The 57,671-nt window shown below is 54.5% G+C and carries 51 protein-coding genes, 6 tRNA genes and 1 other RNA gene (1 of these 58 running past the window's edge); 25 read left to right on the forward strand and 33 right to left on the reverse strand.

Annotated elements, in window-relative coordinates:
* A partial coding sequence (locus tag ACN080_RS06100) for a class I tRNA ligase family protein (protein ID WP_419113297.1) occupies positions 1 to 919 on the reverse strand: 919 nt, incomplete at its 3' end.
* Between the two features lie 617 nt (positions 920 to 1,536).
* On the opposite strand from ACN080_RS06100, the gene ACN080_RS06105 reads away from it, so the two are divergent.
* The 5 genes from ACN080_RS06105 to ACN080_RS06125 all read left to right on the forward strand — a co-directional run bounded on the left by ACN080_RS06105 (position 1,537) and on the right by ACN080_RS06125 (position 5,680).
* Positions 1,537 to 2,127 carry a winged helix-turn-helix domain-containing protein gene (locus tag ACN080_RS06105; protein ID WP_419113298.1) on the forward strand — a complete coding sequence of 197 codons (591 nt, stop codon included), beginning with the start codon at positions 1,537 to 1,539 and terminating at the stop codon, positions 2,125 to 2,127.
* A 104-nt stretch (positions 2,128 to 2,231) separates the two neighbouring features.
* A complete protein-coding gene (locus ACN080_RS06110) occupies positions 2,232 to 2,756 on the forward strand; it encodes a DUF805 domain-containing protein (protein WP_419113299.1) in 525 nt (174 codons plus the stop codon).
* A gap of 431 nt (positions 2,757 to 3,187) precedes the next feature.
* Positions 3,188 to 4,039, forward strand: a complete 852-nt coding sequence (gene pdxY, locus ACN080_RS06115) for a pyridoxal kinase PdxY (protein ID WP_419099568.1) — start codon at positions 3,188 to 3,190, stop codon at positions 4,037 to 4,039.
* Positions 4,040 to 4,796: 757 nt separating this feature from the next.
* Positions 4,797 to 5,183, forward strand: a complete 387-nt coding sequence (locus ACN080_RS06120) for a hypothetical protein (protein ID WP_419113300.1) — start codon at positions 4,797 to 4,799, stop codon at positions 5,181 to 5,183.
* A gap of 68 nt (positions 5,184 to 5,251) precedes the next feature.
* Positions 5,252 to 5,680 (forward strand): hypothetical protein, encoded by a 429-nt coding sequence (locus ACN080_RS06125; protein WP_419113301.1) that lies wholly within the window; start codon positions 5,252 to 5,254, stop codon positions 5,678 to 5,680.
* Between the two features lie 114 nt (positions 5,681 to 5,794).
* Here the strand turns inward: ACN080_RS06125 and ACN080_RS06130 are convergent, their stop codons facing one another.
* The 13 genes from ACN080_RS06130 to ACN080_RS06190 all read right to left on the reverse strand — a co-directional run bounded on the left by ACN080_RS06130 (position 5,795) and on the right by ACN080_RS06190 (position 19,974).
* The gene (locus ACN080_RS06130; RefSeq protein WP_419112047.1) at positions 5,795 to 6,217 is read right to left on the reverse strand and encodes a hypothetical protein; all 423 of its coding nucleotides are present in this window, start codon (positions 6,215 to 6,217) and stop codon (positions 5,795 to 5,797) included.
* A gap of 293 nt (positions 6,218 to 6,510) precedes the next feature.
* Positions 6,511 to 7,062 carry an RNA 2'-phosphotransferase gene (locus ACN080_RS06135; RefSeq protein ID WP_419113302.1) on the reverse strand — a complete coding sequence of 184 codons (552 nt, stop codon included), beginning with the start codon at positions 7,060 to 7,062 and terminating at the stop codon, positions 6,511 to 6,513.
* 324 nt (positions 7,063 to 7,386) lie between these two features.
* Positions 7,387 to 7,833, reverse strand: a complete 447-nt coding sequence (locus ACN080_RS06140) for a hypothetical protein (RefSeq protein ID WP_419113303.1) — start codon at positions 7,831 to 7,833, stop codon at positions 7,387 to 7,389.
* A gap of 14 nt (positions 7,834 to 7,847) precedes the next feature.
* Entirely contained in the window at positions 7,848 to 8,480 is a 633-nt protein-coding gene (locus tag ACN080_RS06145; protein ID WP_419113304.1) for a hypothetical protein, read from the reverse strand.
* Between the two features lie 58 nt (positions 8,481 to 8,538).
* Positions 8,539 to 8,922: a hypothetical protein gene (locus ACN080_RS06150; RefSeq protein WP_419113305.1), complete on the reverse strand. Its 384-nt coding sequence runs from the start codon at positions 8,920 to 8,922 to the stop codon at positions 8,539 to 8,541.
* 75 nt (positions 8,923 to 8,997) lie between these two features.
* Positions 8,998 to 9,513 carry a barstar family protein gene (locus ACN080_RS06155; protein ID WP_419113306.1) on the reverse strand — a complete coding sequence of 172 codons (516 nt, stop codon included), beginning with the start codon at positions 9,511 to 9,513 and terminating at the stop codon, positions 8,998 to 9,000.
* A 1,077-nt stretch (positions 9,514 to 10,590) separates the two neighbouring features.
* Positions 10,591 to 11,016: a hypothetical protein gene (locus ACN080_RS06160; protein WP_419113307.1), complete on the reverse strand. Its 426-nt coding sequence runs from the start codon at positions 11,014 to 11,016 to the stop codon at positions 10,591 to 10,593.
* A gap of 16 nt (positions 11,017 to 11,032) precedes the next feature.
* Positions 11,033 to 11,692: a hypothetical protein gene (locus ACN080_RS06165; RefSeq protein ID WP_419113308.1), complete on the reverse strand. Its 660-nt coding sequence runs from the start codon at positions 11,690 to 11,692 to the stop codon at positions 11,033 to 11,035.
* A gap of 50 nt (positions 11,693 to 11,742) precedes the next feature.
* Entirely contained in the window at positions 11,743 to 12,678 is a 936-nt protein-coding gene (locus tag ACN080_RS06170; protein WP_419113309.1) for a hypothetical protein, read from the reverse strand.
* Between the two features lie 98 nt (positions 12,679 to 12,776).
* Positions 12,777 to 13,409 carry a hypothetical protein gene (locus tag ACN080_RS06175; protein WP_419113310.1) on the reverse strand — a complete coding sequence of 211 codons (633 nt, stop codon included), beginning with the start codon at positions 13,407 to 13,409 and terminating at the stop codon, positions 12,777 to 12,779.
* A gap of 8 nt (positions 13,410 to 13,417) precedes the next feature.
* Positions 13,418 to 18,619: a DUF6531 domain-containing protein gene (locus tag ACN080_RS06180; RefSeq protein ID WP_419113311.1), complete on the reverse strand. Its 5,202-nt coding sequence runs from the start codon at positions 18,617 to 18,619 to the stop codon at positions 13,418 to 13,420.
* Between the two features lie 7 nt (positions 18,620 to 18,626).
* Positions 18,627 to 19,016 (reverse strand): hypothetical protein, encoded by a 390-nt coding sequence (locus tag ACN080_RS06185; protein WP_419104726.1) that lies wholly within the window; start codon positions 19,014 to 19,016, stop codon positions 18,627 to 18,629.
* A gap of 166 nt (positions 19,017 to 19,182) precedes the next feature.
* Entirely contained in the window at positions 19,183 to 19,974 is a 792-nt protein-coding gene (locus tag ACN080_RS06190) for an SDR family oxidoreductase (RefSeq protein ID WP_419104725.1), read from the reverse strand.
* A gap of 125 nt (positions 19,975 to 20,099) precedes the next feature.
* On the opposite strand from ACN080_RS06190, the gene valS reads away from it, so the two are divergent.
* Complete coding sequence (gene valS, locus ACN080_RS06195) at positions 20,100 to 22,748, forward strand: valine--tRNA ligase (RefSeq protein ID WP_419113312.1); 2,649 nt, start codon at positions 20,100 to 20,102, stop codon at positions 22,746 to 22,748.
* A gap of 108 nt (positions 22,749 to 22,856) precedes the next feature.
* Positions 22,857 to 24,263 carry an LssY C-terminal domain-containing protein gene (locus tag ACN080_RS06200; protein ID WP_419099556.1) on the forward strand — a complete coding sequence of 469 codons (1,407 nt, stop codon included), beginning with the start codon at positions 22,857 to 22,859 and terminating at the stop codon, positions 24,261 to 24,263.
* A gap of 64 nt (positions 24,264 to 24,327) precedes the next feature.
* On the opposite strand, the gene ACN080_RS06205 is transcribed toward ACN080_RS06200, so the two are convergent.
* The 6 genes from ACN080_RS06205 to ACN080_RS06230 all read right to left on the reverse strand — a co-directional run bounded on the left by ACN080_RS06205 (position 24,328) and on the right by ACN080_RS06230 (position 29,633).
* Positions 24,328 to 24,960 carry a DsbA family oxidoreductase gene (locus tag ACN080_RS06205; protein WP_419099555.1) on the reverse strand — a complete coding sequence of 211 codons (633 nt, stop codon included), beginning with the start codon at positions 24,958 to 24,960 and terminating at the stop codon, positions 24,328 to 24,330.
* Between the two features lie 97 nt (positions 24,961 to 25,057).
* Positions 25,058 to 26,344: an ATP-dependent Clp protease ATP-binding subunit ClpX gene (clpX, locus tag ACN080_RS06210; protein WP_419099554.1), complete on the reverse strand. Its 1,287-nt coding sequence runs from the start codon at positions 26,342 to 26,344 to the stop codon at positions 25,058 to 25,060.
* Between the two features lie 218 nt (positions 26,345 to 26,562).
* Positions 26,563 to 27,240, reverse strand: coding sequence for an ATP-dependent Clp protease proteolytic subunit (locus ACN080_RS06215; protein ID WP_419099553.1), 678 nt, complete (start codon positions 27,238 to 27,240; stop codon positions 26,563 to 26,565).
* A gap of 33 nt (positions 27,241 to 27,273) precedes the next feature.
* Positions 27,274 to 27,897: an ATP-dependent Clp protease proteolytic subunit gene (locus ACN080_RS06220; RefSeq protein WP_419113313.1), complete on the reverse strand. Its 624-nt coding sequence runs from the start codon at positions 27,895 to 27,897 to the stop codon at positions 27,274 to 27,276.
* Positions 27,898 to 28,143: 246 nt separating this feature from the next.
* Positions 28,144 to 29,442 carry a trigger factor gene (gene tig, locus ACN080_RS06225; RefSeq protein WP_419099551.1) on the reverse strand — a complete coding sequence of 433 codons (1,299 nt, stop codon included), beginning with the start codon at positions 29,440 to 29,442 and terminating at the stop codon, positions 28,144 to 28,146.
* Between the two features lie 116 nt (positions 29,443 to 29,558).
* Positions 29,559 to 29,633 (reverse strand) — tRNA-Pro (locus ACN080_RS06230).
* Positions 29,634 to 29,800: 167 nt separating this feature from the next.
* On the opposite strand from ACN080_RS06230, the gene ACN080_RS06235 reads away from it, so the two are divergent.
* Together ACN080_RS06235 and ACN080_RS06240 are read left to right on the forward strand one after the other, a co-directional pair.
* Positions 29,801 to 29,871, forward strand: a tRNA-Gly gene (locus tag ACN080_RS06235).
* Positions 29,872 to 29,876: 5 nt separating this feature from the next.
* Positions 29,877 to 29,950: transfer RNA gene (locus ACN080_RS06240), tRNA-Gly, on the forward strand.
* A 77-nt stretch (positions 29,951 to 30,027) separates the two neighbouring features.
* On the opposite strand, the gene ACN080_RS06245 is transcribed toward ACN080_RS06240, so the two are convergent.
* From ACN080_RS06245 to ACN080_RS06255, 3 genes are all read right to left on the reverse strand, one after another.
* Positions 30,028 to 30,753: an HAD family hydrolase gene (locus tag ACN080_RS06245; RefSeq protein WP_419104722.1), complete on the reverse strand. Its 726-nt coding sequence runs from the start codon at positions 30,751 to 30,753 to the stop codon at positions 30,028 to 30,030.
* A 257-nt stretch (positions 30,754 to 31,010) separates the two neighbouring features.
* The gene (locus tag ACN080_RS06250; protein WP_419113314.1) at positions 31,011 to 31,889 is read right to left on the reverse strand and encodes an Fpg/Nei family DNA glycosylase; all 879 of its coding nucleotides are present in this window, start codon (positions 31,887 to 31,889) and stop codon (positions 31,011 to 31,013) included.
* Positions 31,890 to 31,928: 39 nt separating this feature from the next.
* On the reverse strand, positions 31,929 to 32,420 hold the full coding sequence (locus tag ACN080_RS06255; protein WP_419099548.1) for a ribose-5-phosphate isomerase: 492 nt from the start codon (positions 32,418 to 32,420) through the stop codon (positions 31,929 to 31,931).
* A 214-nt stretch (positions 32,421 to 32,634) separates the two neighbouring features.
* On the opposite strand from ACN080_RS06255, the gene pepN reads away from it, so the two are divergent.
* Together pepN and ACN080_RS06265 are read left to right on the forward strand one after the other, a co-directional pair.
* On the forward strand, positions 32,635 to 35,175 hold the full coding sequence (pepN, locus tag ACN080_RS06260) for an aminopeptidase N (RefSeq protein WP_419113315.1): 2,541 nt from the start codon (positions 32,635 to 32,637) through the stop codon (positions 35,173 to 35,175).
* 122 nt (positions 35,176 to 35,297) lie between these two features.
* Positions 35,298 to 35,762 carry a globin gene (locus ACN080_RS06265; RefSeq protein ID WP_419104719.1) on the forward strand — a complete coding sequence of 155 codons (465 nt, stop codon included), beginning with the start codon at positions 35,298 to 35,300 and terminating at the stop codon, positions 35,760 to 35,762.
* Between the two features lie 26 nt (positions 35,763 to 35,788).
* Here ACN080_RS06265 and ACN080_RS06270 read toward each other — a convergent pair whose 3' ends face one another.
* Positions 35,789 to 36,478, reverse strand: coding sequence for a hypothetical protein (locus ACN080_RS06270; RefSeq protein WP_419113316.1), 690 nt, complete (start codon positions 36,476 to 36,478; stop codon positions 35,789 to 35,791).
* Positions 36,479 to 36,557: 79 nt separating this feature from the next.
* On the opposite strand from ACN080_RS06270, the gene ACN080_RS06275 reads away from it, so the two are divergent.
* A complete protein-coding gene (locus ACN080_RS06275) occupies positions 36,558 to 37,457 on the forward strand; it encodes an acyl-CoA thioesterase (RefSeq protein ID WP_419104717.1) in 900 nt (299 codons plus the stop codon).
* 132 nt (positions 37,458 to 37,589) lie between these two features.
* Here ACN080_RS06275 and ettA read toward each other — a convergent pair whose 3' ends face one another.
* The gene (gene ettA, locus ACN080_RS06280; RefSeq protein WP_419099543.1) at positions 37,590 to 39,269 is read right to left on the reverse strand and encodes an energy-dependent translational throttle protein EttA; all 1,680 of its coding nucleotides are present in this window, start codon (positions 39,267 to 39,269) and stop codon (positions 37,590 to 37,592) included.
* Positions 39,270 to 39,415: 146 nt separating this feature from the next.
* A complete protein-coding gene (locus ACN080_RS06285) occupies positions 39,416 to 39,898 on the reverse strand; it encodes a single-stranded DNA-binding protein (RefSeq protein ID WP_419099542.1) in 483 nt (160 codons plus the stop codon).
* A gap of 486 nt (positions 39,899 to 40,384) precedes the next feature.
* Between ACN080_RS06285 and ACN080_RS06290 the strand changes: the two genes are divergently transcribed.
* Positions 40,385 to 40,457: transfer RNA gene (locus ACN080_RS06290), tRNA-Arg, on the forward strand.
* 89 nt (positions 40,458 to 40,546) lie between these two features.
* Here the strand turns inward: ACN080_RS06290 and mptB are convergent.
* Positions 40,547 to 42,121 (reverse strand): polyprenol phosphomannose-dependent alpha 1,6 mannosyltransferase MptB, encoded by a 1,575-nt coding sequence (mptB, locus tag ACN080_RS06295; RefSeq protein WP_419113317.1) that lies wholly within the window; start codon positions 42,119 to 42,121, stop codon positions 40,547 to 40,549.
* 133 nt (positions 42,122 to 42,254) lie between these two features.
* Here mptB and orn point away from each other — a divergent pair, with 133 nt between their 5' ends.
* The 3 genes from orn to def all read left to right on the forward strand — a co-directional run bounded on the left by orn (position 42,255) and on the right by def (position 43,771).
* Positions 42,255 to 42,881, forward strand: a complete 627-nt coding sequence (gene orn / locus ACN080_RS06300) for an oligoribonuclease (RefSeq protein WP_419099540.1) — start codon at positions 42,255 to 42,257, stop codon at positions 42,879 to 42,881.
* A gap of 170 nt (positions 42,882 to 43,051) precedes the next feature.
* Positions 43,052 to 43,124 (forward strand) — tRNA-His (locus ACN080_RS06305).
* 74 nt (positions 43,125 to 43,198) lie between these two features.
* Entirely contained in the window at positions 43,199 to 43,771 is a 573-nt protein-coding gene (def, locus tag ACN080_RS06310) for a peptide deformylase (RefSeq protein ID WP_419099539.1), read from the forward strand.
* Between the two features lie 205 nt (positions 43,772 to 43,976).
* Here def and rnpB read toward each other — a convergent pair.
* Positions 43,977 to 44,325: RNase P RNA component class A (gene rnpB / locus ACN080_RS06315), an RNA gene on the reverse strand.
* Between the two features lie 32 nt (positions 44,326 to 44,357).
* Here rnpB and ACN080_RS06320 point away from each other — a divergent pair.
* Positions 44,358 to 45,125 (forward strand): YaaA family protein, encoded by a 768-nt coding sequence (locus ACN080_RS06320; protein ID WP_419113318.1) that lies wholly within the window; start codon positions 44,358 to 44,360, stop codon positions 45,123 to 45,125.
* 102 nt (positions 45,126 to 45,227) lie between these two features.
* Here ACN080_RS06320 and ACN080_RS06325 read toward each other — a convergent pair whose 3' ends face one another.
* On the reverse strand, positions 45,228 to 46,127 hold the full coding sequence (locus tag ACN080_RS06325; RefSeq protein WP_419113319.1) for a Nif3-like dinuclear metal center hexameric protein: 900 nt from the start codon (positions 46,125 to 46,127) through the stop codon (positions 45,228 to 45,230).
* 67 nt (positions 46,128 to 46,194) lie between these two features.
* Between ACN080_RS06325 and msrA the strand changes: the two genes are divergently transcribed.
* From msrA to epsC, 3 genes are all read left to right on the forward strand, one after another.
* Positions 46,195 to 46,719, forward strand: coding sequence for a peptide-methionine (S)-S-oxide reductase MsrA (msrA, locus tag ACN080_RS06330; protein WP_419099536.1), 525 nt, complete (start codon positions 46,195 to 46,197; stop codon positions 46,717 to 46,719).
* Positions 46,720 to 46,784: 65 nt separating this feature from the next.
* Positions 46,785 to 47,720, forward strand: coding sequence for a cysteine synthase A (cysK, locus tag ACN080_RS06335; RefSeq protein WP_419104711.1), 936 nt, complete (start codon positions 46,785 to 46,787; stop codon positions 47,718 to 47,720).
* Between the two features lie 201 nt (positions 47,721 to 47,921).
* Positions 47,922 to 48,506 carry a serine O-acetyltransferase EpsC gene (epsC, locus tag ACN080_RS06340; protein ID WP_419113320.1) on the forward strand — a complete coding sequence of 195 codons (585 nt, stop codon included), beginning with the start codon at positions 47,922 to 47,924 and terminating at the stop codon, positions 48,504 to 48,506.
* A gap of 158 nt (positions 48,507 to 48,664) precedes the next feature.
* On the opposite strand, the gene gndA is transcribed toward epsC, so the two are convergent.
* The 4 genes from gndA to ACN080_RS06360 form a co-directional block, all read right to left on the reverse strand.
* Positions 48,665 to 50,143, reverse strand: coding sequence for an NADP-dependent phosphogluconate dehydrogenase (gene gndA / locus ACN080_RS06345; RefSeq protein WP_419113321.1), 1,479 nt, complete (start codon positions 50,141 to 50,143; stop codon positions 48,665 to 48,667).
* Positions 50,144 to 50,253: 110 nt separating this feature from the next.
* Positions 50,254 to 50,439, reverse strand: a complete 186-nt coding sequence (locus tag ACN080_RS06350) for a hypothetical protein (RefSeq protein ID WP_419099532.1) — start codon at positions 50,437 to 50,439, stop codon at positions 50,254 to 50,256.
* 117 nt (positions 50,440 to 50,556) lie between these two features.
* Positions 50,557 to 50,632: transfer RNA gene (locus ACN080_RS06355), tRNA-Val, on the reverse strand.
* Between the two features lie 248 nt (positions 50,633 to 50,880).
* Positions 50,881 to 51,297, reverse strand: a complete 417-nt coding sequence (locus ACN080_RS06360; RefSeq protein ID WP_419099531.1) for a DUF3052 domain-containing protein — start codon at positions 51,295 to 51,297, stop codon at positions 50,881 to 50,883.
* A 368-nt stretch (positions 51,298 to 51,665) separates the two neighbouring features.
* Between ACN080_RS06360 and aceE the strand changes: the two genes are divergently transcribed.
* The 5 genes from aceE to fabF all read left to right on the forward strand — a co-directional run.
* Positions 51,666 to 54,407, forward strand: a complete 2,742-nt coding sequence (gene aceE / locus ACN080_RS06365) for a pyruvate dehydrogenase (acetyl-transferring), homodimeric type (RefSeq protein ID WP_419113322.1) — start codon at positions 51,666 to 51,668, stop codon at positions 54,405 to 54,407.
* Between the two features lie 235 nt (positions 54,408 to 54,642).
* The gene (locus tag ACN080_RS06370; protein WP_419113323.1) at positions 54,643 to 55,554 is read left to right on the forward strand and encodes an ACP S-malonyltransferase; all 912 of its coding nucleotides are present in this window, start codon (positions 54,643 to 54,645) and stop codon (positions 55,552 to 55,554) included.
* 20 nt (positions 55,555 to 55,574) lie between these two features.
* Entirely contained in the window at positions 55,575 to 56,600 is a 1,026-nt protein-coding gene (locus tag ACN080_RS06375) for a beta-ketoacyl-ACP synthase III (protein WP_419104707.1), read from the forward strand.
* Between the two features lie 238 nt (positions 56,601 to 56,838).
* Complete coding sequence (locus tag ACN080_RS06380) at positions 56,839 to 57,078, forward strand: acyl carrier protein (RefSeq protein WP_419099527.1); 240 nt, start codon at positions 56,839 to 56,841, stop codon at positions 57,076 to 57,078.
* Between the two features lie 90 nt (positions 57,079 to 57,168).
* Positions 57,169 to 57,671, forward strand: the start of a protein-coding gene (gene fabF, locus ACN080_RS06385; protein ID WP_419110327.1) for a beta-ketoacyl-ACP synthase II. The gene runs 769 nt beyond the window's last position; only the first 503 of its 1,272 coding nucleotides appear in the window; it begins with the start codon at positions 57,169 to 57,171; the stop codon falls past the right edge of the window.

The raw sequence follows: 57,671 nt of genomic DNA on the forward strand, positions 1-57,671 counted from the left end.
AGCCCAGGTCCTTGGCGTACTCCCCTAGTAGGTCCTCAGCCAGCAGGAAGCGGCGGCCAGCCAGCTCACCGGCACCGGCTACAAGGACGTAGCGCACCTGGGGGCCAACGGCAAGCGCCTGGTTGGTGGGCAGGGTCCAGGGGGTGGTGGTCCAGGCAAGAGCCTCAACCCCCACCAGTTCAGCGGCAACAGCCTGATCGGCGGCTAGGGAGGTGTCGCCGGTAATGCGGAAAGCAACGGTGACCGAGGGGTCCTGGCGGTCCTTGTAGACGTCATCGTCCATGCGCAGCTCGTGGTTTGAAAGCGGGGTTTCGTCTTTCCAGCAGTAGGGCAGAACGCGGAAACCCTCGTAGGTTAGTCCCTTGTCGTGCAACTGTTTGAAGGCCCAGATGACCGACTCCATGTACTCAACGTTCAGGGTCTTGTAGTCGTTCTCAAAGTCGACCCAGCGGGCCTGACGGGTGACGTATTCTTCCCACTCTGTGGTGTACTTGAGCACTGAGGCGCGGGCGGCATCGTTGAAGTTATCAATGCCCATCTCGATAATCTGTTGCTTATCGGTCATACCCAGCTGCTTCATGGCTTCAAGCTCAGCGGGCAGGCCGTGAGTGTCCCAGCCAAAGCGGCGTTCGACTTTGTGTCCGCGCTGGGTCTGGTAGCGGGCTACCAGGTCTTTAACGTAGCCGGTGAGCAGGTGGCCGTAGTGGGGCAGGCCGTTAGCGAAGGGAGGACCATCATTGAATACAAACTCGTTGGCCCCGTTAGCGCCTGCCTCCCTGTTGTCAATGGAGGCTTGGAAAGTACCGTCCTGCTTCCAGTAGCTCAGCACGGCTTCTTCGAGTGCTGGGAAGGAGGGGGAAGCGGCTACGAAGCTGGCACCGCTTGCGCTTGCCTTAGGGTAGACAGGCTTTTGAGTCATGGTTGCGACCTTTAGTTCTCGACATGGGTTGAGTTTGGGTTCTGCAAGGACGCTAGGCCCGAACTAGGTGCCGGGTTTGGCGCGGTACCACCTTGCTTACTGAAAGAACCGGCCCGACTCCCAGCCATTGCCTTACGGGGCTTGCATGGGCCTGCGCCAGCGGCTAGCTCGTCGTGAGATGAGCCAGCCGCTGGCGCAGGTGCCGAACCGGTTATCAGTCGCTTCATGACAGCTGTTTCGGGCTTACCCGTCCGGGTCTACTGGGGTTATATCTATTCCGCGCACTCCCCTCGTCGCAACGAATTTACGGGGGTGTGCAGGTATAACCTGTTCTTCCGGATTGCTCGCCGGTGATGGCCGGGTCTTTGCAACTGATACTTAGTTTATGCGCTGATTCTGCCTCTGTCTAACCTGTTTTTGACCCATTTTTTACCTGTTTATTCATTGAGGCCTCAAATTACAGAGATGTGAGTACAAGATATAGGGGTAGCGCCCCACGGTGCCCCCAAGATAGCGGCCAGTGCAGGTAAAACAAGGTGAGCAGACCAACCTAAATTACAATTTTGGGTTTTGGGAATTCTGCTCTTCGAAGCACTCTCCCAACTAGAATTACCACCGTGACAAACGATAAATCTACAGCTACTGTTCCCCCTTGGCCGTTCTTTGTTCGTCCAGCCTTGGAGGTACTTGAAGAGCACGATGTGGTCAGCACGAAGGACATCGTAAGACTTATCGAAGACCGATACCTAGCCTCCCCTGATGCACGCTCAGCAAAGTTGCCCAGCGGTATGAAAGTTTCTGCTCACCGTATTGGCTGGACGCTCAGCCACATCACTAAAGCAGGATGGGCAGTCCGCCCCTCGAAAGGCTTCTATACCATCACTGAAGCCGGTAAAAATTGGCTGGAAGGTAATAGAAACACCAACCTCACCTATGCAGAAGCGAACAAAATATTTAGGCAATTCTGGCCTCAGAGAAAAACGAGTGGGGAAATAAGCTCTGTTGATTCTCATAATCTAGAAATTGATTTGGAGCCCCCGGCTGAATCAATCGAAAAGGGTATCGCTCTTCTCACTTCACAAGCGAAAGACGAGTTACTGGTGCGCCTTGTTGTTGAGCTGGACGAAGAGTTCTTCGATGATGCCGTATGTAGTGATCCAACCGATTCTGCGCCCCCATTGCGCCCTTTGAGAGCTTCCACCGATTAGTTCCTGAGATATTTGGTGCATGGGATATAACGGTAAGTAGCGTCAATGCCTGCCATAATAGTATTTGCACATTTTGTTTACTCTATCTATCTTGAGGTCTTACAGTGACTCAGTCAGCTACCCCCACGCACCCGGCACCCCGCCCACACGTCAGCTTTGGACAGGCCCTTAAAAATTGGCGCAAGTACATGTTCCGCTTTAGCGGACGCGCTTCACGCTCAGAATTCTGGTGGGTCATGCTCGTATGGTTTATTATCAGCTTGGTGCTTTCCATAATAGCTTTGGTGGCAGTTGTTCCAACATTCAACCATCTTCAGCAACTACAAGAAGCGGCGTCCACAAGTCTGGATGCATACAATGAATACAGGCAGGCGTCTAATGAGCTCGGCCCGGCGTTGGCTGGTAAGACGTTGATTTTCGCACTTATTATCGGTGTATTTGGAATTGTACAGTTTGTCACCATGCTGGGCCTCTGGTGGCGCCGCCTGCAAGACGCCAATTTTCACGGTGCTTTTTACTTACTGAGCTTCGCAGGCCCCGGTGCAATTGTTCCCCTAATTATGGCTATTCTGCTCTCTAACCCTGCAGGTGTCCGCTTCGACAAACCAGAAGATGCAACCCGCCCGTAGAACTTACGTGGTTTAGCAATAATGCCGTTGGCTCCTTACCCGGGTCAGCGGCATTTTTGTTAATCAAGCAGCCTACTGGAGCAATCCTTGCTCAGTCTGGGCCGCCCAGCTTGCGAAGCTCTGGTCGCGGTACTGGAGGTGGACCAGGTAGTTCCGAACCTGCGGGTCCACCTTACATATACGGTAGCTGGTGGCCGGGGCTCATGCTCCTTGTTGCCCCCTCCCTCCTAGGTTAGCTACCGCTGGCAAGCCCATTCACGCCAGCCCGACCATCCACTTCTCTGGACCCAGCCCTACCTACCCTTGATGTAGATCAGTCCTTTTAAGATTTGGTCACAAGCATATACCGCCCCCTTTTTTTCTATTGCCGCGTGGTGTAGTGAAAGGTCATAGGGTCACAGGGAATCATGGGTCTGTGACACAATACCTTTATGCGTATTTTGTCTATTCAGTCAGCCGTAGCCTACGGGCATGTCGGCAATTCAGCAGCAGTTTTCCCCCTCCAGCGCCTAGGCCACGAGGTTATGCCAGTCAACACCGTCCTCTTCTCTAACCACACCGGCTACGGTGAGTGGCGCGGCCCCTTGATGTCCGGCGACGATGTGCGTGAGGTTGTTACCGGTATTGAAGAACGCGGCGGCCTCGATGACACCGCTCTGGTCATTTCTGGTTACCAGGGTGGCTCATCCATTGGCGATGCCATCTTGGACGCAGTGGCTAAAGCCCGTGCCAAGAACCCCAAGGTACTCTACTCCTGCGACCCTGTTCTGGGTAACGCCACCAGCGGTTGCTTTGTTTCACCTGAGGTGCAGGAGCTGATCCGTGACCGGGTCATCCAGCACGCCGATATTATTACCCCCAACCAGTTTGAGCTGGGCTTTGTCACCCGCACCAACCCGCAGACCCTCGATGAGGTGCTCGAGTCGGTCAAGAAGGCCCAGAAAATTGGCCCGAAGACAGTGCTGGTCACGAGCGTTTCGACCCCTGAAACTCCCGGCAACAGCATTCAGATGCTAGCTGTCTCCGGCGATGAGGCCTGGCTAATTACCACGGACCGGCTGCCGCTGAAGGCTAACGGTTCAGGAGACGTGACCCAAGCACTTTTTGCTTCACATTTTACGTCGGGTAAGTCTTTGAAGGAGGCCCTGGAACTGACAACAGCCAGCGTCTATGAGCTTCTGAAGAACACCCTAGAATCTGGCCAGCGCGAGCTACAGCTCATTGAATCGCAGCAGTCCTATGTGGCTCCCCAGGTTTCCTTTGAGGCCGTGCGGATCCGCTAATTTCTACTTGCGTCAAGGCCCCGCTCCCCCGGTGAGCGCGGGGCTTTAGCGCCCTCCTGGGCACGAATTTGAGGTGGGGCTCCTCCGGCTCGAGTACTTGGGCTTCAGGATTTTACTGGAAGGGCGAAAGGATTAGCCCTGGCGGCGGTTAAGGTTATAGCGGGGTTTATATGTCCAGTAGTAAAAGCATCTCTAAGAGTTCTGCAACGCCTCTAGCCAAGCCATGTTATACACCCACCGCACCATCAGAGAACATTTGAGCGGTAGTGAGGGTTATGAGGCTGTATTGAGAGTCGTGTGGTTTGCAGTCTTCTTCATGTCTGGTTGATAACACTGAGATGGATGAATGTTGAGGCGTAGTTTCCAGGGGTGTCTATCCCTGGAATAAACAATATTTTGTTGGAGATACACTAAAAGATGACTATGAAGTTAAAAGATTTACTGGTGCTCTCTGCAGTACCGGGGGTCTATTTGTTCTGTATTGGAGCTTTATTGGCTGGCAACATTTCTTTGTCTTGTTCCTGAGCGCTATTGGATTTGGAATATTAGGGTGTTTTCTGTTTCGTTCTTTACCGCACAATGTTGCTGGATGGTTATCCTTAATCCTCGCTGTCTCTGTGTTTGCATATGGTGTGGCAGGGAACAGTGTATGGCATAAAGCTATGGTTATGCTCATTCCAGGTTATTTACTGGGTGCACAAGTTGGTGCTACTTGGAGAGAAGGAACTAGAAAAATAGGCAGGAAGGGAAACACACGGTGATAACTTTTTGTGATTCTTCTAATCGGCAATTATGCATAGGGCAGACGCTTCAGCATAGAAAAGGTTTCCTAGGGAGAACCAAGATAATTCGTCGTGTTCGGGTAGGTATCGGTGAGCACTGGGCGGAGTTTGACTATCGTGAGTTGACTCAAGATTTTTTGGGTGGGCAGCAGATTGCGGAGTCGTTGTCTTCATCGGATGGTCCGGTATTTATTGCTAATGTTGATTGGGCTCCTAAGTCTTCTTTGTTTCAGGAACAGGTGGCTGGTGTCCCTGAGCATTGGTGGGTTCTTTGTTTTATGAATTTTGAGACTGACCCTGTTCAGGCGGCTTTTTCTCCAAAAGATTTTGATGAGTTTTTGAGTTTGGCGTCCGAGGGCTAGTGATTTGAAGGCTCCTGGTGTGTCGTAGGGTTTGATCAGGCTCGTGGGTAGTTGGAGAGGTGGTTTGTGTGGCTCTTGTTGATCAAGACCGTGGTGGTAAGTCTGGGGCTGGTGGGGCAGGTGTGGCTAGTCCGCGGGTGCGTAAGATTTTTATGCGGTGTGTGTGGACTTTTTGGGTTGTTGTTTTTGCTTATTACTTTGGTGATATGTATTTTTATCGGACGGTTGATTGTACTGTTGTGGGTGCTGAGGCTGTCAGTGGTGGGGGTGGTTTGCGGTCTGCTGGTTCGCGTCAAAGTGTTAATACTGAGACTGAGGAGTGTGGGCTGCTTGTGTTCGTAATGATGCAGAATGAGGGTTTTGATAGTGGGCAGGATTTGGCTGATGAGTTGAATCGTCATCGGGGTGAGCGGTTGCGGTTTCGGGTGAGTTATTTGTATGTGGGTCATTATGAGGCTCGTGCTGTGGAGTTGGAAGGTTTCCCGATTCAGGAGTAAGCGTCCTTGGAGAACTCATAGAAATAATGGTAAAAGAAAAAGATTCTAAAATAAGCTAAGCAGAATTCTTCTGGTTCTTACGTTATTAGGTTTTATCGGGGGGGATGTATTTGGTTAATCCCCCCGCTTAAGGCCAGGTAAATCTCTGTACCATCTCCAGTGCCAGGGCATATCCAAAGGAAAATACGGGCTAGCAAACTTACCCTTGTCAGCTTCCTTCCCCAAAAAGAAATCCAGCAACTCCACAGCCAAAGAATGCTCCCCCACAAGCTCCAAAGCCAAAACATAATTCAAAGAATCCGGCGCAGCCGCACGCGGTAGTTCAGAACGCTTCTTCAACTCCGCCACAGCAAAATCCACCGTACACATCCGGCGCATCACATCAAACCCGCATTCTTGCACAGCTCGCAAAGGCAAACTTAAATCAAGCGCGCCCTCAGGACCATCCTGAACACTCCAAGTCCCCACCTGATCCTTCAAATCATCTGAAACATAATCATAAAGTGAGGACGGGTGCGAGACCTTCCTCGTATACATTTCAGGAGCAATCTCCTCGATGAGATTATTATGTGGGACCCAGCAAGAACCCACCTAGACCATAATCGAGGAACCGGTTCCGCTATTAGACTGAGTGGCAGTTGATGAGGTACCAAGCCAATCATCGGAAACAGGAAAGAGGTGCACTTCTATATTTTTTCGCAGTTGCATCTAGCGCGAGAAGTTCCTCGTGCCAGAGCTTTTGCACATCACCATCTCTTGCCATTGATCTTACCTTTCTGTGTATCCGTTAGGAATAAATGGTGAACCTCAATTGGATACTATAAATACACCTAAAAGGCCTCAGTAATAAACTGAGCAGGAACACTATCGGCAAGCCACACCTTTGAACCACTAGGGTAAAATGCAATACCGGCCGAAGACGCAGTAGCCGTATCAACTTCCAAAAGAACAACTTCAGTGCTATGCCTGCGCCCCACAGCAATGGCAGCCTCTTTACTTTCAGTTAGGTGAACATACTGACGGGTCATAGGTTTCAGCCCCTCCGCTTTTATACATTCCCAACTCTCTAAGCTCGTACCGTGATATAAAACTGCCGAAGGGATAGCCGGTGCCCTATCGACAGTTTGTACTGTTTGAGCAGAATGTCCATAAAGAGCACGAATCATGTCCCCCTGAATCTCATGGCGTTGCTTCTTTGCAGTACTGACCATTGAGTGCAGATCGTTTAAACTCACACCAGCATATTCAACAGAATACCTGTGGATTCCATCAAGTAAGTCAGAAATCTTAACCCACCCCTGGGTATCAGGGTTAAGCCCAAATTCCTGAGGTTCATGCCGCAGTGCATAAGAAATCAGCTTGCTGAGTTGGTTAGTTTTCATCGTTTTCTCCCGGGAAAGCAAGTAGTCTTTACAGTTATTCTGAACCTCCTATCACAAATCACACAAAGTATTTCACTCTTAATGGTGGGGAACCAAACTGCATTCTACTCATATAAAAACCAACAAAACCACCGCCCCTAAACACCACAACGCTCCCGAAAAGCAACCACAAAATCAACAAAATACGGCCGCTGAAACCTCACTTCCTCAGCAGCATGCCGAGCCTCAAACTCATCCAGCCACCCCAAAGCATCCTCCCTCAAACCAGCAAGCTCAAGAGCCAACACATAACTAGCCCACCACCGAACACTACCCGCATTAGGATTACACCCCCCACCGGCCCAAAACATCCAAGGTGTACTCCACCGAACACATCTTCCGCATATGAGGCACACCCTGCTCCACCAAACACGTCACAGGAGCCGACAAATCAATCGGCCCATAAGGACCCTCCTGAATATCCCATTCAACACCCAAACGCTCACTCCGCAAAGGATCAATCTCAAACAAAGCCTCACCAAAAACCGGCTCCCCCTTTTGCTCCACCAAAAAGGGCGCCACCTCACGAGCCAACTCCGTAAAAGGATGCCACACAACACCAATAGTCACATCAACAGAGGAACCAGTCCCATAATTAGAACTCGTAGTCAACCCAACAAAACCTGACCATTCCTCATCAAAAAAGTACTGGGCATCCCTACCCACCTTCTTAAAACCCAACTGGGCTAGCTCAGCATGCCACAGCTTTTGCACATCACGATCTCTTGCCATACAAACCACCCTACCTAAACACCACAACGCTCCCGAAACCCCACCACAAAATCAACAAAATCAGAATCCTGAAACCTCAACTCCTTAGCAGCATGCCGCACCTCAAACTCACCCAACCACCCCAAAGCCTCCTCCCTCAAACCAACCACCTCAAGAGCCAAAACATAACTAGCCCACCACCGAGCACCCCCAATATTAGGATTACACCCACGCCACCTCAAAACATCCAAGGTGTACTCCACCGAACACATCTTCCGCATATGAGGCACACCCTGCTCCACCAAACACGTCAAAGGAGCCGACAAATCAATCGGCCCATAAGGATCCTCCTGAATATCCCATTCAACACCCAAACGCTCACTCCGCAAAGGATCAATCTCATGCAAAGGCTCAGCAAAGACAGGAGTCCCTTTAGGAGACAACACATAAGGCGCCACCTCACGAGCCAACTCCGTAAAAGGGTGCCATATAACCCCAAGAGACACCGACACAGAGGAACCGGCCCCGTAATTCGAACTGGTAGTCATCCGAACACAGGAGGACCACTGATCATCAAGTCGATAATGAGCATAATTACCCACCTTCTTAAAACCCAACTGGGCTAGCTCAGCATGCCAGAGCTTCTGCACATCACGATCTCTTGCCATTATGTTCCTTACCTTTCTGGGTATCCGTCAAGACACCAGCCACAGGTCTGCCAATTAATTAGTATATATCCGCTTCCCAATCACCCCGTTCTAAAAAGTGCTCAAAGGCATCTCTTAACCATTCATGAAAAGTCAGGTAGATTCTTTTATTATTTTGCTCCCAGCCAGGCGAAGCATAATCATGAATAATACAAATATAGTTATTGTTTTGAACATCAAAACAGGCCACATCATCTAAATCTTCTCGCATTGCGAAGGGAACTAGAGTGCGCTGAGGGTACCTTTGTTTGATTCCCTCAAACTTTTGCTGCAACCTATCACCTGTAAGGATCGTCCACGGCTCAAATTCGAGAGCCTCAATTTCCACAAGACGTTTCAGCTGCCCAGGGTACTGAAACCCCAGAGGTAAAAGTGAAGAAGTGAGTAGTGTTTTTTCTTGCATTTTCTATCACCTTATCTATGAGTTCAATCTAGGTAATTCGGCGAGCGAGCTGTATCTATTCCTGCTCTCTCCTCTTCAAAGAGTAAAGAAAGAGGGTTTCGCTAAATCGCCAACACAGGTAAAATGAAAGGAGCTGATAAATACCTCCTCTCCTTGCTCGCCCACAATAAAAAGCTTAAGCGTACGGTATTTTGGACCTAATAAAGAATCAGTAAGTGAATATAATCTTTCATGTGAAATTTCCATAATCTTAGCCAATTCCTTGATACCAGCTTCCTTGCCCAGCAATGGCTGTCTCTTATCCACTAGCACTATCACACCCATAATATCTTCGTCTTCACTCCAATCTAAATCGCCCAAACACTCAATAAGGGCATCCCAATTACCCCCATAGTAGACTGGGAAATCAATCATGTCACCTATAAGGAGACACAGCTCTTTCTCATTCAAAATCTCTAGACCACAGAGGTCTGCCACTAAACATCTTATTGATTTTTCATATGATATAATCTCATCTTTTTCAAATTTATTAATCGAAAATATTTGGAACTTGGGAGTATTTTCAAAGTATTTTATCTCTTTATTATTCATAATTATCACCTTGTTGAATGATAACAAAATATTCGTAACGGTTCTTCGTATAGTAAGCTGAGCCATCTGATCTAGTAACTAAACAATACAAAGACGTCAGTGGTGTCCGTTTGTAAACTAGAGGGTAGGTTGTTATTTACAAGACTGGGTTTTCTACCCCATCAATCAGACCCCGGTTTACCTCTGCATCGACAGGAGCACGCCAGAGTAAATTCCCCTTGTCATCAAGGATGCGCCAGGCCCAGACAGGTTCGCTCGAACCAACTTGCCTCAGCGTCATAGAAGAAAAGTTAAGAGAGCACCCATAAAAACCCAAATCATTAGTATTGGTAAACCTCTCTAAAACTTCCCCCATGTGCAATTTGCGCGAACCTATCAACACACTCATCTGTATCACCAGCGACCAATAATTAAATTTCCGTATACAATGCCTAAGAATCATAGAACCATAGATGCAAATCCTGCGAATCTAAAGTTTTTAAAGAAATATCCAGAATCTCGTGGACCTTTTCATTGTGAACACACAAAGATGTAACTGATGCCCCTATCAACTGAGAATGCAATCCAATTGGGGGACATGAAATTTCTTTCGAACCTGCATCCCAGCTACAAAAATTTGTTTTTTCTTCAAGAGCTCGATCCGGGTCAATTCGACCTATCATAATTCGAGAGTTTTCATCTGTGATGCGCAGTGCCCAGTGAGATTCAAACTCGTCAGACGAGGTAACAGAACGAATGCTTCCTCCATCTTCTAGTAGCTAAGTAGCGTCATATCAGTAAGAACCTTCGTGAAACTATCAGCATTCGTATGACCAACGGCCACGTCATCTTTGTTCATTGTCCAAGCTTTTTGAGCCAAAGGATAGTCGTGGGGAATTAGCTGGGGAGAAAGGTTCTGCAGTTTTGCTTGGGACGGTGCTAATGCAGGTAAATTTCCATATACACCTGACCCGAGAGCCTTCTGCCCAGAAGACGCGGTTTCCCTTAAGGAACTTAGAGCGCCCTTCTCGACCCTCTCAATGCCTTTCTTTCAATTACTGGTCCGATACGGGTGGCCAGCTTACAGCATCTTCCGGGTCAGCTGTCAAATGATAAACCACCCTGAAGCCACAACTCATGATCGTTCCACGACAGCCACTCAACTTCCACCTCACCGCAGCTCAAATACCAGGGGGCGTTCTCGTCCTCACACAACAACTGCAACCGGGCCCCATCATCTAAGACAAAAACAGGGTCAAAAGCAGAGCCGTCCGCACAAACATCAACAATCAAGCGACCAGTCAGGACCTGTAGCAGAGAGTCATAGGTATTGCGGACAAACTCACCGGCATAACCCGACGGCATGAACAGAAAATCACAATCGATACTCAGCAACCACTCACATACCCCGGACAAACCAACTATCCTTGCGTTAAAGCAACCATCAGTTTCAACAGAAGCAACTGAAACAGGTAAGGTAGACCGCACCGCTTGATATAAACCGGTGTCTAACTCAGCAACCATATTGCTCTTTCACCACCTACACCATTGGGTTTGAGTACTCGATAAGTACCCCACGATTCTGAAAATACCCCGGGGCATACATATCTATGCCAAGAGCCCTCATATACCCGTGCAACGTCTCACTCGTGAAGCGTTTTTTGATGGAACGTTGCTGGTAGAGAGATGTATCTTCAAAGGGCAACGGCTCCCCCAGATTGTCAAAATCCCAGCGACGCTCACTTTGTTGCGATGCCGCTATGAGCCTTTTCTTTCTGGTGCCCTGCTCGTAGTAGTGGTAGATAAGTTGACGGCTTTCATAAATACGAATGGAATAGTCCCCGCTTGGTGCAGGTATATCCACAGCATTGAGATGCGGGCAAGCAATCTGCGCCCCCACATAGCGAACAGCGTTATAGTCCATCACTGGGAATCTGTTGGTGAAGGCACCGACCCACTGGCAGTCTGCACTGGGAAGTAGCAATATTTTATTGTCGTTGATGCGTCTGAGCGGATTAAGAAATGTTCGGGTTATATCAGGGAAGCTCCCTGCAACATCACTTGATGTAACGATATAACCCAGCTTTTCTCTGTACCATTCCGTCCAGGTCTGTTCAACTGTTTCGAGATTGCTTTGAATGAAACCAGTAACGAATAGGGTGGGGTTGTAGTCCTCGGTAATTATTAAATCTTGTTCCACATGAACCTGACTTTCAAACGAGCATGGGGCGCGGGGCTAAACACAGTAGCTTACTGGTGCTTACTGATAAAATGCCCTGCGCTACTTGTCACGGACCAACCGCCTGTAACAGGATAGGCCCCTCCAACAGTAGAACCCACAAATTGATCCACTCGTACGCCACCCTCAAATAGCAAAGACGGCTGGACTAAATCATCTGGACCGGTAAATCCAACTAAACAGCGACCCTTCAAAATATAGTACATCTGCGAAAACTCCCGATCATAAATATCCTCAAGGAAATGTTGCGAAGCCCATACGCCCCGTGTGTAACTCACACTCCACGGATTCTCAACCATTATCTTCGCCCCGTTCTCAAGCACAATCATGAGAGCATATGCAGCAACTAAAGGTTCCTTGTTTGCAGGGCACCGGACCTCCACCACGGTAGAACCCACAGCTGCAACAAGCGCAGGATCAGAAACATCCAACACGCCATCAAATGGGTTCAAAGAGGAGGTAGTCAATTCTAGAGGGAGATGCTGTTCACGCATTTGGTAGGGGAAACTATTGGATATTCCTCGGGTATGAGGTCCAAAGGTCCACTGTACAGAGTTCCCCATGGAGGAACCATATTCATCACCAGTCGTTTTGAATCGAACTATAAAACCGTTATCAAAAATAAAAGTGTTGTCATATAAGTTCTCATACCCGCATATTTCCGCTATCTGGGAACCTGCTAGGTGATGGCAAGCGACTTTTAAATCATTTATATAGGAAGCAACATTAGGGTTAGCTATATCAGAACCATAAAAATCAGAACTGTAGAGAGCAGTAGGTGTAATAATCTGCCATATATCATCAGAGTAAAGCTCTAGGCTCTGACCTCGGTAATTTTTGAGGTTAATGAGAAATTCACAGGTATTGGGGTTTATTTCTGCGCTGTAGACAGTGAATGGAAAGCGGTCCTTGATAAATTGCTGGTTGAGTGCCTCGCTCCTTGCCATTGCTGGTTATTCCCTTTAAAGAAATCTAGCTTTTTTTGAGTGTCGCAGGCTTATCTTTTACCTGGATGAAACTACCGGGTTCAGCAGAACCGCTCATCCTAAACACCACAACGCTCCCGAAAAGCCACCACAAAATCAACAAAATCAGAATCCTGAAACCTCAACTCCTTAGCAGCATGCCGCACCTCAAACTCATCCAGCCACCCCAAAGCCTCATCCCTCAAACCAGCAAGCTCAAGAGCCAACACATAACTAGCCCACCACTGAGCACCCCCAATATTAGGATTACACCCACGCCACCTCAAAACATCCAAGGTGTACTCCACCGAACACATCTTCCGCATATGCGGCACACCCTGCTCCACCAAACAGGTCACAGGAGCCGACAAATCAATCGGCTCATGAGGGCCTTCCTGAATATCCCATTCAACACCCAAACGCTCACTCCGCAAAGGATCAATCTCATGCAAGAGCTCAGCAAAAACCGGCTCCCCCTTTTGCTCCACCAAAAAAGGTGCCACTTCACGAGCCAACGCTGTGAAGGGGTGCCACACAACACCGATATAAACGGAGACCGAGGAGCCGGCTCCATAATTAGAGCTCGTGCCTAAGCCCACGTACCCCGACCATTCCTCGTCAAAAGGGTACTGGGCATACCTACCCACTTTCTTAAAACCCAACTGGGCTAGCTCAGCATGCCAGAGCTTTTGCACATCACGATCTCTTGCCATTATGATCCTTACCTTTCTGGGTATCCGTCAGGGAAAAAATGGTGAACCTCTATCGGGAAGCCCTCAGTTTCTTTACCTACCTTAAGAGGGGCACCAGCTTGACGCGCCAAATCTGCCTTAGCTCCACGAGGGGTTACATTGTTCTCCAGGAAATGAGGATAAGCCTCCAGCTGGTTGGTCGTAAATTTCGCTTTAGGACCCAGCTTAGCCTCAACCCCAAAAATGGTACCATCCGGGCGGGCAGCCACAGCGTCCAATCGAACTCTAGTAGAGCCAATATCCGGTACATCCACATCAAAAGTAACCTCAGTAGACAAGATACGATCACCGCGGGCTTCAATATCTTTGACTGCTAGCTTTGTGCCCAGCTTCCCTTTCTCATATGCAGACATACCAGCCAAATCAAGACCCGGATCCAGCACAGGGTTAGAGGATAAGTACTCTAACTTTCCCGGAGAATATCCACCACTTATGGGAATCCCAGAACTAATATTTCGCTGTGCAGAACTCTCCGCAACCTGCTGCACAGCACGAGTAGAAACGCTATCGGTTGCTGCCCTCGAGGTCTGAGAAACCACTGAATCAGCAGCCTCACCCACCAGCTTCTTGCCCGCAGACGAAGGCCCCGGCAAAACAGCCGCCACAGCAGCAACAGTCACATCACCCAACAAACCAGACACATTATGAGGCCCCGGCTGCCTCATATACGAATAAACCGCAGAACCAGCCCCACATACAGTCTGAATCGCAGGGCCACCCGGCACCATATCCAAAGCAAGTTGCACAGGATCAACCGAACCGGTAATAGCCTTCTGCACACCCACAGAAATACCGCCCTGAACCAGCATCAAACCAACAGGGCCACCAACACCGGTAGCCATCAAAACACCACCGGCAATCACCATACCGGCAACCGCTAAATACTCCCAGTTATCCCCTAGAAAATCACCAGCATCAGCCAGAACACCCTGATGAGCCTTCTGGTAGTCCGCTAGTTCAGCATCGGTAATAGGCCGCAAACCCCACGGGTCCACCTGATTCACCGGATTATTACCCGCAAAGGAATACGGGTTAGAACCCCAGGCGGCACCAGCCACAGGAGCCAAAGGATCAACACTCAAGAATGAAGCCGTACCCGGGTCGTAGCCACGGGCACCCATCAACTCCACACCGGCAACAAGAGGCACACCATCAGCGCTGAGACCAAAACCAGCAAGCAACCCGCCCTCACCAGAGGTATCGGGGCCAGCCCCGGGAACAGCGAAAGGATCCACCTCATCCGTCGAACGAGTCAAACGCCAACCGGTCGCAGGTGCAAGCCCCAAAGACTCACCAGCAACACTGACCAGCGTGGGAACCGGGGCGGTAGAATCCCAGAACAAATCAATACCGTCAATCTGAGCGATCTCACCCAGAGCATCGACCCTTATTGAATGTGCTATCGACTCCCCAGCACCCGTACTAACCCGAATACCTTCCAGATAGCCGGCAGGACCATAGGCAAACTCACGCACCGAACCATCGGGGTCAGTCTCCCGAACACGCCGCCCCAAACCGTCATACACGAACTCCCGAACCAGACCGTCGGAGCCAGTCACACTCACAAGTTGCGAAGCCGCATCGTAGGCTAAAACCTGATCAGTACCATCAGCACCCACAGTTCGAACCAGACGCCCACACTCGTCATACTCATAACGCACAGACTCTCTACCGGTAGTCGAGCTATGAACAGACACAAGCTGCGATGCGTCATCGTAACCGTAGTTTGCGTAGGTGCTCGTTCCATCAACGGCGATTCTTTCAACCCCTGCAACACGCCCAAACTCGTCACGGGAAATCGACGTTTCCTGAGCAACCTTGCCCTGGCCGTCCACCAGACGGTGAGCAACCACAGCACCGTTAGCGTAAGTCCACTGTGATACTAGATCCTCAGTCGCTGTAGAAACTACACGCGACGCAACATCGTAGTTATAAACAACCCTTCTGCCGTCTGAATCAGCAACACTTTCCAGGCGACCCGCACCATCGTAGGAATACTCAACAGACCCACCAACAGGATCAACCCTAGACAGTAGCTTGCCAGCCACATCATAGGACCAGCGCATCGTCGATTCGCCACGCGAACGTGAAAGAAGCCTGCCCACACGGTCATACTGCAACTCGTGCACAGTCTCGCTGTCACCCAAATACTCGTGAACGCGCACCTTACGCTGAGCAAAGTCACGCTCAACCGAAGAAACCAAACGCCCATTGACGCTCATTGAGGTTTCACGGCCCTCAGAGTCATAGGTCCAGCTAGTAACCCGGCCCGTAGGATCGGTCTGAGAAAGCTGATGCCCAGCCGCATCGTAGGTAGCCTGTGTAACACGCCCCAGAGCATCGGTCACAGAATCGACCTTATCCAACTGCGTGTAAGTACGGGTTGTTACACCCCCAGCAGGGTCAACCATACGCACCATACGGCCACGCAGGTCATACTCATACCGGGTGCGCCCACCCAAGCCGTTAATGGCCTGCACCAGTTGACCGGCAGCATCGTACTTGAAGCGGCGAATACCGAATGAGCCATCTTGCATAAAGGTCAGACGGCCACAGACATCGTAGCCGTAACGTGCTACTCCCCTACCCGGGCTTACAGCCCTGACCAGGCGACCGCAGGCATCGTACTCATACTCTGAGCGCTCACCAGCAGGGTTAACCTTAGCAACCACACGGGAGTCAGCGTCGTAAACCAACTCAGTCACAGCGCCCGATGCATCAATATAACGGTAAGCACGACCAGCATCGTCATACTCGTAGCTCACACGGGCGCCATCGGGGTTAATGACCGCAACCAAACGACCCGCAAGGTCATACTCGCACCGAGTCAGAGCACCCTCACCATCGACCAGCTCAACGGGATTACCAGCAAGGTCGTAGGAAGTCAGCTCAACAGAGCCATCCAAATTTTCGCGCTTAACCGGCCGACCATACGCATCGGTAGTAATCGTAGCGGTGCCAAAAATATCATTCAGCGTAATCCGCTGGTCAGCACGGTCAAGGCTCGCCGTAACCCGGTTACCCAAAGGGTCAACAGTCGCAGCAAGCTGACCGGTCTGATCGTATTCACGGCTCCACACAGAACCCGCAGGGTCCGTAATCGCCACCAGCCGTGAAAGGCTGTCATGCTCAAAGCCCCAGGAGGCCCCGTCAGGCAAAATAGCCGCAGAGACGTTACCCATATCGTCAAACTCACGTGACACCGACCGGCCCAGCGGGTCAATAGTCTGGGCAACCTGGCCGTGCGCACCGTAGCGCATAGAAGTACGCTCACCCGCAGGGTCCACGATTGCTACCAGACGGCCCGCAGTATCGTACTCGTAGCGGTGAGTTGCGCCATCAGGGTCAACCTTACCCACCACCTGACCGGCGGCATCATAGGTAAAACGCGTCTTATAGCCACCCGGCGAAATAGCCTCAACAGCACGCCCAGCCTGGTCATAGACCATACGCGCAGTATCACCGTAGGCATTCGTTACGCTCGTCAGGTCACCGAAGGAATCGTAGGTAAAACTCAAGGGCACCCCGGTCGGCCCAACAACCCCAGTCAAAAGACCGGACTCCCAGGTCAAATGGGTGATACCGCCCAGTGCATCGCGAATCTTGCAGGGGTTACGGTCCTGCCCCTCATAGGAGTAGGAAATCAGACCACCGGTGGTAGTCACAACATCGGTGATACGGTCCTGCTCATCCCAGGCAAAAGTAATGTCAGAACCCTCTGGTGTTACTGTGCGGGTTCGCCGTCCACGCTTATCATAAGCATGCACGGTCATTGAACCGTCGCGTTCAGTAACAGAGACAAGGTTACCCTTGCGGTCATAAGACATCGACTGCCGATGGTCGTGAGCATCAATAACGCCCACCAACCTACCCTTGGCATCTGAAATCCAAGAGTTAGACCGCTGGCCATCTTCATCAGCCACAACGGTAACTCGGCCGGGCAGGTAGGAGAACCTGACTAAACGACCGTGCGGGGTCTTCTGGCTAATAACCCTGCCGTACTGGTCATACGTATTGACGACTTCCTGAACGCCAGCGGCATCAGCCACCACTTCAATAAGACCCTGCTCATTGTGCATGTAGCGGCGGTGGTAGTTACTACCCTTAGCCTCGGTCAGCAAACCAGCTGCGCTGTAGGAATACTCAATCCTTCGCCCATCAGAGCTGGTTGCAACAGCGACCTTGCCATCTACATATTCAAAAGAGATAACCCTGCCGCGCTCATGCCTTAGGGCAGTAATTTCGCCCTGGCGATCACGGTCAACATAGACTCCCGTTCCCGGCCCCTGAGCAGAACCAAGCCAGTCACCCGCAGCAGTGAAGAACCACCCGGAACCGGTATTATTGGCAACAACCCAGGCGACCCGACCGCTCAGAACCTCAGGTATCAGAACGGTACTTGCATCTGCTACCGGTACAAGCCAAAAGTTCTCGTCAGCACAGGGTAAGAAGCCCTCCCCCGACCGCGCAAAAGAAATCTTTCTGCCATCGTGCATAGCCCAGGTTGCCTGCTCATCATCAAAGATAAGAGCAGTATCGAGCACAGAGCTCCACCCAGGGCCAAAAACCCCGCCCGTCTCACCGCGCGAGTTATACATACGGGTAAGCGCTAGAGCCGAGCAAGCACCCGCAAAAGAAAGATCATTCTCCGGTTCAATAAAGTTACCGTTACCGGTATTAACCGGGTCAAGCGTGTACCCGCTAGTTGGTTGACCGCCAACAGCGGAAGGGTTTACCACAGTCATATCTTCACGGATCGCTGATACACCTGCGTTATTAAGTGCCGTAGCCAGAGCAGAATCAGCTAGTGGGACGGGGTGACCCGCGTGCGCCCCTGCGTCCTCAAAAGCTTGAGCAAGCGTGTGAGCCCACCTAATATCTTGAGCGTTCTTCTCAAGCCAGATATCAATAGCTCCAATAGCACCAGCCGCATCGAGGGAACCGTAGTTGCAGCTCCCCTGAAAATCCGCATAAGCAGTATCCAGGGATGTTTTCTTACCCTTGACCTCTGTATCCAGCGGTTCCAAGCCGGTACTGAAAGCCCTGAGATTTTCAGGAATAGCGGATGTTGTGCCCCCGCCGCCCCTACCGTTGCCAGGGCTGGGTGTTTGACGCGGGGTATTATCCGGAGTCGGAGCACTCTTGTTGATGGGGGTTGATGGTGGGCCCACTGGGGGTTCAGGTGCGCCAAAAATGTTGTCGTAGGCCTCCTTGAGCCCCCCCAAATGTATCTTTAAGGCGCTTCTGCTCAGCGATGAACTCGCGTGCAAGGCGGCGACGTTCGTTCTCTTCTTTTGCCCTTTGAACAAGGTCGTCCACCAAGCCAACAGCATTACTCAGTGCCGTAGCGATCTCATCTGCATCGCTGGCAGCTGTCTGGGCATTGGAAGCAAAAAGTTCTTCAAAGTACCCTCGAAATTCTTGCCGGGCGGTGGCGACAAGTGAAGCGCGCGAAGAAGCTTGAGTTCTTAAGAGACCCGCCGCGTTCCTCAAAGCGCTTTTGAGGGTTTCGGCGTGCCCGAAGTTAAACTCAACGTTGCCATCAATTGCACCGAGATTATCGCTCATCTTCTTCCGCTTCCTGCATCACATTATCGAACTGTTCAAAACTGCAAATATCTGCTTCACCAAGACAAACATCCACCTTTACTGATTCTACTCAAAGAGCCTCAACTGATTTCGTTGTGAAACGTTTTTTGATGGAACCAGCTCAGTTGTTTCCCCTGCTTATTCTTCATGCCCCAGTCCGAATGACCTTATACTGGGCGGCCTGGGCGACCGGGCGCAGAGTGATATGGTCCAGGTTGATGTGGTGGGGAATGTTCACCGCAAAGGTGACGGTCTGGGCTACGTCTTCGGCCAGGAGCGGTTTCTCTACTCCGGCGTAGACCTTGGCCGCAGCTTCGCCCGAGCCCAGGCGGTTGAGGGAGAATTCTTCGGTGCGAACCATTCCTGGGCGGATCTCAATCACGCGCACGTTGTTCTCTGCTTCTTCAAGACGCAGGGTTTCGGTCAGCGCGCGTTCCCCGAACTTGGCGGCGTTGTAGCCTGCTCCACCTTCGTAACCAGCTTCAGCCGCTGTGGAGGTCAGATTGAGTACGGTGCCCTGCCCGTTAGCGCGCAAGGCGGGTAGGAAGGCCTTGACCATGTTCAGTGTTCCCACAACATTGAGGTTGAACATGGACAACCAGCCGTCGGGGTCAGCATCAGCCACGGCATCCACACCCAGAGCGCCACCGGAGATATTAACCAGCGCATCGAGCTGTCCCCCGGTTTCTTCCAGAATCCGTGCGGCTTGCTCAACCACCGCGTCACGGTCAGTAATATCTAGGACCACCGGGCGCACACCGCACTGCCGGGCAAGTGCTTGGAGCCGTTCAGCGCGGCGGGCTACGGCGTAGACAGTCCAGCCGGTAGCGGCCATGAGCTGGGCTGTTGCCCGCCCAATCCCCGAGGAGGCACCGGTCACCACCGCCACTTTTCCAGCTTGAGCATCGGGGCTAAAGGGGTTAGCGGGAAGGGCCATGGGTATGCTCCTCAATCTGCGGGGTAGTTGCTTGGCACGCAAACGGTGCGGCTACCTCCATCTTACGAGCTTTGAGCGCCAAGGCCCGGGTGCATAGAGCCTCAAGACATGAGAGAATGAAAAGCATGGCTGAAATAAACCAGGGCACAGACACGCCCGCAGAACCCGCAGTAGACATTACCGTTCCCGCAAAGCCCGGCCTCGAAGGCCTCGAAAAGAAGTTCACACAGAACTGGGCCGAGCACAAGACCTACGCTTTTAACCGGGACACCACCCGCGAGCAGGTCTACTCCATCGACACCCCGCCTCCCACAGCCTCTGGCTCCCTGCATGTGGGGCACATGTTCTCCTACACCCAGACCGACGTCATCGCCCGCTACCAGCGCATGAAGGGCAAGAACGTCTTTTACCCCCTGGGCTGGGACGATAACGGCCTGCCCACTGAGCGCCGTGTTCAGAACTACTACGGGGTTCTGTGCGACCCCGCTATCCCCTACGACCCCAACTTCACCGCACCCGAGAAGCCTGCCAAGAACCAGCGTGACTGGCCGCGTATCTCACGCCAGAACTTCATTGAACTCTGCGAGATTCTTGCTGTTGAAGACGAAAAGGTCTTTGAAGAACTCTTCACCACTCTGGGTCTTTCGGTGGACTGGTCACACACCTACCGCACCATTGATGCCCACTCCCGCAAGGTCTCCCAGCTTGCCTTCCTGAACGATCTAGCCAGCGGCGATGCCTACATGGCAGAGGCCCCCACCATGTGGGATGTCACCTTCCGCACCGCGGTTGCCCAGGCCGAGCTGGAAGATAAGGAACGCCCCGGTGCCTACCACCGCATCTCCTTCCACCGCGAAAACGGCGAGAAGGTATGGATTGAGACCACCCGCCCCGAGCTGCTGCCTTCCTGTGTAGCTCTGGTGGCCCATCCCGATGACCAGCGCTACCAGCCTCTCTTTGGTACCAAGGTCACCTCCCCGCTCTTCGGCGTTGAGGTCGAGATTAAGGCGCACCCTCTGGCTCAGCCCGACAAGGGTGCCGGTATCGCCATGATTTGTACCTTTGGCGACACCACCGACGTCACCTGGTGGCGTGAGCTCCAGCTTGATACCCGCGCACTCATTGGCCGCGACGGCCGCTTCGCTTCAGAAACCCCCGACTGGATTACCAGCCCCGAGGGCCGTGAACGCTACGCCCGTATGGCCGGTGCAACCGTCTTTACCGCGCAAAAGACCGTGGTCGAGATGCTGATTGAAGCCGGCGAAATGGACGGCGACCCCAAGCCCATTACCCACCCGGTCAGGTTCTACGAAAAGGGCGACAAGCCCCTTGAAATCGTGGCCTCACGCCAGTGGTATATCCGCAACGGTGGCCGCGATGCCGAGCGCCGCGAAGCTCTTATTGAGCGTGGCCGCCAGATTACCTGGCACCCCACCTTTATGCGCTCCCGCTACGAGAACTGGGTAGAGGGCCTCAACGGTGACTGGCTCATTTCACGCCAGCGCTTCTTCGGTGTGCCCTTCCCCATCTGGTACGCCCTGGACGCCGATGGTGAGCCCAACTACGATGAGCCGATTGTTCCTAGCGCTGAGATGCTGCCGGTAGACCCCGCCTCAGAGCCTGCACCCGGTTACACCGAGGATCAGCGTGGCCTACCCGGTGGCTTTATCGCTGACCCCGATGTTCTAGATACCTGGGCTACCTCGTCACTGACCCCGCAGATTGCCACCGGCTGGGCAGTGGATCGGGAGCTGCACGAGGTCACCTTCCCTATGGATTTGCGCCCCCAAGGCCACGACATTATCCGTACCTGGCTCTTCTCCACCGTGGTTCGCTCAAACTCACTAGAGAACTCTGTTCCCTGGACCGATACCGCACTGTCAGGCTGGATTCTAGACCCGGATCGTAAGAAGATGTCCAAGTCCAAGGGCAACGTGGTTGTTCCCCATGAGGTGCTGGAAAAGTACGGTTCGGATGCGGTCCGTTACTGGGCGGCCAGCGCCAAGCTGGGTGCCGACACCGCCTACGATGAAGCCCAGATGAAGATTGGTCGCCGCCTGGCTATCAAACTCCTGAACGCTTCAAAGTTCGTGCTGGGTCTGGGGGCAACTGCTCAGTCAGTTATCACCACCCAAGCACAAGCTAACCTGCTCACCAACGAGCTGGATCGCTCCCTGCTGGCTCGTCTAGCTAGCCTGGTTGAGGAATCTACTGCGGCCTTTGAGAATTACGAGTACGCTCGTGCCCTCCAGATTTCCGAGACTTTCTTCTGGCACTTCACCGATGACTTCGTTGAGCTCATTAAGGACCGCGCTTACGGCAAGGCAGGAGACGCTGAACAGGCATCAGTTCTGTCGGCTCTTGCCACCACCTTGGACGCTCTGCTCCGTATGTTTGCGCCCTTCCTACCCTTCGTGACCGATGAGATTTGGTCCTGGTGGAGGGCAGGCTCGGTGCACCGTGCGCCCTGGCCTACCACTGCCGGTTACGCGAAACTTGCCAAAACCGCTGACGCAGAGATTCTGCCCACCGTGGCGGCCGCTCTTGGAGGGATACGCAAGGCTAAGAGTCAGGCCCAGGTCAAACAGCGTACTGAAGTTGAGTCAGCAGTAATTACCGGTTCTCAGCAGTCTATCCAGCGCCTCAAGGCTGGCCTAGCAGACCTGAAGGCAGCCGGAAATGCTCACCAGCTCACTCTGCAGGTTCAAGACGCTCAAGCCGAACTAGAGATCAGCCAGGTCAAGCTCAGGGCAGAAGAAGAGAGGGCTTCCTAGCCTTCCTTACCTGCCCTGAACGGCTTACCCCCTGAGAGAGGCCTAGCTCATTCACCCGGGCTAGGCCTCTCCTTTACTACCCTGACACTAGACTGGACTGATAGACCTATGAACTCTGATCCCAATTACCCGCGATACCGGGGCAATACCTCGCCCGAAAAGATCAAAAGCTACCTGCAATTTCAAGCAGATAGGCGGGTATTCTCGGGTGCCCTGGACAAGCTCTATTTCATTGGAGCTGGTCTGGCCTCAATTTGGCTGGCCATTGTAGCCCTCATAGAAGCCAGCACCCATTCCTGGTGGGCTATCCCCCTGATCATTGTCTTCTGGGGTATCTGTGCTTATTTCACCTTGCCGCGTTTTCACCGAATCATGACCGATATTTATGTGCCCAGCTACTTTATCGGTCGTGCTCGGACCGGTGACGGCCTTTTGGGAGACCCTATTAACATAGGTATCAGAGGGGAAGAAGCAGATATCCACCGCGCCATGACCCAGGCAGGCTGGCATCAGGCAGAGCCTGTCACGTTAGCATCCTCCTGGCGTATTATTCGCAATACTCTCACGAGAACTCCCTACCCCACTGCACCGGTTTCCCCTCTCTATCTCTTTAACCGCAAAGAGGATTTCGCCTACCAGCAAGAGGTTGATGGGTCGCCCCAAAAACGACACCATGTACGTTTCTGGAAGGCCCCTCAGGGGTGGAAGCTGCCCGGCGGTGCCTCAGTTGATTGGCTAGCTGGCGCAACCTTCGACAGGGCCGTCGGACTTTCCCTTTTCACACTCCAGGTCACCCATAAGATTGATGCAGACACTGATAAGGAACGAGATTATGTAGTAGAAACTGTCGCCTACTGCAACCCCCAGACTCAGGTTGAGGTCATCAAGGATTTCTCTACCGGCTACCACTCCCGTAACGGTGGTGGGGATGATATCCTCACCGACGGTAACCTCCCCATCTTGGAACTTGCTCAGCTTCAGCCCTCACCAGCAGAAAACTCAGACCTTAGCCCAGAAAAGCTCAGAGGCCACCGGCCCGCCTGGGAACTGGTCCAAGAAGCACCGCCCAGCGTCTGGGTAGCTGCACTCTTTGTGGGCATTCTGGCGATGTTCCAGTTAGGTATTAACCTCTGGCAAATCTCTCGGGGCGATTTTTTGAGTTTGGAGAATAGCCTAACTGGGGATGAACTAGCCCATATCTCTAATGCTATGACTATAACCCAGTGGACTCTTAGCGGGTTGCTGATCCTCATTACTGTGACTCAGGTCTTCCTCTGTATCCAAGTAATTCGTGGCAGCCAGCGATCACGAAAAATAATCCTGGCACTTCTGAGTCTCTCATTCGTAGGTACAGCGCTCTCGGTCTCGGCTGGATCAGCCGAAGGCGGAAACCTCTATGCCGTCTTTATTATTATGGCAAGCCATGTTTTTGCCATGCTGGAGTTTACTTCTGATGGAGCGGTTAACTACACCTACAATGCCACCGCCAAAAACCAGGCTCGCGCACAAAAGTAGCTAGCAGGCATAAGCAAAGCCCCCGGAGCAGGTTCCCTTCAAGGGACCCTCCGGGGGCTTCACTCTAGTTCTCTGCTCTAGCTGCGAAGATGGGACCCACTGTTCTGGGTCGCTTAATTTCAAAGAAACCGGGGTAAGAGGCTAGTGCTACAGCCCCATCAAAGACCTTAGCGGCTTCTTCACCGGTGGGGGCAGGGCTCATGACCGGACCAAAGAAGGTCACGCCGTTAATGCTGATCAGCGGCACACCGATGTCATCGCCACCGGCGGCTTCGAGGCCCGCACGGGTTGAGTCGCGCATGAACTCATCGTATTCTTCAGTGAAAGCAGCCTGCGCAAGTTCAGAGGGCAGGCCAACAGTTTCCAGAGCCTTAGTAATGGCGTCAGCGTAGAGTTCACCGCCCTTGTTCTGCTGGTGGTGGATCTCCTCCCCCAGGGCCGTGTAGAGCGCATCAACCTCGGCCTGCGAGTACTTCTGAGCGACGGCAGTAACTACACGGGCCGGGCCCCAGGCCGTTTCCATGTGTGCCTGGTAGTCAGCAGGCAGGTCACGCCCCTCATTGAGAACAGACAGAGAGAAGGGATGCCAGGTGACCTCAACATCGCGCAGGCCCTGGACCTCTTTAATCCAACGGGAGGTCATCCAGCACCAGGGGCAGGTGGGGTCAAACCAAAAATCAACTTTGTTCTCAGCCACAGGGGCTCCTTTCAGAGAAAGCTGTGCTTTTGCACCGAAATACTGTCACCAGCAAAACACCCCACTCCGGGATACTATTCCCGGAGCGGGGCTTTTCTTAAGCGCTCTTCTTTTCCACCGAATTATCAATGACGAGAATCGGGTCTTTATCGCCGGTGACAACATCGGCATCGATAATGACCGCCGATACGTCACTACGGCTGGGTACATCGAACATGACCGGTTGCAGAATAGACTCCATGATGGAACGTAAACCGCGAGCACCGGTGTCGCGTTCAACAGCCTGGCGGGCAATGGCGGCAATGGCGCCGTCCTCAAAAATCAGTTCAACACCGTCAAGGGCGAACATACGTTTGTACTGCTTGACCAGAGCGTTCTTGGGTTCGGTCAGAATCCGTTTGAGGTCGCTCTCGGTCAGCTTACCCAACGTAGCAAGCACTGGCAGGCGGCCAATGAACTCAGGGATCAGACCAAATTTCAGTAGGTCTTCGGGCATGAGCTTAGTGAGGATATCGCTCTCCTTGGCGGCCTGCTCAATCGAGGCACCAAAGCCAATACCCTTGCGGCCTACCCGCCCACCTACTATCTCTTCGATACCGGCAAAAGCACCGGCCACGATAAAGAGGATATTGGAAGTGTTAATCTTGAGGAATTCCTGCTGAGGGTGCTTACGACCGCCCTGTGGAGGCACCGATGCATCCGTACCCTCAAGGATTTTAAGGAGTGCCTGTTGCACCCCCTCACCCGAAACGTCTCGAGTGATGGAAGGGTTATCTGCCTTACGGGAAATTTTATCGATTTCATCAATGTAGATGATGCCGCGCTGGGCTTTTTGAATGTCCCCATCGGCGGCCTGAATTAGCTTGAGCAGAATGTTCTCAACGTCTTCGCCCACATAACCAGCCTCCGTGAGTGAGGTCGCATCGGCAACCGCAAAAGGCACGTTGAGTTTTTTGGCCAGGGTCTGGGCCAGGTAAGTCTTGCCGGAACCTGTCGGGCCAACCAGCAGAATATTGGACTTAGCAATCTCAACGTCTTCACCGTCAGTAGCCAAAAGCTCCTTAGCCTCAAAAGCTGAGCTTTCTTGCGCCCGAATACGCTTGTAGTGGTTGTAGACCGCTACAGACAGGGCACGCTTAGCGGCCTCCTGCCCAATGACGTACTCCTGGAGGTGGTCAAAGATCTCACGGGGGTTGGGGAGTTCTTCAGCAGACCCTAGACCCTTGACCTCGGTCAGTTCCTCTTCAAGAATCTCGTTGCACAGCTCAATACATTCATCGCAGATGTAGATATTGGGGCCAGCAATCAGCTTACGAACCTGCCGCTGATTCTTGCCACAAAATGAACATTTGGGAAGAGTGGTGCTATCGCCTAGACGAGCCATACCCCTACCTTTCTTTGGGTTCCACTACATAATCTACCCTGAAAAATTAGCCAGCCCAATTGTGTGACGTTTAAGGAAAGATGACGAAACAATGACATCTGTGTTCTCACAGATATCACCCCGACTCGATAATCCATATAAAACGCCGCCATCGGCTCTCTACTCTCGTGGAGCAGAACCAAAGGCGGCGCCAATACCCAACGGTTTGGGGTATCTATCTAGTCGTGCTTCTCAGCAGTGTTGAATGCCGGCTTATTGGCCTTGCGTGACTCAAGCACCTGGTCGACGATGCCGTACTCCAGTGCCGCTTTAGCGGTCAGAATGTTGTCACGTTCAATCGACTTATCGACCTCTTCAAAGGTCTTACCGGCGTGCAGAGCAAGAGTCTGGGCAGTCCACTCACGCATGCGCATTACTTCGTTGGCGTGAATCTCAATGTCTGATGCCTGGCCGCCCTGCTGACCCGATAGCGCAGGCTGGTGAATCAGTACGCGGGCGTTGGGCAGGGCAAGACGCTTACCGGGGGTACCGGCTGCCAGCAAGACAGCGGCGGCTGATGCGGCCTGACCCAGGCAGACAGTTTGAATCTCGGGGCGGATGTACTGCATGGTGTCGTAGATTGCAGTCATCGCGGTGAAGGAGCCACCGGGTGAGTTGATGTAAAGAGTGATGTCACGGTCAGGATCCTGGGACTCAAGAACCAGGAGCTGGGCCATGATGTCATCGGCTGAGGCATCATCGACCTGAACGCCCAAGAAAATGATGCGGTCTTCAAAGAGCTTGGCGTAGGGGTCCTGGCGCTTGTAGCCGTAGGGGGTACGCTCTTCAAAGTTGGGGAGCACGTAGCGGTCGGTGGGCATACCGGCCGGGGCGGTAGATGAGGGGAGGTGAATCATTCGGTTTCTCCTAGAAAGTCTTGCGTGGCCGGTTTACTTGTCGGTGGCGCTGGTGGCCGGGCCAATTTTGTCCAGAATCTTGTCGAAGAAGCCGTAAGCCAGGCCTTCTTCTGCGGTGAACCAGTTATCACGGTCGTTATCGCGCAGGATGGTTTCTACGGTCTGGCCGGTGCGCTCTGCGGTGATTTCGCTCAGTCGCCTCTTCATATCCAAAATGAGCTGGGCCTGGGTGCGAATATCTGATGCGGTACCACCGATACCGCCGGAGGGCTGGTGCATAAGGATACGGGCATTAGGGGTGGCGAAGCGCTTGCCGGGTGCCCCTGCTGTGAGCAGGAACTGCCCCATTGAGGCGGCCATGCCGGTCACAACGGTGACAACGTCGTTGGGGATAAGCTGCATGGTGTCGTAGATAGCCATGCCTGCGGTTACAGAACCACCCGGTGAGTTGATGTAGAGGTAGATATCGGCCTCGGGGTCCTCAGCCGAGAGCAAAAGGAGCTGGGAGCAGATACGGTTGGCGTTGGAATCGCGTACTTCTGACCCCAGCCAGATAATGCGCTCTTTGAGTAGACGGTTATAGATATAGTCGTCCTGGCTCCCCATGGGTGTTTCCATGGCGGGGGCCTGGTGTGCTTCAGGAAGGGTGAAGGACATTGATTCCGCTCCTTGTGTCGGTGGCGGCGGCCGCAGACTGCGGGCACCAAAGAATTGCTTGACATTCAGGTTATCGCTTTTGGGCACTGGCGTGAGCACAAAAGAGCCTCAGTTCGCTGATGGCATGTTAGGGCAAACGGTCTCTTAGCCTGCCCAGCCCAGCGAAGGAGACAGAAAAAAGGCCCCACCTAGCCTTAGCTGGGCGGGGCCTTGTACTAAAGCACCAAGGTCGGTGCAGGCTAGTACTTACTGCTGGCCATCATTGTCGTTAAGGAATGATGAGAGGTCAACAGCCTTACCGTCTGCGTCAACAACCTCAGCCTTAGCCAGAACAGCGGCCAGAGCCTTGGAGCGGCGAACTTCGCCAACGATCATGCCGGACTGGCCTGAGCCGTCAAGCATCTGAGCGAACTGGTTGGGGTCCATACCGTACTGCTGGCTCATGGTGATGATGTAGTCGATCAGCTCGGACTGCTCAACAGAAACTTCTTCCTTCTCGGCGATTGCGTCGAGAATGATTTCGTTCTTGAAGGCACGTTCGGTGTTCTCACGAACCTCAGCGCGGTGCTCTTCGGTGTCGTGGTCAGCTTCCTGGCTGGGGGTCTTGAAATGCTGCTCCAGCTGGTCTTCAATAACCTTCTCGGGAACGGGAACTTCTACCAGTTCAACCAGCGAGTCAAGAACCTTATCACGCGCTTCTGCGCCCTGCTCGGCAACCTTGGAGTCAGCGGCCTGCTTCTTCAGGTCTTCCTTGAGCTCTGCAATGGTATCGAATTCGGAGGCCAGCTGAGCGAAGTCGTCGTCTGCCTCGGGCAGTTCGCGTTCCTTAACAGCGGTGACAGAAACCTTGACGGTTGCCTCTTCACCAGCGTGCTCGCCACCGGCAAGCTTGGTCACGAAGGTTGCATCTTCACCAGCAGACAGGCCAAGAACAGCTTCATCCAAGCCCTCCAGCATGGTGCCGGAGCCTACCTGGTAGGACAGGTCGTTGGCAGCGTCAACTTCTTGGCCATCGATTTCAGCGGCGATGTTAATGGTCAGGAAGTCCTGGTCAGCGGCGGGGCGCTCAACAGCCTTGAGGGTACCGAAACGGCCACGCAGGGCATCGAGTGCCTTCTGCTCGTCTTCTTCAGTAACTTCTACGCTTGCAACCTCAACCTTGATGCCTGAGTAGTCAGGCAGTTCAATTTCGGGGCGAACGGTAACCTCTATAAGGAGCTTGAGGTCCGCTTCACGGTTGCCCTCTTCGGGCTTTGCAATGATGTCCAGTTCGGGCTGAGCCAGGGGTGTGAGCTCGTTCTCAGCCAGAGCCTGGGAGTAGTAGCTGTTCAGCGCTTCATTCAGAGCGTTCTCAACAACAAAGTCGAAGCCAGCACGCTGATCAATCAGAGCCTTAGGGGTCTTGCCCTTGCGGAAACCAGGAACTGAAATCTGGTTAGCCAGTGACTTGTAGGTGCGGTCAAGGTAGGTCTTGAACTCAGCGAAGGGAACCTCGACCTCGATTTTTGCGAGGGTCGGGTTGATCTTCTCGACGGCAGTCTTCACGTCCGTTGATCTCCTGATATCTTGAGGGAACCGCAACCCGGAACTAAATATGAGTGCGGCAAACTAATCGTTCTATAGAAAAACCCGCCGTTTCCGGCGGGCCGATCTATTTCACGTCGGGGTGACAGGATTCGAACCTGCGATCTCCTGCTCCCAAAGCAGGCGCGCTAGCCAAGCTACGCCACACCCCGTATTGCACGGAAGGCAACACCTAGTCTAGCGGGAACCCATCGTAAAATCTAACTGGCGACCGCATTACGCCTAGGGCGTGTTGCCGACTTTTCTAGCCTAGCCGATTTGACAAGCCCACCACAAACCGGGTTTACTAGAAATCGTCCACGAGGACGCCACCCCACACGGGGATGTAGCTTAATGGTAAAGCCTCAGTCTTCCAAACTGATTACGCGGGTTCGATTCCCGTCATCCCCTCTCCTGCGGCTGTAGCTCAATGGTAGAGCGCACGCTTCCCAAGCCTGATACGCGGGTTCGATTCCCGTCAGCCGCTCCAAAGAAAAGCGACCACCGGCAGGTGGTCGCTTTTTTGTGCCGTCCATTTTGCAGAGGGTGTTCTACGGTCTCAAGTTTCTAGTAGTGATCGATAAGTTCAGTCAGCGCCCTAACCCGCTCAATACCGGGCGGAATCTGCTGGTGACGCCTGCTCCTGTTAACCCAAACCGCTCCAAGGCCGGCTCCTACCGGGGCTTGCACATCTGCCAAAAAATTATTGCCCACATGCACAGCAAAAGCTGGGTCGGTTTCAAGAGCGGCGCAGATGAGACGGAAAAAATCTTCTTTTGGCTTGCTGGTACCCAGGAGTTGTGATGTTAGCAGCGGCAGATCTGAAAGGCCTAAAGTATCCAGCTTGGCCTGTTCAAGCGCCTGCGACCCGTTAGTTACGGCAACTACTTGAAGATGAGAACTATAAAGGTCGAGGCCACGCATGAAGCCCTCAACATCGTCAAAAGCAACCCAGGCCTGCCGACGGTGGGCCTCAAAACAGCCCAAGAAGCCCTCTGCCCGTTCTTGGGAATGGGCAGTGCCCGTCATGAGGTTAAGCATGCTGGCTATCCGCTGGTAGTAGTGCTGATCAAAGGCCTGCTCCCCTGCCAAATACAGCTGAAAATCTTCCCGCTGAATATCTGACCAGACGCGGTACAAAGCTTGCGACTCAGCAAAATCACCCCGAAAACCATACCTCTGAAGGGCCCGGTAAAACCCTAGAGATGTAGCGGTTTCACTATCAAGCAGGGTGCCCTCAATATCAACCAGCAGTAGTCGAGCTCGCCTCAACAAAGAACTCTTAAGGCTCACGCTACCCTCCCCAACCTCTACTGCACTTTCCTACAGCATAAGCCTATCCCTGCTTGAGCGCCCTCTAAAAGAGCTCTTTTAGCCAGCTCAAAAGAACCGCGAAGCAACCCTACGCGTTCAACAGCCCACATGCCGACTTTAGGATTCTTCAACCTAATCGATAAATCCAGGGACATTAGGGTCGCCTATCGAGATTATGAGCTGACAGAGCCTACAGAGCACAAAACCCTGTAACTCAAAGAGTTTAGAGGACCTTCTCAACGCTGACAGCCGGGGCACCAATACAGTTTTCGCCCAGCAACTTCTTGCAATGCAATCGTGCTCCCGCACCGTAAACAAGCCTGCCCCTGGTGGTGATAGACGTAATTTGCGTGCTCAGGCCAGGCCTCATATTCAGAAACACCAGGGCGGTCAGCCGGCTCAGTTGTAATAATCCGGCCCACCCTGACACCAATTTCAAGCAGGTGCTTGTTATCGCCCCAGAGAGCCTCAAGTTCAGAGCTACTACATTCTCTTGCGGGGCGGAAAGGATCGATACCGCACCTGAACAGAGATTCAGCCCTAAAAATGTTGCCGACACCAGAGATAACTTTCTGGTCCATCAGGGCAACCCCGATAGGTCGGGAGGTCTTCCTCGCTCGGGCATAAAAGGCCTGCGGGTCAGCATCCGGGTTCAGAGGGTCCGGCCCCAGCTGAGAACGCACGCGGGCCACTTCGTCAGCCGTTAAAACCCGGCAAATGGTGGGTCCGACCAGGTCGGCCCACCCATGCTCAGAGACCAGGCGAGCGCGAGTGGTTGGCCGCGGTGCCGGCGGCTTGGCGCTGAGCTCTTGGGAGTGATCCTCCTGCTCACCAATCTTGCGCGGTGCCCCAATCGACGAGGCACCCGTGAACCGCTCGTCACCGCCAAAGGTAAATGCACCGTAGATACCCAGGTGTACGTTCAGGTAAAGGTCGTTGGAGAACTCTGCAAAGAGGTGTTTACCGTGGGCAAACGACCGGATCAGCCGGTGCCCATGCAGAAGCGCCGCTCCATCGGTGAAACGTCCCTGGGGGCTACTGACGGCAAGTTGCTGGTTGGCAAAAACGTCGGTGAGCTGGCGTGCAAGCCGGTGGATGGAGTGGCCTTCTGGCATGGGTTCCTTCTGGGGTTTTGGTCGCGGGGGTGGGTGATCCTAGTAAGTATCGATGTGTTTGCCGCTGATTGCCCCGGTGGTTTCGTATTCTGCCATTTGACCGATGCGGCGGGCGTGACGTTCTTCCTTGGTCCATTCGGTGCTCAGGAAAACCTTGATGATGTCCAGGGCCTCTTCCTTGCTGTGCTGACGGCCACCTACAGCTACAACCTGGGCATTATTATGTTCACGCGCAAGGGCGGCGGTTTCGTGGTTCCAGGCGAGCGCTGCCCTGATGCCCGCTACCTTATTGGCTGCCATCTGCTCGCCGTTACCGGAGCCGCCCAGAACAATCCCCAGGGAGTCTAGCCCTGCCTCACGGTCAGCACGAACGGCAAGCGCAGCATTGATGCAGAAGCTGGGGTAGTCATCGAGGGCGTCGTACTCTGCTGGGCCGTGGTCGACCATCTCGTAGCCAGCTGCGGTGAGTTCCTGGATGAGGTAGTGGCTCAGGTCAAGGCCTGCATGGTCAGTAGCAATGTGGACGCGCACGGTGTCTCCTTAGGTCGTTGGCGGCAGGGGGAAGCTGGAAACCACACTAGATAGTTAGGTGAATCACGGGCTACCACATAGAATTATAGGCGTATGTGCTGCGTGACGACCAACCTGCAGCAGCAGGTTACCCGTGGCTGTTGGCAGGGCAAAGACCGCCCTTCTAGTACTGGAGCTATCCGGCTCTTCCCTTTCTACCACGATAAGGAACCCCATGCCTGGAATGAATTTGACCCGCGCCGAAGCTGAGCAGAGAGCATCTCTTATTCAGCGTGTAGATTCCTACACCATTGATCTTGACCTCACCCGGGGCGAGCGAGTGTTTGGTTCACGCACTGTTGTCCGTTTTGACGCTGTACCCGGGCAAGAGACCTTTATTGACGCGATTACCGATACTGTCCACAGTATTGTTCTCAACGGGGAAAACCTGCCGGTAGATTGCGCTGATGGCCTTCGGATTACTTTGCCCTCACTAGCCCAGAAGAACGAACTGGTGATTGAGGCCGATATGCTCTACACCAACACTGGTGAAGGCCTGCACCGCTTTGTTGACCCGGTAGATGGTGAGGTCTACCTCTACTCGCAGTTTGAGGTTCCGGATTCTCGCAGGGTTTACCCCGTTTTTGAACAGCCCGACCTCAAAGCTGAGTTCGAGTTCAGGGTCAAGGCGCCAGCCCACTGGGTTGTTGTCTCTAACCAGCCCGAGACATCTGTTGACGAGCAGGCAGACATTAAGGTGTGGAACTTCAAGCCCACTCCCCGCATTTCCTCCTACATCACCGCCATTATTGCTGGTCCCTACGCGGGTGTTTCCTCATCACTGACCAACAGCCAAGGCCGAGAGATTAAGCTGGGTTGCTACGCCCGTAAATCACTCATGGAATACCTGGACGCTGACGAGATCTTCCACATCACCCGCCAGGGCTTTGAGTTTTTTGAAGAACAGTTCAAGACTCCCTACCCCTTTGAAAAATATGACCAGCTCTTTGTGCCCGAGTTCAACGCCGGTGCCATGGAGAATGCCGGGGCGGTGACCTTCCTTGAAAGCTACATCTTCCGTTCCAAGGTCACCGAGGCAATTATTGAGCGCCGGGCCATTACCGTCCTGCACGAACTGGCCCACATGTGGTTTGGTGACCTGGTTACCATGAAGTGGTGGAACGACCTTTGGCTCAATGAGTCCTTCGCTGAGTTCATGTCTACCTTGGCTTTGGCCGAAAACACCAGTTTCGCCCCCGAAGCCTGGGCAACTTTCTCCGCGTCGGAAAAGACCTGGGCTTACAACCAGGACCAGCTCTCCTCGACCCACCCCATTGTGGCACCTATCCGCGACCTGCAAGATGTTCAGGTGAACTTTGACGGTATTACCTACGCTAAGGGCGCCTCTGTGCTCCGCCAGCTTGTTGCCTGGGTGGGCCAGGAGAACTTTATGGCCGCCCTCAAGGTCTACTTTGAGAAGCACGCCTACGGCAACACCGTGCTCGGTGACCTACTTACCGAGCTTGAAGCAATCTCCGGGCGCGACCTGCGGGCCTGGAGCAAGCTCTGGCTAGAAACTGCCGGGGTCAATACTCTCAGCACCGAAGTTGAAGAAGCAGAGGACGGAACTCTGGCCCGCCTGGCTCTGCGCCAGACTTTTGCAGAGGGCTACGAAACCCTGCGCCCCCACCGCCTCATCCTTGGCTTCTACAGCATGAAAGATGGTGCGCTCACCCGCACCCACCGCCTAGAAATTGACGTTGACGGCGAGCTGACCGAGGTACCCGAGGCCGTCGGGCTGGCCCGCCCCGATCTCATTCTGGTCAATGATGAAGACCTGGCCTACGCCAAGATCCGCTTGGATGAGCGTTCCCGCGCTACCGCCGTAGCCCACCTGGGCGCTATTGATTCTTCAGTTGCTCGCGGGGTTGTCTGGGGCTCCCTCTGGGACACCGCCCGCGACGGCCAAATGCCTGCCCGTCAGTTCGTTGAATTGGTACTTAACAACATCGGGGCAGAAACTAACTCCACCGCTGTCCGTACCCAGCTCACCAACCTGGAAACTACCCTGCGGGCTTACCTCAACCCCGCTCACGCGGAGTCTGTACGCCAGCAGGCTGCAGACCGGCTGTGGGAACTTGCTCAGCAGGCTGAGGCCGGTTCAGATAAGCAATTCCAGCTGGTCGGGGCCTTTGCACGTCTTGCCCACACCGACAGCCAGCTTGACACTCTCGAAGCCCTGATGAGTGGGAACACCCAGCTTGAGGGTCTTGAGATTGATACTGACCTACGGTGGGCCCTGCTCATTTCACTGTCAGCCGGTGGCCGCAGAAGCAAGACAGATATCGATGCTGCTCTGGCAGACGACAACACCGCTACCGGCCAGCAATCAGCGGCCACAGCACGAGCCGCTATCCCCACCGCAGAAGCAAAAGCAGAAACCTGGCGAGCAGTCGTTGAAACCGGTGAACTTTCCAACAACGTCCAGCGCGCGGCTATTCTTGGCTTCTACCGCGGCAACCCGCAGGTCACGGCCCAGTACACCGAACGCTACTTTGAGTCTGTGGAGAAGGTCTGGCGTGAACGCTCCCACGAGGTTTCCACCCAGATTATTACCGGGCTCTTCCCCCGTGTCTACACCCAGCAGGTGCTTGACCGTGCCGAAGACTACCTGGAAACGCTGCCTGAGGACGCCGCAGCCCTCAAACGCCAGGTTGCCGAAGGCCGCGACGCTCTAGCACGCGCACTCAAGGTTCAGGCCGCCGATATGGCCTAAAGCTACAGCGCCAAGAAAGGCGGGGTTTTCGCTCAGTGAGAGTGAAGGCCCCGCCTCTTCTATACCTCCCGTCCCTGCCGGTGGTCAGACCGTAGCCAGTGCACGGGAGTAAACTAGAGGGCATGAATCAGTTACCCAACCCCGCTTTCAAACCCATCTCTCTAGCCGACGGCGCAGGTCAAAATCCCCAACCAGAAGGTGACGATATTGACCCCCGCTCTTTCTATTCCCAGGTTGGTGGGCACCCAGTTTTTGAAAAACTCTGCCGGGAGTTCTATGCGCGGGTTGCAGCTGATGAGGAATTTAAAGCCATGTACCCCGAGGCTGATTTAGGCCCCGCCGAAAGACGGCTCAGAATGTTCCTGGAACAGTACTGGGGAGGGCCCAAAACCTACCAGGAAGAACGAGGCCACCCCCGTCTGCGTATGCGACACAACCCCTTCTATATTGGCCCTAAGGAACGGGACACCTGGTTGCGGTATATGCGGGAGGCCATGGACACTCTGGAGCTTGCGCCGCTCTATGATGCCGAGATGTGGGGCTACTTTGAGCGTGCCGCTCACGCTATGCAGAACAGGGCTCAGTAGCGCCTGGAAGCATTCTCTCGCCCCCTTTACGGCTTGCTTGACCGCACCAAAACATGCCCTGCACGAGCAGAAATACGGGCCCAATCCCCATTCACCCACACCGGCATTGGCTCGGTAGCTCGCGGAGGCAAAAAGCCCAGCACCTCAAGGGCGAAAGCAGCACCTGCTGGCAGAGGCACCTGAGTATTTGGTGTTTGGACGGGTGAGGACCAGATGCGTGAACGCACTGTTGAAACCACCGCATGGCCGGGGTGAGCTGGCAAGGCTCCGTCCACTGTCTCAATACCGGCCTTAGCGGTCTGACGTGCATCATCGGATAGGTAGAAGCCAGATTTTTCCCACCCGGTGATTGGTGGTGTCCGGCCAGCCCAGCCCGCAGTCACGGCAACCGGTGGAAGCGCCAGTTGCAAGCCCTCCTGCTCAATACGAGCCAGGCGGTCTAGCAGGGCAGCAGCCTCAACCGTTATATCCAGATCAGCCGGTTCAGCCAGTTTGATAGCGCGCAGGCCAAGAACCGTAGGGGTCGTATCTAAAAGATGCTCAGGTTCCAGGGCGCACACAGTTACCCCCAGAATATCCCCGCGAACCTGCAACCGTACGGCCGCCTTCGGGTCCAGAGACTTAGCCCGCACCAGATAGGTTGTGAGGTCGCGGGCTGTGGATTCATCGGGCAGGTGCACATACGGTCTTGTATGCGCAGATCCTTGGCTAGACATGGGGTGCCTCTTTCAATACAGAATTAATCACTTCATCTTATCCCTCATAACATTAGCCCACTTATGAGAAGGTAGAACCATGAGTCTAGATACACACCAAGAGACGCTCACCCCCACAGGCAAGCTACTTGCTATGCTTGACCTACCTGTAGCTAGTGCCTCTGCACATGAGCAGGTCTTTCAGGCAAGGACCCTGGCTAAAGAGTCACCCCGCATCTTCGGCGGGCAGGTTCTCGCCCAAGCCCTGGTTGCTGCGGCACGGACCGTAGAGGGTAAACAGGTACACTCACTCCACGGCTATTTTCTGCGCCCTGGTGATGTCAACGCCAGCCTCGCCTACGGGGTAGAAAACCTCAACGACACACGCTCTTTCGCCAGCAGGCGTGTTCAGGCCTACCAAGGCGGCGCACCTATCTTCTCCTGTATTGCCTCTTTCCAGACAGTAGCTAAGGGGCCGGAGCACTCATCGGAGATACCCATCGACCTGCCAGATCCCGAGTCGCTCCCCACAGCAGCCGACCTACTGGGGCATATCAACCTACCCATCGCCCAAAAGGTGGCGCACGGCAGACCCTTCGATATCCGCCATATCAGCCCAGCGCTCTACCTTGACCCGGACACGAGCGGATCGGCTCAGAACATGGTCTGGTTCAAGACTAAGGAGAGGCTACCGGATGACCCGCTCATTCATCAGGCGGCTATGGCTTATGCCTCTGACTACACACAGATTGAGCCGGTTCTGCGCCGCCACCAGAAATCATGGCTAGAACCGGGCATGAAAGTAGCTTCCTTAGATCACACCATCTGGTTCCATCGGCAGGCTCCTGCGGATGAGTGGCTTCTACTGGTTCAGGACTGCCCCAGCTCTCAGGGCGCACGTGGATTATCGCTGGGTAAAATTTTTACCCGTGATGGCAAGCACATTGCAACGGTAGCCCAAGAAGCGCTCATTCGGCTACCCGAATACCGCGCGACCTAAGAGCCCTCTGAACACAAGAATCCCCCGCACCTCATGGGGTGCGGGGGATTCTTTACAGCCATGACCGGAGCTACCTGCGCCAAACTACCGTCAGGGATAAGAGCTTACAGGTTGAGCCGGTCATTGTAAGCCTTAGCGGGTCAGCTTACGGTGGACAAGGCGGTGAGGCTTAGCGGCATCGGGGCCCAGGCGCTCCACCTTGTTCTTCTCGTAGGACTCGAAGTTGCCTTCAAACCAGTACCAATTATCGGGCTGCTCATCGGTGCCTTCCCAAGCCAAAATATGGGTAGCAACCCTATCTAGGAACCAACGGTCGTGGGAGACCACAACGGCGCAGCCGGGAAACTCTAGCAGAGCGTTTTCCAGCGAGGTCAGGGTCTCAACGTCCAGGTCATTGGTAGGCTCATCGAGCAGTAAGAGGTTGCCCCCCTGCTTGAGGGTCAGAGCCAGGTTCAGACGGTTGCGCTCACCACCGGAAAGCACACCGGCCTTCTTCTGCTGGTCAGGGCCCTTGAAGCCGAAGGCTGAAACGTAGGCGCGCGAAGGCATTTCAACCTGGCCAACCTGAATGTAATCCAGGCCGTCAGAGACAACCTCCCACAGCGACTTTTCGGGGTCAATGTTTGAACGGTTCTGGTCAACGTAGGAAATCTTGACGGTCTCGCCCACCTTGAGGGTGCCACCGTCCAGGGCTTCGAGACCGACAATAGTCTTGAACAGGGTTGACTTACCCACACCGTTAGGGCCGATAACGCCAACGATACCGTTGCGGGGTAGCGAGAAGGAGAGGCCCTTGATCAGTGAACGGCCGTCAAAACCCTTTTGCAGGTTCTCGGCCTCAATAACCACGTTGCCCAGGCGCGGTCCCGGGGGAATCTGAATTTCCTCAAAGTCAAGCTTACGGGTCTTCTCCGCCTCAGCTGCCATCTCCTCGTAGCGAGCCAGACGGGCCTTTGACTTAGCCTGGCGGCCCTTAGCGTTGGATCGAACCCAATCCAGCTCATCTTCAAGGCGCTTAGCAAGCTTGGCGTCCTTCTTACCCTGAACTTCAAGGCGAGCACGCTTCTTGTCCAGGTAGGTGGAGTAGTTACCCTCGTAGGGGTAGAGGTTGCCGCGGTCTACTTCGGCAATCCATTCAGCCACATGATCGAGGAAGTATCGGTCGTGGGTAATGGCAATAACAGCGCCCTCGTAGGACTGCAGGTGCTGTTCGAGCCAGAGCACCGATTCGGCATCTAGGTGGTTGGTGGGCTCATCGAGCAGGAGCAGGTCGGGCTTCTGAAGCAGGAGCTTACAGAGAGCTACACGGCGGCGTTCACCACCGGAGAGGTGGGTTACGGGCGAATCTCCGGGAGGGCAACGTAGAGCGTCCATTGCCTGCTCAAGCTGGGAGTCAATGTCCCAGGCGTTGGCGGCGTCAATGGCTTCCTGGAGTTTGCCCATTTCTTCCATGAGGGAGTCGAAATCGGCATCGGGGTTAGCCATTTCTTCTGAGATTTCGTTGTAACGAACAATCTTCTCGTAGATTTCGCCCACGCCTTCCTGGACGTTACCCAGGACGGTTTTTTCTTCATTGAGCGGGGGCTCCTGCATAAGGATACCCACGGTGTAGCCATCGGAGAGTCGTGCTTCACCGTTGGAGGGGGTGTCAAGACCCGCCATAATTTTCAGGATGGTTGACTTACCGGCACCGTTGGGGCCGACCATACCGATTTTTGCACCGGGGAAGAACGACATTGAAACGTCGTTGAGGATGACTTTATCGCCCACAGTTTTGCGGGCTTTGGTCATGGTGTAGATAAATTCTGCCATGCCTTTAAGCCTACCGGTTTATGTCAAGTTGGTTGGCCCCAAGCGGGCGACCGCCTGAGAAACTTGGTGAGAGTCTTGTACCTCCCCTCTTGTTCAGAGCATGACCGAGAGGGCTACCGCTCTCGAGCCCTCAGTGCCGGCGTGTTCTAGCTGGTGAGGCTGACACTGGCCTCGTCGTTTGCTCTAGCCTCAGTGAGGCCCGTCTGGTCGTCGGCCTGCACCTGCTCATTGAACTTACGGTCGGTATCGTCTATCTCTGGCTTGCGGTCGGTTACCCGGGTAAAGTTTGCCAGCCCAAAGTTGAGGTCATGCCCTATAGAGCTAGCATCAATCTCAATGCTGGTACCTGCCGAGCCATCTGCCCTTTCGAACTGTTTGACCTGCAGGCGGCCGGTGACCAGGACGGGCTGGCCCACATGAAGGCTGCGGGCAGAGTTATGGGCGAGCGCCCTAAAGGCATTGACTGTGTACCAGTTGGTATTGCCTTCTTTCCAGCTCCCCGATGTGGTATCGAACCAGCGGGGTGTGGAAGCGATGCGGAAGTTGGTGACGGGTATCTGCCCACCTGGCAGGAATTTCTGGGTTGGTGCTGTGGCAATAAAGCCTCGAACGGTGACGGTATCGCTCATGATTCCTCCTTGAGTCGGCTCTGTTCTGGTAGCCCCAACCTGCCAGGTAGGGCCTGCTGGAGGCAATAGTGCATAAAGCCTGTGGATACGAAAATTCAGGCTATGAGAGGTAAGTAAAGCTGCACTCGATGAAGATAAGACAGTTTAGGAATATGAGATGTTCACACCTCTACCTCTTGGGCCGCTCTCTCTTTAGGCTGGTGGCAAGCTCAGCAGGAGCTGGGCAGGGTAAGGCATAGAGTGAGTCAGCAGACCTGGAAGGAATACCTGTGAAGCCAGAGGTTTGGTGTGGAGCAGAATAGTTATGGGTAACTATCCCTCATGGGCGCCAGAAGAGATTGCCAGCTATCTCAGCTCCCTAGGGTTTAAAGGCCTTGGGTCGGTAATTACTTACTCCCTAGCAGAGGTAGCTGGGTACATCAGACGTGCTGATGAACCGCATCAAAGTGACTTTTTCTGGCCCAGGAGCTAATATTGAGTGCGCTGGCCTCAGTAGCTCAGTGGATAGAGCAGGAGCCTTCTAATCTCTTGGTCGGGGGTTCGACTCCCTCCTGGGGCGCTATGCACAATAGCCCCTCACCTCTTGGTGAGGGGCTATTTCTTTGGGCGGACTCTCCGGTTCGAGTTTTTGGGCCTCTCCCCTATTCCTTAGATACTGACCTCGTAGAGGGAAGAGCGCTGGGCTCTTCGCAGGACTCGACGGGTGGCTGGGTCAAAGAAGACCAGCCAGAAAGCGTAAGCCAAACTCAAGACCACGGCAATAAGACGGCCCATGTTTTGGTCGAAATTATCCAGATAGGGCGAGACAGCCAACTGGTCTGAAACCGCATAGATAACGAAGAACATGGTGGTCAAGAAGTAGAAGTCAAGTTGCCAGTCAGTTCGTACACCAGAGACAACAAAGAATGGGATAAACCACAGCAGGTACCAGGATTGCAGCATCGGTGAGAAAGCCACAACTAGGCCCAGGGCTAAGCCTGCCCTGCGAATCAGGTTCTCGTCTTTACCGCACACCATAGTCAGGACTGCCAGTAACACGCCAGTGAGCTTGCCCAGGTTGAAGAATGTGTCCCGAATACCGTTTGCCAGGGCATTATCACCTGTAATCGACACAATAATCTGGTTAATTTGTAGTCCCAGGAACCCGATGGGAGTGAACCAGATGTACTGCCCACCGGTAGTGGAAAGGGCTGAAACCCAGCCAAAGTTAAGGCCTGTTACCCAGCCCATGAGACCGAGTTGGGCCATTGAAATTGCCAGGGTGAGTGCCCAGAAAACGATGCGGCGTGGCCAGCTTGCCCCACGCCCTGCCCAGAAAAGCCCGATAAAGGGTAGGGCTACCAGGGCAATCGGTTTGACGGCAACGGCAGCAGTCACCAGGGTCACGCCAAGAAGGCAACCCAAGGTATCGCGTCTAGAAGCAGCGTAGTAAACGCCGGCCAGGATCAGTCCGGTCATCAGCGCATCATTATGTGACGAGGTAATAAAAGCTGCGATGAAGAGCGGGTTTGCTACCACCAGCCAGTTGGCGCGAATACCGTTGATACCGTGGAGTTGAGCGAGCTTGGGAACGTAGTAGGCAATCATGGCTACGCCGATGAGTGCAAGGAGCCTAAAGAGATAAAGGGCGGTATCGACTGAATTACCCGACCATTGGGCTACCCATTTCTCAATCACCAGGAATATGGGTCCGTAGGGCGGTGCTGATTCAGACCACATCTGGTCGGCCCCGTATTGGAAGAAGTTGTTAACCGAGGAGACTCCATACTCATAGGGGTTGAGGCCTGACGCCATCACCCGCCCCTGGGCAAAGTAAGAAAAAACGTCCCGGCTATAGAGCGGGAAAGCAAAAAGTTGAGGAATGATCCAGCATAACGCTGCACCCGTAGCCCATTTTTTTGCCCTCGAATCCCAGACCATGAGCTTCTGAACCATGCGGAGCCATTCTCGACACAGCATCATGGAACCTACCACCAGCATGGCGATGCAGGTTACCAGACCGGGAGCGGTGTAACGCAGGGGAATAATCCAGTCGACGCGTCGGAAAAGTGAAGCATCGGCAAGCCAGCCCACACCAAAGGAGGCGAACATGACCAGGAGCGAACCAATGGTTCCAACGATTAGGGTACGTAGTGGGCTACCTGACACATAGTTAGCTGTCTTGGGGTTATAGCGGTGCACAGGGCGGTTACCGGGTTCGATTTGCGCTGTTCTGGGGCTCATGGTCATCCTAGGCGGGCTGAAGATTACACCTGATTTTACCCGGCTCACGCCTTGAGCGAGTACAGCTTCTGCTGGTGGGCCATATTTCCCGAGTTCGGGCCAGCCTGCACACGGTTTGGGGTAGATTGGAGGTGTGTCTATTTCAAATGAACGAATCGTATGGATTGATTGTGAGATGACGGGCCTTTCCTTAGAGAATGATGCCCTGATTGAGGTTGCAGCCTTGGTGACTGACGGGGACCTGAATATTTTGGGCGACGGTGTTGATGTTGTCATTAAGCCTGAGCCCCGGGCCCTTGAGCAGATGGACGATTTTGTGCGGAATATGCACACCGTGTCGGGTCTGCTCGATGAGCTTGATGGCGGTATGACCATGGCGGAGGCCGAACAGCTGGTTCTGGACTACGTCAAGGCCTGGGTACCCGAACCGGGTAAGGCTGTTTTGGGCGGTAATTCGGTGGGTACCGATAAGACCTTCCTGGTACGCGATATGCCGGCCCTGGTGGACTACCTGCACTACCGTGTGATTGATGTATCTACCATCAAGGAACTTTCTCGCCGCTGGTTTGAGAAGGCAACCTATAACGCTCCTGCTAAAACAGGGAATCATCGTGCTTTGGGCGATATTCAGGACTCTATCGATGAGCTCCGTTACTACCGCGGTACAGTTTTTGTGACCGCTCCCGGACCGGATAGTACGACCTGCCAGCGGGTAGCTGAGTCTGTGGCTGAAAGCCGCCAGGAGATCAACCCGGCCTAGCTCTTGTACGGTGGGCTGAGCTTTCTTGGCTGAGACAGTCATTTTCCAACCCTACAGTGAGAACCATCACCTCAATTTGGGGTAGGAAAATTTGCAGGTTCCCCTGGACGCATGTAAGCTAGTATCCGTTGCCAAGACAAGCTGTTGAATCGGTTTGGCTTGAACACATGGTGGTCGTAGCTCAGTTGGCAGAGCGCCTGGTTGTGGTCCAGGAGGTCGCGGGTTCAACCCCCGTCGATCACCCCGAGTGAGAGGGTCGCTACGGTTTGTCCGTAGTGGCCCTTTTCCTTTACCCAGTTTTCCGAGAGGTTGTTCCGATGGCTGTTTTACCTATTGTTGTTCACGGTAACCCTGTTCTGCACCGCCCGGCAGCTCCGGTGACCGTGTTTGATGATGACTTGCGTCAGCTCATTGATGATATGTATGAGACTCAGGAATTATCGAACGGTGTGGGCCTTGCTGCCCCGCAGGTGGGTGTGGGTCTGCGGCTTTTTACCTATAAGTTTGAGAATGAGGATGGTGTGCCTCCCCTTGGTGTGGTGGTGAACCCGGTTCTAACTCTGGGCAAGATTGCTACCACTGACCCTGACCCCGATGAAGAGGTTGAGGGTTGCCTATCTTTCCCCGGTTATTCTTTCCCATTGAAGCGTGCTGAGTGGGTAACTGTTTCTGGTTTTGATGGCCACGGTAATCCCCTAAAGTTTGAGGCGACCGGATGGTTTGCTCGCGTGATGCAGCATGAGACGGATCATTTGGATGGCAAACTGTATGTAAATCGTTTGAACGCTAAGTACAGCAAGAAGTACAAGAAGGTTGTTAAGGCTGAGGGCTGGACCGTTGAGGGTAACTCGTGGGTTCCCGGTGTGGACCCTGACCCTTTCGGCCACTAATTTGGCAGTTTGAGTGTAGGACGCTGGTGCTGGGCACCGGCGTCCTTATGCCTTAAGGGGTCGTGTGGTCTGTAGCGACGGGCCTAGCACCCCGGGTTCTGCCCGGCAAACGGAGCTGTGCCCTGAGCACCAACTGGCTCGGGGCTGACCTTTAAGGGTGTTGGGTCTAGCTACACCGCCCAGTAGGTAGATAGGTAAGTAAGAGAGAACGGGACGCCCGATAAGCCGGGTTCTGTCCCCCATTTCTGGGGTGGCAATCATCCATCTAGGCCCGTCGTTGCCGGCGGGCTCAAGCAGCCTACCCGAGCGCTTCACCGCACTAGTTACTGGCGCGCTCTGTTTGACCTTGCTCCGGGTGGGGTTTACCTAGCTACCGTAGTCACCTGCGGTACTGGTGAGCTTTTACCTCGCCTTTTCACCCTTACCCCGTGGGGGCGGTTTGTTTTCTGTGGCACTGTCCTGCAAGTTGCCTTGAGTCGATGTTATCGACCACCCTGTGCTGTGGAGCCCGGACTTTCCTCGAGGTGTTGCCTCGCGATTGCCTGGGCGTCCCGTTCCGGGTTCCTACTTTACTACAATGGTGGGTATGTTGATTTTGTTTCCACCGTCTGAGGGTAAGTCTGCAGCTGCTGTGGGTGAGCCGGTGTGCCTGGGTGATTTATCGTTTCCGTGTTTGACGGGTGCTCGTGAGGCTGTTGTTGATGAGCTGGTTCGTGTCAGTGCCTTGGAGGAGGCGCCGGAGATATTGAAGGTTGGGGCTTCCCTAGTAGGTGAGGTGGAGCGCAATACCCGTTTGTGGTCTGAGCCTGCGATGGCTGCCGCTCAGGTCTATAGCGGGGTCCTGTTTGAGGCTTTTGGGTACGGTTCGCTATCTGCTGCGGGGCGGGCTCGGGCTGATGAATCGGTGCTAGTGATTTCAGCGGCGTGGGGTGCGGTGCGCCTGGTTGATGCTATTCCTGCTTACCGGCTGTCGATGGGGACCAAGTTGGGTGAGATGGGTGATACCGCTAAGTTCTGGAAGGGTGAGCTGGCTGATGCTCTTGATGAATTTGCGGGCGATCAGCTTATTCTTGATGGGCGGTCAGCGGCCTACGCTAAGGTGTGGTCGCCGCATCCGTCGCGCCACCTGCTGGTGCGGGTGGAGCGGGTGCAGGCTGATGGGGCCCGTAAGGTGGTTTCGCACATGGCCAAGCATTACCGGGGGTTACTGGGCCACTATGTGGTGGAGCAGGGGCTTACCGGTCTTGAGCAGGCTGAAGAACTTGTTCAAGCTCTCAGCGGCGCCTTTGAGGTGGAGCTTGTTGCTCCTACCTCAAAGAAGGCGGGGACGCTCACCTTGCTGGTCAGGGATTAGCCTTTCTACCCCTAGGGTAAGGCAGGCTCACAGCCCCTCTTGGGTGGGGCTGTGAGCATGTTGTAATTGGGGGCCTTGGCGGTTTTCTAGCTGCTGGGCGTTCTAGCCGGCGGTGGAGGCAGAACCCGGTGTGTACCCGGTGCTGACGGTGAAGTCCCAGGGGTCGGTGTTCAGGGTTGAGACGTAGGTGCTGATAGCGAAGCCGCGCTGGGCTAGGGCATCACTCAGAAGCCGAGCGGTTTCTTCCATCCAGAGCCATTCACTGGCGTAATGGGAGCAGTCAATGAGTGCGGGTTTACCGCCGTTCAGCAGTGCCTGTTCGCGGGCTTCTGAAGCGGGGTGGTGGCGCAGGTCAGCGGTGATGTAGACATCGGCCCCGCTGTCACGGGCCTGGGCAAAGAGCGAATCACCGGCCCCGGTGCACAGGGCTACCTTCTGCACGCTGGTTTCGGGGTGCCCTGCGATACGGAGGCCACCGGCTGTGGCAGGGAGGAATACTGCAATTTTTTCTGCCAGTTGGGCCAGGGTCAGGGGCTCGGGTAGGTTACCGACTCGACCGATACCTACCCTTCTTTCGGTTCCCGAGATCAATGCGTTTTTTTCATCGGCTAGTATCTGCCGGTCGGTAATCCCCAGGCAGTCCATAAATGCTTCGTTGGTGCCGTGAGGGGCTGAATCGACGTTGGTATGAGCGCCCAAGAGACCGCAGCCAGCTTCGATGAGAGTATGAACGATTTCGCCCTTGTAGTCTGTAGCGGGGAGGAAAGAGGCTCCTTTCAGCAAGAGTGGGTGGTGGGTGATGAGCAGGCCTGCCTGTTCCCGCGCGGCTTCCTGTGCCGTGGCTACGGTTGCATCAACAGCAAAACCTATACGGTCGACGGGGCGATCAGCTCTGCCTAAGACCAGTCCTGCGGCGTCCCAGCCCTCGGCAAGCTGAGGGGGGAACATCTGGTGAAAGGCTTCGACAATATGAGCTAAGGTCGGGGTTAATAGTTCAGTCATAGCCCTTATTCTTCCACGGTGCTCAGCTCACGGGAATAAAGGGGCATTGTGAGCAGTTGAGGAGAGTATGAAAAGTTTTGTTGTAGGCGGCGGGTGCTTCTGGTGCATTGACGCCGTTTTTCGCCAGTTTAAGGGAATTACCGCCAGTATCTGCGGGTACACCGGGGGCACATCCCCTGATCCCACCTACCGGGAGGTCTGTTCAGGGCTAACAGGGCATGTGGAGGTGGTCAAGGTAGAGTTTGATGAGACGGTAATCCCGGAGGAAACCGTTCTCGATATTTTCTTTGCCTCGCACGATCCCACCAGTTGGGACCGTCAGGGGGCCGATGCAGGCAGCCAGTACCGTTCCGCTCTCTTCTATGCCTCTGAAGAGGAGAAGAACCTTTTTCAAGATGCTGTTCGTCGAGCCCAGAACCTGTGGGACTCCCCCATCGTGACCCTTGTCCAGCCGCTAGAAACTTTCTACGAGGCTGAGGACTACCACCAGAATTACTATGCGCTCAACCCTTACCAGGGCTACTGCATGGCCGTGATTAACCCAAAACTTGCTGCGGCAAGGAAAAGTTACGCTAGGTTTCTTAAAGGGTAAAGCTCTTGCCTGTGCTCTCGTAGACTAGGGAGCGAATTCATTGACTTATTTGAAAGGCTTGCCTCATGACTCAGCTTTACAAGAACATCACCGAGGTCGTAGGCCGCACCCCGATTGTGCGTCTGAACCGTCTCGATGCTGACCTGCCGGGGAATGTGGCCGTCAAGCTGGAATTCTATAACCCCGCTAACTCGGTCAAGGATCGTATCGGCGTAGCTATTATTGATGCCGCCGAAAAGGCGGGTGTACTCAAGCCCGGTGGCACCATTGTCGAAGGTACCTCGGGTAACACCGGTATCGCTCTGGCTATGGTCGGTGCCGCACGCGGTTACAAGGTGATTCTGACCATGCCCGAGACCATGAGCAACGAGCGTCGTGTCATGTTGCGTGCCTACGGTGCCGAAATTGTCCTGACCCCCGGCTCAGAGGGTATGCGCGGTGCTGTGGAGAAGGCAAAGGAGATTGTGGCTTCCACAGAGAATGCTATTCTTGCCTCGCAGTTCTCCAACGAGGCTAACCCTGAGATTCACTATAAGACCACCGGCCCCGAGATCTGGGAAGCTACCGAGGGTAAGGTTGATATCTTTGTTGCCGGTGTGGGTACCGGCGGCACCGTCTCAGGTGCTGGCAAGTTCCTCAAGGAGCAGAACCCTAAGGTCAAGGTTGTTGCTGTTGAGCCTAAGGATTCTCCGCTGCTGACTGGGGGTAAGGCTGGCCCCCATAAGATTCAGGGCTTGGGCGCTAACTTTGTTCCCGATACCCTCGACCGTGAGATCTACGATGCAGTTGCTGATGCGACTATCGAAGATGCTGTCAGCACTGCACGGGAGCTGGGCACCAAGGAAGGTATCCTGGGTGGTATCTCCTCCGGTGCGGCTGTTTGGGCTGCTCTTGAAGAGGCGAAGAAGAGCGAAAATTCTGGCAAGCTGATTGTAGCTGTTGTTCCTGACTTTGGTGAACGCTACATTTCAACTCTGCTCTACGAGGATATTCGCGGCTAAGACGAGACTTTTTGCACGGCTACCAGGTGCCCCTTTGCTACGGTTAGGGGGCACCTCTTTTTTGTGCATTACGCCGGGCCCTCCAGGTAGCAGAGAGTCGATCCCAGTTATTTTTTGGGGCCTACCGGAATATGCTGGGCTACCTGAGCGTTAAAGAGTTCAACATGAAAGTGGCGTGCGAGTCACAGGAAGGGAAGGCCTATGAGTTTCTGGTCAAGACTGAGAGAAGATCTTGAGACAGTGCGTACCCATGACCCCGCAGCCCGCGGCCACCTGGAAATCCTCATTAACTATTCGGGGATGCACGCTATTTGGGCTCACCGACTTGCCCATAAGCTATGGCAAGGTGAATCGACCAAGAGTTTGGCGCGTACGCTTAGCCAGTTCGCACGGTTTTTGACCGGGGTTGAGATTCACCCGGGCGCAACTATTGGCCGTAGGTTCTTTATAGATCACGGTATGGGCGTGGTGATTGGTGAGACTACGGAAATCGGTGACGATGTCATGCTGTACCACGGTGTGACCCTGGGCGGCCGTTCCTTGGAGAAGGGGAAACGCCACCCCACCATTGGTGACCGAGTGACGGTGGGCGCCGGTGCTAAGGTTCTAGGGCCGGTACTGATTGGCCCTGACTCAGCAATCGGCGGTAACTCGGTGGTTGTGCATGACCACCCGGCTGATTCGATTATTACCGGCATTCCGGCGCGTTCACGACCCCGAACCCCCGACGCTAAGAAGCCCCTGGTTGATGCGGTGGAGTATGTAGACCCCACCATGTGGATCTAAATACTAAGAAAGAAGCCCTACCCGGTAAAGGAGTAGGGCTTCTTGATATTTAGTACTGGTCAAGCTCACCCACTAACCTGCCCGGCCAGCTGATGCGTGGCTGGCCTTTTGGGATCTTGGCCGGCACGGAAGCGCATGAAACCTGCCAAGCGCAAACCCTAGTGGGTGTGGGAGTCCTCGGCGTTAATCTCGCTACGGTCACCACTCCACTCGGTGTGCCACATGCCCTCAGCATCAACGCGACCGTAGGTGTGGGCCCCGAAGAAGTCACGCTGACCCTGAATCAGGGCAGCGGGCAGGCGCTTGCGGCGTAGGCCGTCGTAGTAGCTCAATGAGGATGCAAACACGGGGACGGGAACTCCCTCTGCAGTAGCCTTGGCCACAACGCGGCGCCATGAGGGAACCAGGTCTTCCAGCAGCTTCTTGAAGCCGGGAGCCAGCAGCATGTTGGCAGGGGTTTGGTCCTTATAGGCGTCCATAATGACACCGAGCAGTTCAGCGCGGATGATGCAGCCTGCGCGCCAGAGACCGGCGATAACATCGAGCTTGAGATCCCAGCCGTATTCCTTACTTGCCTTGGTCAGCATGTCGAGGCCCTGGGCGTAGGAGACGAGCTTGGAGGCGAAGAGTGCCTTGCGGACGTCCTCGATAAATTCCTCATCGCCAGCGGCTACCGCGGTGGCCGCAATCAGGCCTGCGGGCAATTCTGCCTGTGCCTGGGTGCGAGCGGCGGGGTTTGATGAAGACAGCGCACGGGCGAAGACTGACTCAGCGATGCCTGAGACGGGTGAGCCGAGGTCGAGTGCGGCCTGAACAGTCCAGAGACCGGTACCTTTCTGGCCTGCTTGGTCTGTGATGACATCAACGAGAGGCTTGCCGGTCTTGGCGTCGACCTGGGCCAGAACCTCAGCGGTGATTTCGATGAGGTAGGAGTTCAGGTCCGTGGTGTTCCAACGCTTAAAGATTTCGGCCTGCTCGGCGGGCTCTACTCCGGCAACGGTGCGGAGCAGGTCGTAGGCTTCGCCGATAACCTGCATGTCTGCGTATTCGATGCCGTTGTGAACCATTTTGACGAAGTGACCGGCGCCGTCGGTGGAAATCCATGCGCAACAGGGGTCGCCGTTGGGTGCCTTGGCGGAAATCTTTTCGAGCAGGGGGCCGAGGGATTCGTAGGCCTTGGCGGAGCCGCCGGGCATGATGGAGGGACCCTTCAGGGCGCCCTCTTCGCCACCTGAGACGCCGATACCGACAAAGTGCAGTCCCTTTTCAGCCAGTGCGCGTTCGCGGCGGATGGTGTCGGGGAAGTGGGAGTTACCGCCGTCGATAATGACGTCGCCTTCATCGAGAAGGGGTACCAGCTGGTCAATGACGGAATCAACGGGACCGCCGGCCTTGACCATGATCAGAATCTGGCGGGGCGACTCCAGGGAGTCAACCAGTTCCTGGAGCGTCTCGGTGCGGATAAAGTCACCTTCTGAACCGTGGGCTTTAAGGAGTGCATCGGTTTTTTCAACAGAGCGGTTGTGGAGGGCAACGGTGTAGCCGTTGCGGGCTAGGTTTCGGGCTAGGTTAGCGCCCATAACAGCCAGGCCGGTTACGCCAATCTGCGCCTTCTGTGCAGTCTTATTTTTAGTCATGTCTTAAAGACTACGCCGGTTACTGTCTTTTGTATTTACAGGCCGACTGAGACAAATAAAACTTTCACATATTGGGAGGGAGCGGGGGCACTCCCCCAGCCTCTAATCAGCTAGCTGTTATAGGTGTCCTTAAAGAGGACCCAGACGGCAGCAGCGCCAATTACTAGGGCAACTACAGCGAAGATTGACCAGAGGGTTACGAGAGTGCCTTGCCCTATGAAGAAGAGGGAAATTGCCAACCAGGTGGCTGACAGAAAGACTGCTGTAAAGTTTCTGGGTTTAAAGTTACGATTCATGGCTTTCTTCCGTCACCTAGGGACACGAGGTGTCAGGGCGGCTCATCAGGTGAGTGAGCTTTTAGCCCCTGATAAATCTTAATAAAAGAAAAACCCCGCACAGGGTGCGGGGCTTCTTGGTGGGTCCTACCGGGATCGAACCGATGACATCCACGGTGTAAACGTGGCGCTCTACCAGCTGAGCTAAAGACCCATGTGTCTTCCGCCTTATCTCTCGCGGCGACAGGTAATACTCTACGCAGTCCTAAAGGGCTGTGCAAATCGAAAAGGGGTTCACCTGACCATTTTTAGGTCATTTTTTGCCCATTTTTACCCAAAAACCCCGCATTATACTGCCCTGACATGGGAATATATTCAGGGTAAAAAAATTCCAAAAAATTTTCCAAGCGCTCCCCAGAAAGCCGAAGGGCCCCTTACTAGAGGCCCTTCGATACTCACACTTTACTTGCCCTGGTGGGAAATCAGACGGGTAGCAGTCCATTCCTGAGCCAAGGACTCAGTGGTGGTCACTTTAAGCCCTGCCAAGGGAGCCGCATGCAACACATCTGCCGGAGAAACATAACCTTGACGACCGGATTTAGGTGTCAGCAACCAAATCACACCCCCATCATCAATAGAGGCAAGCACATCCATCAGCCCGTCAACCAGGTCGCCATCATCAGAGCGCCACCACAGAAGAACACCGTCGACAATTTCCTGGTCGTCCTCATCCAGCAACTCAGAACCCAACAAATCTTCTAGAGAGTCTCGAAGATCAAAGTCAACGTCGTCGTCATAACCGAACTCTTGAACCAAGCCGTCTTCGGGCAGGCCCAACATTTCTAGTGTCAGTTTTTGTGCAGCACCAGTGGCACTCACGTGCGTCCTCCAAAATCAAACCGTTAGGGTCCTTAGCTCCCAGGCCCGCATCGTGGAACGGCCCTCAAAGCTATACAACCCTGCTATCAGTACCTACTGAACACTTTTCAGCCCATCAAATCAACAGAACACGACCAAAAACTGCCGGTAAATTTTGCGCTGAACCCAAGCCACCTTAAGTGACGGCTATTTCACACCGGTAAACCAACGTCACCGTGACCTAAAAGGGGATAATTTGTGACAACATAGAAGAGAAGTTGTCTCTGCGACTAAAACTCTTGGCACATGAGACAAGACAAAAGGTTCACCATCGGCAGCACAGTGGCCCCGCGGTGACACAGACCCCTACACCAAAGAGAGGTTGGCTAGTGGGACCCTCAGATACGAACGATCACGTTCTCAGTGCACTGACCAATAGCTTCACTGACATCGACCCCGAAGAGACCAGCGAATGGCTCGAATCGTTTGATGACCTTGTAGAAGCGCACGGCACCGAGCGTGCGCAGTTCATTGTTCGCTCACTCATGCAGCGGGCAGGCCAGAAGTCAATCACCGTCCCCATGGTGACCACCACTGACTACGTCAACACCATTCCTGTAGACCAGGAACCTGAATACCCCGGTGACGAGCAGATCGAACGTCGCTACCGCGCATTCCTCCGCTGGAACGCAGCCGTCATGGTTCAGCGTGCCCAGAAAGCTACCATCGGCGTGGGCGGGCATATCTCCTCGTATGCCGGTGTTGCAACCCTCTACGAGGTAGGCTTCAACCACTTCTTCCGCGGACGCAACCACCCCGGTGGCGGCGACCAGATCTTCTTCCAGGGCCACTCCTCACCCGGTAACTACGCTCGTGCCTTCCTCGAAGGCCGTATCACCGAAGAGCAACTCGATGGTTTCCGCCAGGAAAAGACCAAGCAGGGCACCCACCTACCCTCCTACCCGCACCCCCGGAACCTGCCCGACTTCTGGCAGTTCCCCACCGTATCCATGGGTCTTGGCCCCCTCAACGCAATCCACCAGGCACAGTTCAATAAGTACCTGAATAACCGCGGTATCAAGGACACCTCCCAGCAGCATGTCTGGGCTTTCTTGGGTGATGGCGAAATGGATGAGCCCGAGTCGCGTGGCGCTCTCCAGCTTGCCGCTAATGACAAGCTGGACAATCTGACTTTCGTCGTTAACTGCAACCTGCAGCGACTGGACGGCCCCGTTCGCGGTAACGGCAAGATCGTTCAGGAACTCGAAGCTTTCTTCCGCGGTGCCGGCTGGAACGTCATCAAGGTTCTCTGGGGCCGTGAGTGGGATGCCCTCCTCGAAAAGGACAAGTCCGGTGAGCTTGTTCGCATCATGAACGAAACCCTGGACGGTGACTACCAGACCTACAAGGCAGAGTCCGGTGGCTTCATTCGTGAGCACTTCTTCGGCCAGACCCCCGAGACCAAGGAACTGGTTGCGGATATGACCGACGACGAGATCTGGGCCATGAAGCGCGGAGCCCACGACTACCAGAAGGTCTACGCCGCCTTCAAGGCAGCCATGGAACACAAGGGCCAGCCAACTGTCATTCTGGCGCAGTCCGTTAAGGGCTACGGTCTGGGTGCTAGCTTCGAAGCTCGCAACGCTACTCACCAGATGAAGAAGCTATCCATGGAGGACCTCAAGCAGTTCCGTGATCATCTGCGTATCCCCATCTCTGACGAAGAGCTGGAGAAGGACCTCTACAACCCGCCTTACTACCACCCCGGTAAGGACTCCGAAGAGTACAAGTACCTCATGGCCCGCCGTGAGGAACTAGGTGGCTTCATCCCCGCTCGTAAGAATGTCCAGCCCGAGATTACCCTGCCCTCCGAGAAGGCCTACAAGGGTGCTTTCAAGGGCACCGGTAAGCAGATGGCCGCTACCACCATGACCTTTGTGCGCCTGCTCAAGGACCTCATGCGTGAGAAGGACTTCGGCCACCGCATCGTCCCCATCATCCCCGATGAGGCACGAACCTTCGGCATGGACTCCTACTTCCCCACCGCTAAGATTTACAACCCCAACGGCCAAAACTACCTGGCTGTTGACCGTGAACTGATGCTGGCCTACAAGGAATCACCCGAGGGCAAGATCATTCACGTAGGTATCAACGAAGCAGGTGGCACCGCCGCTTTCACCGCTGTCGGCACCTCCTACGACACCCACGGCGAACCCATGATTCCCGTCTACATCTTCTACTCGATGTTCGGCTTCCAGCGCACCGGCGATGCCTTCTGGGCAGCCGGTGACCAGCTCAGCCGCGGTTTCATTATGGGTGCAACCGCAGGCCGCACCACCCTGACCGGTGAAGGTCTGCAGCACGCTGACGGCCACTCGCCGATTCTGGCCGGTACCAACCCCGCCGTCATCCACTACGATCCCGCCTTCGGCTACGAAATTGGCCACATCGTCAAGCGCGGTATCGAGCACATGTACGGCACTGGGGACGAAGACCACAACGTCATGTACTACATCACCGTCTACAACGAGCCCATTCAGCACCCCGCTGAACCTGAGAACCTCGATGTTGACGGCCTGCTTGGCGGTATCTACCGTCTACATGAGGCAAAGAACGACGGGCCCCGTGCCCAGATTCTCGCTTCGGGTGTAGCCGTTCCCTGGGCAGAGAAGGCACAGCAGATTCTGGCCGATGACTGGGGCGTTTCCGCCGATGTCTGGTCAGTTACCTCCTGGACCAACCTGCGCCGCGACGGCCTAGAAGCTGAGCGTGAAATCCTTCAGGATCCCACCGCCACCCCACGCACTCCCTTTGTTGCCAAGCAGCTTGAGGGTGCAACCGGCCCCATCGTGGCCGTGTCTGACTACCAGACCGACCTCATGGACGGTATCCGACAGTTCGTTCCCAACGAATTCGCAACCCTGGGTACTGACGGCTTCGGCTTCTCCGACACCCGCGCAGGCGCACGCCGCTTCTTCAAGATTGACGCCGAGTCCATTGTCGTCCGTACCCTGCAGATGCTGGCAAAGCGAGGCGAAGTACCCGCCGATGCGCCCGCCAAGGCATTCGCCCAGTACGATCTGAACAACATCAACGCCGGTACCTCAGGTACCGCAGGTGGTGATGCCTAAGCAGTAGGGCAATAGCTCTGACTGCCTAGGCCCAGGCAAGCCCCCGAGGGAACTCGGGGGCTTGCCTTTTATCTGCATAGGGTGTAAGTGGCTGTGTGAACTTTATTGGCTTTTGAGAAGATGCAGGTCGAGATGGGGCCTGACCAGGCTTTGGGGAGTAGGATAGTTATTTGAAATTATGTACCGGTAATCTTCAAAGATCCGGTCTCCTTCAAGAACTGAGGCGGTAAATCGCGTGATTGCACTGGTGTGCCCCGGTCAGGGCTCTCAAAAACCCGGCTTCCTATCCCAGTGGCTAGAGCTGGAGGGAGTTCGCGACCACTTAGAGCAGCTCTCAGCGGCAGCAGACCTAGATCTGGTGCACTACGGTACCGAAGCTGACGAAGAAACTATCAAAGACACCGCCATTGCCCAGCCCCTTATCGTTGCCGCTGGCCTTGTGACCGGTAGGCTGGCTCTCACAGCGCTGAAGGGCCAGGACCTCATTCTGGCCGGGCACTCCGTGGGTGAGATTACGGCCTGCACCCTAGCCGGTGTACTCACCGACGAAGAAGCCATGCGCTTTATCAAGGTTCGAGCTACCGGTATGGCCGCCGCGTCAGCTGCTACTCCCACCGGCATGGCCGCTGTTCTAGGCGGCGCCGAAGCGGACGTCCGGGCAGCTATTGAAGCAGCTGGGCTGACAGCAGCAAACTCTAACGGCGGCGGCCAGATTGTTGCCGCTGGCTCCCTTGATAACATTGCGACCTTTGCTCAGAACCCCCCGGCCAAGGCCCGGGTGATTCCCCTCAAGGTGGCCGGCGCTTTCCATACTTCTTACATGGCATCTGCCCAGGAACCCCTGGCTGATTTTGCCGCGACTCTCAGCCCCGCCCAGCCCCAGTTTGAGCTTCTTTCTAACTATGACGGTCAGGCTCTTGCAGGTGGCCAGGAGACCCTGGACTCTTTGGTCGCCCAGGTCACCCGCCCCGTCCGCTGGGACCTCTGCATGCAGACTCTCGGTAACCACCAGGTAAGCCGCATCGTTGAAGTCTCTCCCGCTGGCACCTTGATAGGCCTGGCTAAACGAGCCATGCGCGGAACCCCCAGCACTGCGGTAAACACCCCCGCCGAGCTTGAAGAACTTACAGAAGCGCTCAGCGCATAGCCCACCCGAAAGGATCTCCCATGCCTACTCTCCAGCAGGTTGAGACCAACCGATACTCCCGTATTCTGGGGTACGGTGCCGCCCGCCCCGACCTCCTGGTCACCAACGACGATATAGCCGGGCCGATCAACTCATCCGATGAATGGATTGTTCAGCGCACCGGCATCAAGACCCGCCACCGTGCCTCAGAAAAGATTTCGGTTGCAGACCTAGCTATTGGTGCCGCTCAGGACGCGCTAGAAGCCTCAGGCCTTGCCGGGGAAGAGCTTGATGCTGTCATCATCTCCACCATCTCCCACCCCTACGCCACTCCTTCCTTGGCTACTATCGTGGCCGATGCAGTTGGGTCAAAAGCGCCAGCCTACGACATCTCAGCCGCCTGTGCAGGCTTCTGCTACGGTATTGCCCAGGCTGATGCGCTAGTACGCTCTGGCCTAGCGAATAAAGTACTGGTCATCGGTGTTGAGAAGCTCTCAGACTTCATCGATAACACCGAACGATCCATCTCCTTCCTGCTCGGTGATGGTGCTGGTGCCGCAGTGGTAGGAGCATCGGATACTCCCGGTATCGGCCCCACCATCTGGGGTAGCGACGGTGAGCGTTGGGGTGCAGTGGGCATGACCCACTCCATGCTCGATATCCGCAACCGCGACTTTATAGCCAACCCCGTGCAGGAGGGCGAAAAGATTTGGCCCACCCTGCGCCAGGACGGCCAGGCTGTCTTCCGCTGGGCCGTCTGGGAAATGGCAAAGGTTGCTCAAAAGGCACTGGAGGCCGCAGGTATTACCGCAGATGATCTGGGTGCGCTCATCACCCACCAAGCCAACATGCGCATCATCGATCAGATGGTCAAGACCCTCAAACTACCTGAGACTGTTGAGGTTGCCCGCGATATTGAATGCGCCGGAAACACTTCCGCCGCGTCGGTTCCCCTTGCCGCCCACCAGCTTCTGCAAGAGAACCCCCAACTGTCCGGCACCTTTGCCCTACAAATCGGTTTCGGCGCGGGCCTAGCCTTCGCAGCCCAGGTCGTCGTCCTTCCCTAGCTCCTATCGGCAGGGTACCACCAAAAACGGCACTCAGGCTGCCGCAATATTTTGAAAAATGTTAGATTTATTTCAAAATTTTAGTGGCGTCACACCGTCTCTTTGCGCGGGCTAGAAGCTACACTCATTGTTGAGGCTTAAGCGGGACTCCCGTGGCCAGCCACCACCCTTGCCCTAAGGCTTGGTGCGTAAAGTCAAAAGCGGCCTATAGGGCCGTCATCTCTCAAAAGGAGCCATCATGGCAGATCAGAACGAAATCCTTGCAGGTCTTGCAGAGATCGTCAACGAAGAAACCGGCGTTGAGGTAGAGGACGTCCAGATGGATAAGTCCTTCACCGATGACCTGGATATCGACTCCATCTCAATGATGACCATCGTTGTCAACGCTGAAGAGAAGTTCAGCGTCACCATCCCCGACGAAGAGGTTAAGAACCTCAAGACCGTAGGCGATGCCGTCAACTTCATTGCCAACGCCTAAAAAGCGTCGTTAGGTTGGGCCCGGTTTTATGCCGCGCCCAACCTCCTTTTTATTATTTTCACCCTTAGTTCGTCTTCAAAGGATTCAAACATGACTCGTAAAGTTGTGGTGACCGGTCTCGGTGCTACTACCCCCATTGGTGGGGACGTCCCAACGACCTGGGAGAAGGCCCTTGCCGGTGTTTCTGGTATCAGCACCATTGAAGAAGACTGGGTTGAAAAGTACGAGCTCCCCGTTTCTATTGCTGGTCGAGTCGCAGTTTCCGCTGTTGATTCGGGCCGTCTGACCAAGGTCGAAGCCAAGCGCCTTGACCCCTCAGGCCAGCTCGCTCTGGTCGCGGCCCGTGAAGCCTGGCAGGATGCAGGCTTCAGTGGCCCCGACGCTGAAGCAGCTAAGGAGTGCGACCCGCTGCGGACCGCGGTTGCCTTCGGCACCGGTATCGGCGGCGTATGGACCCTCCTTGATGCCTGGGACACCCTGCGCGAAAAGGGGCCCCGCCGTATGCTCCCCATGACCGTGCCCATGCTGATGCCCAACTCTAACGCCGCCGCAGTTTCTATGAACCTCAAGGCTCGCGGCTCAGCACAGACCGT

Origin of the sequence: Rothia sp. CCM 9416 (genome assembly GCF_048513535.1) — a bacterium.
In the GTDB taxonomy this organism is placed as follows: Bacteria; Actinomycetota; Actinomycetes; order Actinomycetales; family Micrococcaceae; genus Rothia.

Excerpts from the sequence above, each read along its gene's own strand:
- pdxY (WP_419099568.1), top strand. The coding sequence starts at position 3,188 with ATGCGTATTTTGTCTATTCAGTCAGCCGTAGCCTACGGGCATGTCGGC.
- ACN080_RS06130 (WP_419112047.1), bottom strand. The coding sequence starts at position 6,217 with ATGTATACGAGGAAGGTCTCGCACCCGTCCTCACTTTATGATTATGTT.
- ACN080_RS06135 (WP_419113302.1), bottom strand. The coding sequence starts at position 7,062 with ATGAAAACTAACCAACTCAGCAAGCTGATTTCTTATGCACTGCGGCAT.
- ACN080_RS06140 (WP_419113303.1), bottom strand. The coding sequence starts at position 7,833 with ATGGCAAGAGATCGTGATGTGCAAAAGCTGTGGCATGCTGAGCTAGCC.
- ACN080_RS06145 (WP_419113304.1), bottom strand. The coding sequence starts at position 8,480 with ATGGCAAGAGATCGTGATGTGCAGAAGCTCTGGCATGCTGAGCTAGCC.
- ACN080_RS06150 (WP_419113305.1), bottom strand. The coding sequence starts at position 8,922 with ATGCAAGAAAAAACACTACTCACTTCTTCACTTTTACCTCTGGGGTTT.
- ACN080_RS06155 (WP_419113306.1), bottom strand. The coding sequence starts at position 9,513 with ATGAATAATAAAGAGATAAAATACTTTGAAAATACTCCCAAGTTCCAA.
- ACN080_RS06160 (WP_419113307.1), bottom strand. The coding sequence starts at position 11,016 with ATGGTTGCTGAGTTAGACACCGGTTTATATCAAGCGGTGCGGTCTACC.
- ACN080_RS06170 (WP_419113309.1), bottom strand. The coding sequence starts at position 12,678 with ATGGCAAGGAGCGAGGCACTCAACCAGCAATTTATCAAGGACCGCTTT.
- ACN080_RS06175 (WP_419113310.1), bottom strand. The coding sequence starts at position 13,409 with ATGGCAAGAGATCGTGATGTGCAAAAGCTCTGGCATGCTGAGCTAGCC.
- ACN080_RS06185 (WP_419104726.1), bottom strand. The coding sequence starts at position 19,016 with ATGAGCGATAATCTCGGTGCAATTGATGGCAACGTTGAGTTTAACTTC.
- ACN080_RS06190 (WP_419104725.1), bottom strand. The coding sequence starts at position 19,974 with ATGGCCCTTCCCGCTAACCCCTTTAGCCCCGATGCTCAAGCTGGAAAA.
- valS (WP_419113312.1), top strand. The coding sequence starts at position 20,100 with ATGGCTGAAATAAACCAGGGCACAGACACGCCCGCAGAACCCGCAGTA.
- ACN080_RS06200 (WP_419099556.1), top strand. The coding sequence starts at position 22,857 with ATGAACTCTGATCCCAATTACCCGCGATACCGGGGCAATACCTCGCCC.
- clpX (WP_419099554.1), bottom strand. The coding sequence starts at position 26,344 with ATGGCTCGTCTAGGCGATAGCACCACTCTTCCCAAATGTTCATTTTGT.
- ACN080_RS06215 (WP_419099553.1), bottom strand. The coding sequence starts at position 27,240 with ATGATTCACCTCCCCTCATCTACCGCCCCGGCCGGTATGCCCACCGAC.
- ACN080_RS06220 (WP_419113313.1), bottom strand. The coding sequence starts at position 27,897 with ATGTCCTTCACCCTTCCTGAAGCACACCAGGCCCCCGCCATGGAAACA.
- ACN080_RS06250 (WP_419113314.1), bottom strand. The coding sequence starts at position 31,889 with ATGCCAGAAGGCCACTCCATCCACCGGCTTGCACGCCAGCTCACCGAC.
- pepN (WP_419113315.1), top strand. The coding sequence starts at position 32,635 with ATGCCTGGAATGAATTTGACCCGCGCCGAAGCTGAGCAGAGAGCATCT.
- ACN080_RS06265 (WP_419104719.1), top strand. The coding sequence starts at position 35,298 with ATGAATCAGTTACCCAACCCCGCTTTCAAACCCATCTCTCTAGCCGAC.
- ACN080_RS06270 (WP_419113316.1), bottom strand. The coding sequence starts at position 36,478 with ATGTCTAGCCAAGGATCTGCGCATACAAGACCGTATGTGCACCTGCCC.
- ACN080_RS06275 (WP_419104717.1), top strand. The coding sequence starts at position 36,558 with ATGAGTCTAGATACACACCAAGAGACGCTCACCCCCACAGGCAAGCTA.
- ettA (WP_419099543.1), bottom strand. The coding sequence starts at position 39,269 with ATGGCAGAATTTATCTACACCATGACCAAAGCCCGCAAAACTGTGGGC.
- ACN080_RS06285 (WP_419099542.1), bottom strand. The coding sequence starts at position 39,898 with ATGAGCGATACCGTCACCGTTCGAGGCTTTATTGCCACAGCACCAACC.
- mptB (WP_419113317.1), bottom strand. The coding sequence starts at position 42,121 with ATGAGCCCCAGAACAGCGCAAATCGAACCCGGTAACCGCCCTGTGCAC.
- def (WP_419099539.1), top strand. The coding sequence starts at position 43,199 with ATGGCTGTTTTACCTATTGTTGTTCACGGTAACCCTGTTCTGCACCGC.
- ACN080_RS06320 (WP_419113318.1), top strand. The coding sequence starts at position 44,358 with ATGTTGATTTTGTTTCCACCGTCTGAGGGTAAGTCTGCAGCTGCTGTG.
- ACN080_RS06325 (WP_419113319.1), bottom strand. The coding sequence starts at position 46,127 with ATGACTGAACTATTAACCCCGACCTTAGCTCATATTGTCGAAGCCTTT.
- msrA (WP_419099536.1), top strand. The coding sequence starts at position 46,195 with ATGAAAAGTTTTGTTGTAGGCGGCGGGTGCTTCTGGTGCATTGACGCC.
- cysK (WP_419104711.1), top strand. The coding sequence starts at position 46,785 with ATGACTCAGCTTTACAAGAACATCACCGAGGTCGTAGGCCGCACCCCG.
- epsC (WP_419113320.1), top strand. The coding sequence starts at position 47,922 with ATGAGTTTCTGGTCAAGACTGAGAGAAGATCTTGAGACAGTGCGTACC.
- gndA (WP_419113321.1), bottom strand. The coding sequence starts at position 50,143 with ATGACTAAAAATAAGACTGCACAGAAGGCGCAGATTGGCGTAACCGGC.
- ACN080_RS06350 (WP_419099532.1), bottom strand. The coding sequence starts at position 50,439 with ATGAATCGTAACTTTAAACCCAGAAACTTTACAGCAGTCTTTCTGTCA.
- ACN080_RS06375 (WP_419104707.1), top strand. The coding sequence starts at position 55,575 with ATGCCTACTCTCCAGCAGGTTGAGACCAACCGATACTCCCGTATTCTG.
- ACN080_RS06380 (WP_419099527.1), top strand. The coding sequence starts at position 56,839 with ATGGCAGATCAGAACGAAATCCTTGCAGGTCTTGCAGAGATCGTCAAC.